Below are 55018 nucleotides of genomic sequence, written 5' to 3'. Positions count from 1 at the left end.
TTAGAAGGCGCGGCGTAGCGCGCCGCCTGTTTCACCCGCTGTGGCGCGTTGTCCATGGCAAAACTGAAGCCAGACTGTCTGAGCATCTCCAGATCGTTACCGCCATCACCAAAGGCCAGCACCTGGTCGTGCGCGATCCCCCAGCGTTGTGCCAGCAGATCCAGACCGTGCGCTTTATGATTCCCCGGCACGATCAAATCCACCGAGCAGTGACCGCTTGAGGTCGCTGCCACTCGCCCCTGATGCAGACGTTCAATATCCGCCATCAGTGGCTCGATATAGTCATCAGAGAGATTCAGCGCGAACTTAAACAGCCGGTCATGCTGCACCTCATCCAGATGATGAATCGGCTTCAGCCGGTGACAGTAATGGCGCATCTTCTTCAGCCAGTTCTCTTCCATGCCGTCGAAGTACCAGGCGCTCTCCCGGCCACACAGCAGGTAACGCAGACCCGGATAGTCGCCGTTTTGCAGGGTATCGATCACCGCGTCAACATCGCGGCGTTCAAAGGCACCGCAAAACAGTTCCTCATCACGATCGATAATCCATGCGCCGTTTTCGGCTACAAAGGCGATATCGCTGGCGATCTCCGGGAAGAAGGATTTGAGCTGGTAATACTGATTGCCGCTGGCCACCACAAATTTGATGTCACGGGCGGTGAGTTGCTGATAGCAGTCGAGAAAGCGGGATCGATTGTACTGCTTGTTATCGTCCAGAAAGGTGCCATCCATATCTACCGCAACCATCTTAACCGTCGTCATCATGACTCCTTACACAGGGAATTTTCAGCGTGGAGTGTCAGGATAGCCGCTGGCGCAGCAAAACGGAAAGAAAGAGGGATGGCCGCAGCCATCCCATGGGGATCAGTTCAGGGCGCTGTTCAGCACCAGCGCAGTAATTACCCCGGTTGCAGCAGCAATCAACACATAGTTGCCGTCGATGTTTGCCCAGTGATAACCGCGCGGTGGTTCACGCAGACCGCGTTCATGCCAGTCGGCTACGCGATAATGGTCGCCGCGGTACGCCTGCGGGACAGGATGCCCGCGACGGAAGTCGTGTCCCTGCCAGGCGAAATGGTCGCGATCATTACGTGCCTCTCTGCCCCGACCGTTGTTGTCCTGATCCGGGCGATGATTGACGCTGTCATGACGGTTGTTGCCACGCTCCTGATTCTGGTCAGAACCGCGATTGTCAGCACGATGGTCACCGTTCTGATGCGGCACAGGCTTGCGGTGCGCGTCATCACGATCGTCTGCCCGTGAGGCCTGAGAAAAGAGTGTGCTGCATGTCAAAAGTGAAGCGATAAGCGTTAATGTTGTTTTTTTCATGATACTGCCTCCGAAAATAACGGCTGTTCAGGCACCGTTGATCGGCATCATGGCAATAATTGTGGCGGGAGACATCTGTAAAAGTCTTAAAATCCGGTAACTTACACACTATTACGCTTGCTTAGCGCTTTCTTAACACAGGACATGCGATGACAACGTTGCTGACGCAATCCAGAGGTTAACCGGGCAACCTGCGCTGTCTGAAAATCACGCTCTGGTTGACGGGATGATGGCCAGTGAAAAGTCAGGATGCTGAAACGCACCCTGACATTTTTGCGGTTATGGCGTGCTGAGGATCACTGGCGCATCCGGTAACCCGGTAAAGTGCGTCACGATGTGGTGGTAATCAGCCGTCGGGTCCAGATCGCGGAACACTCCCGGATAGAGATCTTTTGCCAGAATTTCCATGCCGATAATGTTGTAAGGGTGATTATAAAAATGGTGATAAACGCCATACACCCGTTTCTGTTTCACCGGTTCGATCTGCTCCAGACCGGTGCGGCTCTGCAGGCGGTTAAAGGTGGCGGTCACGTCGGTCTGACTGGCACCGTAACCAAACGGCAGCACGTTACTGTTCGGGCGTTTAGAGCCGGTCATGATATAGACGTCCGGCTTCATGGCGATAATCTTCTCCAGCGACACAAATCCTGAGCTGCCGGGCAGCAGTGCAGAACCGATATTCTTGCCACCGACCGCTTCCACCAGCGCGCCCCAGCCGTTATGACCGTGTGTAAAGCAGCAGTTGTCGCTGTTACCGGCAATCGGTTCAATAAACACGGTTGGCTTGTGCGGCACCTGCGCAATCTTCTGCTGAAGCATCTGCCAGCGCTGCTGGTAAAAATCGGCGTAAGCTTTCGCCTCGGCTTCGCGATTCAGAACGGTGCCCAGCACTTTCACGCTCTTCAGGGTGTTCTCTTTCGGATGAAGTTCAACATCAAGGAACAGCACCGGGATATGGAGATTTTTCAGGGTAGCAAGCACGCCTGACTGCGTCAGGGCCGGTTTGGCGCGCAGCTGCGCAATCATCAGATCGGGCTGCTTCGCCAGCACGCTCTCCAGATTGACCTGCCCCTGATCGTTAAAACCCATGTCAACAATCGATGCCGCCTGCGGCCAGCGCTGCTTCAGCAGGTCCCAGGTCTGGGTATCCTGCTTTTTCGGCAGGTTGTTCCAGGCAACGACACGCTGAAACGGGTTCTGGCGATCCAGTAATGCCAGCGCCATCACGTCACGCCCATCCTGTAAAATCACATGCTGCGGCTCTTTTTGCAGCGTAATTTTCTGACCATCCATATCGGTCACCGTGACCGGATAGGTGGTAGCCGCACAGGCGGTTGACAGTAAAAGTGTGGTGGCAGCAACTATCCCGATTTTCATTTTTCTCCTGTCCTTTTAGGGAATAATAATTATTCGCGTTAACTCTACCATGCTGATAAGTACCAAATGTAACTATTGCTAACCAGATGCGTCTGAGAGGCGGCATTAACAACGCGGCAGCGGGCTTAAATCAGGGAGCGATATCGCTGAATACGTGGAGGTGCATAGAGAGAATGGCGAAGGGCGGGCAGAATGGCAGGCGCATCCCAGGGGGATTGAGATGCGCCTGTTGCGCTAAGTGTTACTTCACCAGCGAATAGAAGATTGCGGAGATGGCAATAAGTCCGATCAGCACGACAAACAGATTGCTGATGTGACCGCTGTACTTCCGCATCGCGGGTACCTTCTGGATAGCGTACATCGGCATCAGGAACAGAATCATCGCAATGACCGGCCCGCCAAGCGTCTCAATCATGCCGAGAATATTGGGGTCCAGCGTTGCCACCAGCCAGGTCGTCAGCAGCATAAAGAGTCCGGTCAGGCGATTCAGTCTGGCGGGCGCGATGGTTTTGCCGCGACTGCGCAGCGCCTTATTAACCATGCCGTTAAATCCTTCGCGCGCACCAAGATAGTGACCGAGAAACGATTTCGTGATCGCCACAATGGCAATCAGCGGTCCCAGCCAGGCGATCATCGGCACCTTAAAATGGTTCGCCAGATAGGAAAGAATGGTGATGTTCTGCGCCTTGGCGGCGTGTAAATCTTCAGGCGACAGGCTCAGCACGCAGCTGAAGACAAAGAACATCACCGTCACCACCATCATCAGGTGCGAGCAGGCCAGAATGCGCGAACACTTTTTCTCTGCGGCATCGCCATACTCTTCCCGCTTTGCCAGCGCGAATGAAGAGATGATCGGCGAGTGATTAAACGAGAAGACCATCACCGGAATCGCCAGCCACAGCGTCATCCACAGGCTGCTGCCCGCGGGCTGAACGTTCAGGGTCGAAAGCACAGCGCCGTGCCAGTGCGGGATCAGATAGCAGGCCATCAGCATCAGCACCGCCACAAAGGGATAAACCAGCACGCTCATCGCTTTGACAATCATCTTCTCGCCGAAACGCACAATGGTCATCAGTCCGACAATCAGCAGCAGCGACAGCAGCACACGCGGTGGCGGCACCAGGCCGAGCTGATTCACCATCAGGCTCTCAACCGTGTTGGTGATCGCTACGCTGTACATCAGCAGAATCGGGTAGATAGCGAAGAAATAGAGCAGCGTAATCAGCTTGCCCGCACCAACACCAAAATGCTCCTCGACCACCTCGGTGATATCCCCGGCCGGATTTTTACCGGAGAGAACGAATCGGGTCAGGGCGCGGTGCGCAAAAAAGGTCAGCGGAAACGCCAGTATCGCCATGATGATCAGCGGGATCAGCCCGCCGACGCCAGCATTGATAGGCAGGAACAGTACACCCGCCCCAATTGCCGTGCCGTATAAACCCAGCATCCACATGGTGTCGGTTTTACGCCATCCCGTATCGACGTCACTCTCAAGCGCGCCCAGCGTGCCAGTTTGCGTGGTTTTCATCAGATCTTCCGTTTTAAAAGCCGCCAGTAACCTGAGCCGTCAGGCAGGCAAATGTCCGCCCCACTCTGCGCCTCAGCTGCAACCGGATCAGTCAACGTGATGCTGACCCGCCCGTGCATAGGTAATCGATTGCGTGCGCCACTTTTTACACTACCTGACGATATAAGTTCAAGCCGTGCAGATAAACACGCATGGATTGCTGAAAAAACCGTCAGGTTGTGCAAAGTGACTGCGCGGCGATCATGCCATCTTTGTGGCGGTTTTACCGCCCCTAAAAAGGTGATCCCTGTAACGGTTCAGCGCAACGGACTACGCTTAAACAGATTCTGTCGCGATCACGCCGACAGGTGCACAGGAGAAGAGAATGAAAATTGCCTGCCTCGGATGGGGATCGTTAATCTGGAAAGCTGGCGCACTGCCGGTGGCCAGTCAGTGGCATCATGATGGTCCTGAGCTACCGATTGAGTTTGTGCGCATCGCTGACGGCGGCGAGCTGTCGACCGCGATCTGCCTTAACGCCAGCCCGGTGCCGGTGTACTGGGCCTGGCTGAATACCGCCTCACTTGAGAGCGCCTGCCGCGCATTGCGCCTCCGTGAAGCCATTCCGGACAGCCGCATCGATGGCATCGGGATGATGACGGTGACAGCGACCTCAGCGGGACCACTGGCAGAGTGGGCTAAGACCAAAGGCATAGAAGGTCTGATCTGGACCGGTCTGCCTGCCCGCATGGCGGGTGTCGAAGGCCAGATCCCGACGCTGGACGACGCGCGGCACTATCTGCAGCAACTCACCGGTGAAACGCGTGAGCATGCTTGGCACTACATCGAACAGGTTCCGGCACAAATCGACACGGTTTATCGTCGTGCGTTTGCCGACCTCGCTCTCTGGCAACCCGACACCCGAGCCGTGACGGTCGCCACAACGCAGGTGCAGCCGCCCTGTCAGCCCGGCTGAAACTGACCAGCCGGCTGCACCGCTCTGCTTACTCCTTAAAGGATTACTACACTTCAGGCAGGTTTCGATTTCAGGTTTCCTGAGTCTTTCCCGTGCGTGGCCACGCCTTCTGGTCTGGCCGCCGTCCCCTAATCATCAGGAGATGAACAGATGAAAGCATTAACTTATCACGGCCCCCATAAAGTCAGCGTCGATAACGTTCCCGATCCCGGTCTGGAAGCCGCAGATGACATTATTCTGCGTGTGACCGCCACCGCTATTTGCGGTTCAGACCTGCACCTTTACCGCGGCAAAATCCCCGGTACCGGGCACGGAGATATCTTTGGTCATGAGTTTATGGGCGAAGTGGTTGAAGCAGGCAGCGCAGTGACCGCCGTGGCCAAAGGCGATCGGGTGGTGATCCCGTTTGTTATCGCCTGTGGCGACTGTTTTTTCTGCCTGATGAGCCAGTATGCTGCCTGTGAAAATACCAACAGCGGACGGGGTGCCATCCTGAACCGGAAAAACATCACGCCGCCCGCAGCCCTGTTTGGTTTCAGCAAACTCTATGGCGGTGTGCCTGGTGGACAGGCGGAATATGTCCGGGTGCCAAAAGCCAATACCGGCCCGTTTAAAGTGCCGTCGGTACTGTCGGATGAGAAAGTGCTGTTCCTGTCAGACATTCTGCCCACCGCGTGGCAGGCGGTGAAAAACGCCGAGGTGAAACCTGGCTCCAGCCTGGCGATTTTCGGTGCCGGACCGGTTGGCCTGCTCAGTGCCGCCTGCGCCCGACAGCAGGGTGCCGAACAGATCTACATGATCGACCACAACAACTACCGCTTAAACTTTGCCCGCGAGCGCTACGGTGTTATCCCGATTAACTTTGATGAGATCGATGACCCGGCCGGCTGGATTATCGAACACAGCACCGGCAATCGCGGTGTGGATGCGGTGATTGATGCAGTAGGATTCGAGGCAAAAGGCAGCATGACCGAAACCGTGCTCACCAATCTAAAACTGGAAGGCAGCAGCGGTAAAGCGTTGCGTCAGTGTATTGCCGCAGTGCGACGTGGCGGTATCGTCAGCGTGCCGGGCGTTTACGCCGGATTCATTCACGGCTTCCTGTTTGGTGACGCCTTTGACAAAGGGCTGACCTTTAAGATGGGACAGACCCACGTACACGCTTATCTGCCCGACCTGCTGAAGCTGATCGAACAGGGCCATCTGACGCCGGAAGAGATTGTGACCCATCATCTGCCGCTGGAAGATGCTGCGCGTGGCTACGATATTTTCGCCAAACGCGAAGAGGAGTGCCGCAAGGTGATTCTGGTGCCTGGCATGGCAGCGACACAGGCCACAATATAATTTCACAACGGGTCTGAAACGCTTAACCCCTGGCTCCCCGGCTGTTTTCCGCCGGGGATCTCATCTCAGAACGGCTTGCGTTGCAGGCTGCTTCGCCACTCCCGCCTCTCCAGCAGATGTTCATCCGGCGAATCCGCCGTATCAACCTGACTGCCCTGCTCCAGCCATCGCGCACTGCGTGAATGGGGATGACTTTCGCTGATCACCTGTTGTGAAAACGCGCCAAACGATAACAGCAAAAACAGTAATGCACTGGCCAGCCTCACTTTCATACGCACACCTCTTTGGTAACGGTGCCGCTATGCTGCCCGAAGGGTTTTCATTTTCTGTCAGTAACAGGCAAAGTTATGTGGTAAGCGGGAACAAGCTGCGACGGGTTTAACCGCGGTTCAGGATAGTCCGTCAGCCCGGCATCATAAGTTTCCCGGCTAACCGTCCGTTTTCTTTCAGGAGAATGCTATTGAACCTCAATCAGTTTGATCAGCCGGTCGGTGAGGCTCTGCCCGACTGGCAACCGGTCACCAGACCACCCTGTATGCCACTCACGGGTCAGCACTGCCTTCTCCTGCCGCTAAGCATCGATCATGCAGAACCGCTATTGCAGGCATTTATGCTGGCACCGGATGATCGCGACTGGACCTGGCTGAGCGCAGAGCGGCCCGCCTCTCTGCCGCAGATGCAGCACTGGATTGCGGATAAAGTGGCGGATGCGGCCCTGGTGTCCTTCACGGTCTGCTCGCCAAATCAGCAGCCCTGCGGCGTGGTCTGCTTCGCCAGCATTGAGCCGGGACACGGCACTGTTGAAATCGGTCACGTCACCTGGTCGCCGCTGATGCAGCGCAGTGTCATCGGCAGCGAGGCGATTTATCTGCTGCTGCAACAGGCTTTCTCGCTCGGCTATCGGCGAGTGGCGTGGCGCTGTGATTCAACCAATATCGCATCACGACGCGCAGCAGAACGGCTGGGGTTCCGCTTTGAGGGCCGTTTTCGTCAGGTTATGACGCGTAAACAGCGTAATCGCGATACCGACTGGCTATCAATTATTGACCGTGAATGGCCGGATGTTCAGCGCGCCCTGAGTGCCTGGCTAAGTGCGGATAATTTCGCTGCCGGGGGACAGCAAAAGCGCCCGCTCAGCGCCTGCTTCGCCGACGTTAACCCGGCTGATGCAAACGCGACAAGTCCTGAACGCGGAGCGGATGCTGGCGATTAATGCAGCCGACGCACGGTCAGTGCCGCGGACCAGCGCTGTCGCTGACAGCGCGGGCAGACAGCCTGCTGCTCAGCCTCAATGATCTGCGTCTGGCCGCAATGGGTGCAGGCATAGAGCGCGCTGACCGGTACAGTGCTGTAATCCTGCCGGTGCTCAGGGGGCAGTACGCTTAACCCGGCGCGCATCTCATCGTCATCGTAGAAATAGAGGCTGAGCTGACCATCGACCTCCACCAGCGCCAGCCGGATCTGCCCCAGATGCTCCACACCACTCTGCCGTAACTCCATATAAAACTCATCTTCAGAAATATTCAGACGATCCAGACTCTCCAGCACATACAATCCCTCTTTAATCAGGGTAATCACGTCGCCCTGAATAAGCCGTGAAAAGCGCGGGCTGTGCGCCGTCAGCCAGGTCGTGAAGCGGTAGAGCGCCAGCAGGACTACAAACACCATAATGACCGGCAGCACCGGCACATCATCGTAAAATGTCACATCACCGGACGCGGAACCCAGCGTCAGGATCACCACCAGCTCGAACAACGACAGCTGGCGCACGCCGCGTCGTCCTGAGACTTTCAGAAAGGTGAACACCACCAGATAAGCGATCATGACCCGTACCACCACCTCAAACAAAAAGGTGGCCGGTTGATCGTTAAGTAAGAAACGGTGCCAGTCGAATGAGAACATAGTCTGTAAAACATCCTGTTTTAGGGGGCGCGCATCGTCGCATCACCCGTTGATGACCCGCAGATTCAGGCCAGTGATAAGTAAATCTTGTCGCCAGCCCGCCAAAAGGCAAGCGAAGCTGTAACGCGAATGTGGGCGAGTCTGACCTCTCTGCATGTTGAGGAAAAGGTTAACAAAGCTGAAAATGGCGCTGACACTATTCACGCTACGCTTATCGGGCCGTTCGCAAAACCGCATGCTAAAACTTCCTGTTTCTGGCTGGATAATTTTTACCGCTGCGCTTTTTTCTTTTACTTCAATAAATTGCGAACCAAACCTTACTGCCTATACTTTCCAGTAAGGCTTCCGCAAATCCTTTCAACATCCAGAGAAGCCAGCCTTTTTCTGCCGATAGCGTCACTGGCCTATACCTGCTATCTCACTCGTCCACACCGCGACAGGCCCTGATGCCTGCAACTCAGTGTCTGTGGCTTATGGCATGGATCGTCCGTCCGTTCAGAGTGGTCAGATCGATCAGTCTGCAATGCATACCCTGACGCCCTGACCCGTTTCACGACGGCTCGTCAGCGGGAAGCGTGTTGCTTTTTTCGGGAGATGCCATGACGCCCTTTTCCAGTTTCTGGCAGGCCGGCTACGAAGGTGCCGATCATGTCAATCCTGCCGGCCTTGCGCTGTCGATGAACGATCTTAACCAGCATCAGGCGCGTGCAGCAGAGGATTATGCCGCGCTGGCCCCCTTTTCCATTCGCACAGTGCGCGAAAGCGTCGGCTGGCGGTTATGTGAGTACGATGGCCGCTATGACTTCTCGACGGTCGCGGCCCGGATGCAGGCCGCAGAGCAGCAGGGCATTCAGCTGAGCTGGACAATCTGCCACTACGGCTGGCCCGCTGGCGTCAGCCTGTTTGACCACGACTTTGTCAGCCGTTTCGCCGCCTTCTGTGGCGCACTGGCCCGCTTCCTGGCCCCCTGGTATCAGCAGGCGCCGGTCTACTCTCCGATGAATGAGATCTCCTTTGTCAGCTGGGGTATCTCGGTAGGGCTGTTCACCTGTGAGGCGATCCCTGAGGCGGATCGGGCGGATGCCGCCAAGCAGCAGCTGGTGCGCGCTACGCTGGCAGCCTGTGATGCCATCTGGCTGGCCGATCCGCGAGCGCGTCTGCTGCACTGTGATCCACTGATCCATATCGTGCCCGATCCCGCCGATCCGGCCAGCGACGTGCTGGCACGTGAGATGTGTGACACCCAGTATCAGGCGTGGGACATGCTCAGCGGCAGGCGCAACCCGGAACTGGGCGGCGCCCCACGCTATCTCGATCTGATTGGCGTGAATTACTACCACGACAATCAGTGGGAGCAGGGATCAAACCGGCGGCTTTACTGGCATCTGGGCGACAGCCGACGCCTGCCGCTGCATCGGATGCTGCAGCAGGTCTGGCAGCGTTATCAGCGGCCACTGCTGCTGGCGGAAACCAGCCACGTCGGCAGCGGACGCGGAAGCTGGATCCTTGAGATCGCCGCGCAGGTTGCGCAGGCGCTACTGGCAGGCGTTGAGCTGCACGGCATCTGCCTCTATCCGATCCTCGATCGTCCCTTATGGGAGGAGACGACTTTCTGGACCCGCAGCGGTTTGTGGGATCTCGATCTGCTGGGGGCCGATCCCTATGCCCGCCAGCTACAGCAGCCTTATGCCGACGCATTACGTCAGGCGCAGCGCTTTTTGCAGCACATCCACTCCTCAAAACACCCCTGTCAGGAGCACCCTATGAAACCACCTGTTCTCATTGTTTTCAGCCATTTACGCTGGGGATTTGTTTTTCAGCGTCCGCAGCAGCTACTGACAAGACTGGCACAGCACTATCGCGTGCTGTTTGTCGAAGAGCCGGTCTGGCAGGCGGGGCCACAGGGCCTGCATCAGAGCTCGCCTGCCGCTAACATCACGGTGATCCAGCCGCATACCGACAGCGACGCGCCTGGTTTCCACGACAGCCAGATCGCCCCGCTGCTGCTGCTGCTGACGCCGCTGCTGGAGGAAGATGAACAGCCGCTGATCTGGTTCTATACGCCGATGGCGCTGCCGTTGCTGACACCTTTTGATCCCTCACTGGTGATTTACGACTGCATGGATGAGCTTTCCGCTTTTCAGAATGCCCCGCGCCAGCTGCAGCAGCGCGAATCCGCGCTGATGACCCGCGCCGATCTGGTCTTTACCGGCGGCACCAGCCTCTATGAAGCGAAGCGTGACAAACATGCTCAGGTTTACTGCTTTCCCAGCAGCGTCGATGCTATTCATTTTGAGCAGGCGCGCGATCGCAGCAATCGACATCCGATGCAGGATGCAATTCCGGCACAGCGTCTTGGCTATTACGGCGTGCTGGATGAGCGCATAGACCTGCCGCTGATTGCGGCGCTGGCGGACAGCCACCCCGAATGGCAGATCATTATGGTCGGGCCGGTGGTAAAAATTGATCCCGCCAGCCTGCCGCAGCGCGACAATATTCACTGGCTCGGACAGCAGCCCTATCAGGCGCTGCCGCAGTTTCTGGCGGGCTGGGATGTCTGTCTGATGCCGTTTGCCATCAATGCCTCGACGCGCTACATCTCACCGACCAAGGTGCTGGAGTATATGGCGGCGCAGCTGCCGATTGTCAGTACCGCGATTATTGACGTAGCGCGGCATTACGCAGAGGAAGTGGCGGTGGCAGAGAGCCCCGCTGAATTTATTGCCGCCTGTGAACAGGCAATGGCGATTGGTGCCGCAGAACGGCTGGCGCTGGCGGGACGGATGCAGGCAAAGGTCGATGCCACCTCATGGGATCGCACCGCTGAACAGATTCATGGACTGATCCAGCAGGCGCTGACGCAGCGTCAGCCCGCACTAAGGTCGGCCAGCCAGGGCAGCGCGCAGGCGAATATCACGCCGTTAACCCCATTGATGCTGGAGAGTGAAGCTGTGCCCTGCCTGATTATCGGAGCCGGGCCAACCGGGCTGAGCGCCGGTTATCACTATGGCGAAGGCGCAGTGTTACTGGAGAAAAATGCCACGCCTGGCGGCTGGTGCCGCTCGATTGACGATCAGGGTTTTACCTTCGACTATGCCGGTCACATTATGTTCTCGCAGGACCCGTACGTCTTGCAGCTGTATGAGATGTTGCTGGGCGACAACCTGCACTGGCAGGCGCGTGAAGCCTGGGTCTACAGCGACGGCGTTTATACCCGCTATCCCTTCCAGTCCGCGCTACACGGCTTGCCGGTCGAGGTGGTAAAAGAGTGCGTGCTGGGCGCTATCGAGGCGCGTTATGGCGAAACGGCCGCCGCCGCTGTGCCACTGGATCGGGCGCGGGCACGGCGGGACTGCTGCGCAGATGGCGCGATCCCCGATGAGGGCAGCAGCACAGGCGTGGTGGAAGGCGAAGAGGATTTCCAGCACTTCATTATGCGCACCTGGGGCAAAGGCATCGCGCGTCACTTTGCCCTGCCCTACAACCAGAAACTGTGGAAGGTGCCGCTGACCGACATGGAAACTTCATGGCTGGGCGGACGCGTACCGCTGCCCGATCTGGCGCAGATCATTGATGGCGCGCTGCAACCGCTGGCGAAACCGGTTGGCCCCAACGCCCGTTTCGGCTATCCGCTGCGCGGTGGCTTCCAGGCGCTGATGTCCGGCTTTTTGCCGCACCTGAAATGTACGCTGGAAACGGACGCCACCCTGACCCGCCTCTACCCGCAGGCGCACGTCGCGCTGCTGGCGGATGGCCGCCACTACCGTTATGAACAATTGATCAGCACCATGCCGCTGCCGGAGCTGATTAAACTGATGGGCGATGAAGTGCCGGATAGTGTGCAACGGGCGGCGCAGCAGTTGCAGTTTGTCTCGGTGCGCTGCGTTAATCTGGGGATTGGCCGCGCTGACCTGACCGAAAAGCACTGGATTTACTATCCTGGTGATACGCTGTTTCACCGCATCTTTGTGCAGGGCAATGCGAGTCCGCACTGCAACCCGCCGGGCGGTTTCGGCTTAACCTGCGAAATTACCTATAACGCGGCCAATCCGCTGCCGCTGGCGGGGGATGCGCTGATTGAGCGCTGCCGTCAGGATTGCATCAGAGTTGGCATGATCACCGCGGACGATCCGCTGCTCTGTGCCTCAGAGGTCGATATGCCCTACGCCTACGTGGTCTATGACCATACGCGCAGCGCTAACGTGGCGCTGATCCGCCAGTGGCTGCTGACCCAGGACATTCATCTGTCAGGCCGCTACAGCGAGTGGGAATATTACAACTCGGATCACGCCTTCCTTGCCGGTAAACGCGCCGCCGAAAATGTCCGGCTGCAGCATGTCAGCGAACGGACGCTCGGCTGACCCGGCGCAGTCGCTACGAAAGCCGCTGGCTGCACTTCGCGGCTTTCAGCGACTGTAACTGCGTCAGTCGCCGCTCCGCCTTCTGGCTGGCATTGTATTTCGCAATGCCATTGCCCAGCCCGAAATCCCCGACAAAGCCCAGCACGGTCAGTGCATCGAACTGGCCGGTCTGCTCAATATCACTCTGCACGCTGTGCGCTTTCACCAGCTCCTGATCCAGCGCGCTGCAATTCAGCATCGCCGTCTCTTCCGGGGTGACCGCGGATGCCTGCGGATACTGCTTGGTGGCGCAGCCGGTTAATACCAGCGTCAGCAGCACGATTAAGACGCTCTGTTTACTCATTTTTCATTGCCTGTTTTTTATCCAGTTAATACTGTTATCGGCAGCATCCCCCGGGATCATGAGTCTCTGACCTACCAATAATGGTCGAAACCGCTACGCTAATGTAGGATTCAGCGCGCTGCTGTCAGTTGCAGCGTGTTACCTATAGGAAGTCACGCAGCGAACGCACATTGCCCGTTCATCACTTCTGCCAGACCTTTCAAAGAGTTAGCCAGCATGATGCTGTCATCAGCAGCGTTTAAAAAGCAAAGCCTGACCGATAATCAGTGATCGAGGCCGCCGCATAAGCAAAGCCAGACACAGAAAATTCGCGCGTCGGGTTTATCAGAGTTGTTCGAGATGAGGTTTTTCCATGCGTTTTAAAGGATTGAACATCGGGTTTTTCATTTTGATTCTGGCTATCGCCACCCTCGGTTTTTTCGAGGTGCTTTCGCCCTATTTCTCGCCGATTTTATGGGCGGCGATTCTGGCGGTGATTTTCCATCCGCTGAAAACGTATCTGCGGGTCCGAATGGGCGAACGCAATGGCCTGGCCGCGTTGATTACCCTGCTCTGTATCTGCCTGATTGTGTTCACGCCGCTGGCCATTATCGCCTCATCGCTGGTGGTCGAAACCAATGCGGTCTATCACAAACTGCAGACCAATTCGGCGCAGTTCCCGGCGGTCTTCGCCGATCTGTTGCAGCATCTGCCGCGCTGGGCAAAACATTATCTGGCTGAAAATAACCTGGATAACGCCGAACAGATTCAGCAGAAGCTCTCCTCGTTTGCCCTTAAGGGCGGTCAGTATGTGGCAGGCAGCGCCTTTATCATCGGTAAAGGGACGTTCAGCTTCACCGTCGGCTTTGGCGTGATGCTTTATCTGCTGTTCTTCCTGCTGAAAGATGGCTCCTATCTGGTGCATCTGATCCTGGAAGCGCTGCCGCTCTCAACCTACGTGAAGCATCACCTGATGGTGAAGTTTGCGGCCGTGGCGCGCGCGACGGTGAAAGGCACGGTGGTGGTCGGTATTGTTCAGGGTATTCTCGGTGGGCTGGCATTCTGGTTTACCGGTATAGACGGCAGCCTGCTGTGGGGCGCGCTGATGGCCTTCCTCTCCCTTATTCCGGCAGTCGGTTCCGCCATTATCTGGGTGCCTGCGGCGATCTTCTTCTTCGCCACCGGTGCACTGTGGAAAGGGCTGTTCCTGGTGGGCTTCTTTGTAGTGATTGTCGGACTGGTGGATAACATCCTGCGTCCGCTGCTGGTCGGCAAAGACACCAAAATGCCTGACTATCTGATTCTGATCGCCACGCTGGGCGGCATGGAGATTTACGGCATCAACGGTTTTGTAATCGGTCCGGTGATTGCCGCCCTGTTTATCGCCTGCTGGAACCTGCTCTCAGGACGCGATAACCGCGAAAACATCGAAGCCATCGACGAAGAGTTTATCGAAGAAGGTAAGAAGCAGTCCGATACCGCGGCAGAGGCTGCGGCTGAAGCGGCGGCGGCCTCCGCCGATGCGGCTGCAGAGACGGAAAGGAAAGTCTCTGCGTTAGCCGCCTCAGAGAAAGAAACAGCGGAAAAGAAAGCGTAATCCGCGTCAGGCAAACCCAGGTTAGTATCGCAGTGAGAGCGAGGCCTGCTCAGGAAACACGGTCAGATCGGAAAGGCGCAAAACCCGCCATCCATGGCATGCTCGGCCCGCGCGATTACGCACCTCATCCCTGAGGTGCGCCCGTAAACGGGCTAACGCTTTGCGTTGTTCAAAAACGCTCCCGGCGTTTTTGTCCCAGGCGCGGGACGCTTTCCTCTTCTGACCGTGTTCCCTGCGCGTTGAGCTTATGCGTTGCTGCCAGGGGCATTACGCGTCGGCTTTATCACCCATAAAAAACCCACCTTTCGGTGGGTTCTTTTTTTAACCTGAGAACAGCCGCGAATTAGTTAGTCGCTTTGTTTTTCAGATCTTCAGCACCCTGCTTGGTTTTATCCCAGCCTTTCTCAGTGCCTTCTTTGGTTTTGTGCCAGCCTTTCTGCGTACCTTCGGTGATTTTACTGCCGGTGGTATCGCTTTTGCCTTCAGCGGCATGCTCAGACTTCAGCTTCAGCTCTTTGCCTTCGTTCTGGGTCTGATGCAGTTTTTCCTTCGCGGTATCGGCGCCTTTATGCGCTTCCGCAACGGTGTTATCTGTAGTGGTAGCAGCAAATACCGGCGAGGCCAGCAAAATAGCAGACAGTGCAATAATTGATTTCTTCATAATTCCCTCTGTATGAATCGTTGCCGTGTAGGTTTTAATCCTGGCATAGTGTTCCCAGGAAAGATTTAAGAATAAACCAGGAATGAAAAAGGGCCAGTTTTCACCAGAAAAAGCCGCCGGTTGTAGCTTTTTCGTCCATTACCAAAGTGCGAGTTGCGGATCGTTGTCCGGTTTCGGCTGGCTTCGGCTGACGCGAGCAGGCGGTGCAGGCTGCTGCATCTGATGGGTGATCCACTGCAGCAACACCGTCACTATATAGGTCTGCTGCTCCGCGCTCAGCGGCTGGTGCTGTCCGATGTTGTGCCACTTACTCAGACAGCCACGACAGCAGGTTGCGGTGGCGTGCTGAGCGATAAACACCGGGTGGCCGCGCATCGGCGTCTGCTTGCCATCATTTTCAGGCTGCGCAGGCGCCAGCCGCTGTGCCACAAACTCAGCGGCGTGCAGGCGCAATACCGGCTCGCCTTTGCTGCTCGCATAATCATATTCCGCGCGTCCCAGACGAAAGCGCTGACGGAACGGCGAGCGTGACAGCCGGGTAAACAGGTCGTCAGAAACCTTCATGCTGATTGCCAGTCACTCATATTTACGTCCCGCCAGATAGCGTACGCCCTGCGACCCGAACGCCTCACGATGGAGTTCATTGGGCTGCAGATGAAATGTCTCACCGGGATGATAGGTGGTATCGCCTTGTTCGGTACTGATGGTGATGTCACCACTCAGAATCAGTGCCAGTGCTTCAAAGGGATGTACGTGATTATCAAGCTGGGCGGCGGCTGCACGCTCAATCAACAGAGGCTCGTCAAAACCCTGTTCGGCTAACAATTTTCTGAATTCGTGTTCTGTCATCGCAACTCCTCAGTGTGGATCTGACCCTTAGCAGTGTAGACGATCTTTATCGCCGCTTATGGCACTCAACAGGTTACGTAAAGTAGCGCAAGCAGGGTTGTTCACCGGTCAGGCCAGTGCTGTACTTGCCGTCTCGTTACAGCCATTTTGACATCGGGATAACGCAAAAGTATGTCTCAACAGGAGAAAACTGCCCTGCTGCTGATTAATCAGCGCTCGCGCAAAGGACGCGCCGAGGCCAGCCGCGCACAGTCGCTGCTGGCTCAGGCCGGGTTCACCCTGCTGCAACCGGCCGGAGATGATACCCGCAGCTACAGCGAATTAATCGCGGCGTATGCCCATCGCGTTGATGCGGTGATCGTCGGCGGTGGCGACGGCACGCTTAATGCGGCCGCGCCAGGACTGATGCAGACCGGCCTGCCGCTGGGCATTTTACCGCTGGGCACCGCCAACGATTTTGCCCGCACGCTGGGCATTCCTGCCAGCCTGGAGTCCGCGATAAAGATTATCGCTGACGGGCAGCTGCGCGCAGTGGACCTGGGTGAAGTGAATCAGCACCTGTTTCTGAACGTCTCCAGCATCGGCTTTTCGGTGGAACTGGCGCGCAACCTCACGGCGGAATCGAAAAAACGCTGGGGAGTGGGCGGTTATGCCCTGGCGGCTTTGCGGGTGCTGCGGCAGAGCCGTCCCTTCAGCGCTACGCTGGTGCATCAGGGCCATCGGACGCCGATCAAAACGGTTCAGGTGTCGGTGGGCAATGGACGCTTTTATGGGGGCGGCATGACAGTGGAACAGCGTGCCGCTCCGGACGATGGGTTACTGGATGTCTACAGTCTGGAGCTGCAGCATAGCTGGCAGCTCATTGCGCTGCTGCCCTTTCTGCGGCGCGGCACTCACGGTCGCTGGCGTAACGTGCGGGCATTCAGCGCCATGGAGCTGACGGTTGAGACGCGCCGTCCCCATTACATCAATGCAGATGGTGAGATTATCGGTCAGACACCCGCACATTTTCGCCTGATAGCCAGTGCACTGCGGGTTTATGCACCGGGCGACAGCGCAGCAAAATAGCCCGACGGTGGGCGTGGTAACCGATCGCGGTGAGAAACTAGTGCTGGGTGCTCTTTTTTTCAGCGTAGTCGATGTGTTCGGAAAGATTGGCGACCAGCTTTTTCGCCATTTCGAGGGTCAGACCCAGAAACAGGGTCTCCTGCGGGCCCTTTTCACGCGGGGCATTGGGATCGATATAACCGAATTTCACTACCAGTGCCTGATGGGTATTCAGGGGACCAATATGCCAGCCGGTAACCGGGTAGAAGGTAAATCGCGTAAATTCATTCATTTAATCCTGACTGTAAAAGCATAACGCTGATTGATAGTCAGGCCAGCTCTGATGATAAAGCATGAGTGGAATACTCAGTCTGAACGAAATCGACAGGATTACAAGGGAAGCGGCATAACAAGCGCAGCGTGACGCAATGAGGATCTGTAATGCATTCAGGGCCTGCTGCAGCAAGGGGATGAGGATATCTCAGGCGTGTGTAACCTGCGCGACTCCGGCACGGGCGCTCTCCTGTCAGGCCAGGGCGAACGCCCCTCAGGACTCTTTATCGGCTCGGGGAATAATCGAGATATGCCCGTTAACCTCCAGCACCGCATATTTAATCTGATCAAATCGCTCCAGACCCTGCCCGGAGCGCGCCGCTTCCAGCACATCATCAGGACTGATGCCGGTCATCTTCATGCGGTCAGTCAGCAGATTACCATTCTCGACCAGGATCACCGGGCCGCCATCGATCACCTGTTCCACCACCGGAAAGCGACTTTTCAGTTTGCCCAGCACAATATCAATCGCTACCAGCGTGATAATAGTCAGCGCAGCGCCGGTAACAGAAAAATCGTCGCCCAGCAGCGCCTGCTGAGTTGCTTCACTGATGATCAATAGCAGAATCAGATCGAAAGAGGTCATCTGCAACAGAGTGCGTCTGCCGGCAATTTTGAACACGACCATCAGCACCAGGTAGATCGCTGCGGCACGTAATACCGTTTCCATAAAGCGCCTCTGTCAGGGATAAATCCATTGGGTAAAACGGGCCGGAGCATGGCCGTCACCATGAATAGTGACGTGAATGCGGCCCGCATTGCGCGGCTGCAGGCCAAGCCAGATCGCGTGATCCGGTCCGGTGTTGCGGGCCGAAAAGGTCAGCCGCAGATCGCTGCCAATCGTCACCGCCTCCAGCGGTTGAGGCTGCAGCGTCTGGATTTGCAGGTTATCCAGGGCGCCACCGCCAATCGTAACGGTAAAGCGATCGGTTACCGGTGCGTTGTAGCGAATGCGCATATCCATATTGCTCTCAACCCGGCCAAACCGTTCATACTCCACCTGGATGGTCCCGTCCGGCGAGCGGGCGCTGCCGTTACTCAGCACGCCTTTGGAAAAGAGTCCGCATGCACCCAGAATCACCAGCGCAATCAGAACGTATTCACCGATACGCTGAATCAGCCATTCACGACGTATCCAGCGGAGGTTTTCCTGAATCGGTACCGCCTGGCCACTGCTATCCTCTTTTTTCACCGTGACCTCACTCACTGTTGGCTCAGGAACAAAAACTGCACGCTGCGTTAAGCATAGCCAGACAGTATCAGTTCACTATCTGGCGGGTCGTGACCTTTTCAGCGGGACAATCTGGCACCGCATCCTGCCGTTTACAGCCAGCCGGAGCGACGCAGTTTGGCCCACAGCCCGCCGCAGGCCAGCAGGGTCAGCCCCACCGCCAGCGGATAGCCATACAGCGACTTCAGCTCCGGCATATGCTCGAAGTTCATGCCATACATACTGAAGACCACGGTCGGGATCACCAGGATCGCACCCCAGCCTGCCAGCTTTTTCACCACTTCATTCTGCTGCACCGTCACCAGCGCCAGATTGACCTGCATGGCACTGGTCAGCATCTCACGCATATCTTCCGCGTCGGTGACGACATGCCGGGCGTGATCCTGCACGTCACGGATGTAGGCGCGCAGCGGACGCGGGATCAGATCTTCATGCAGGTGGATCAGCTGATTGCAGATCTCCTCCACGGGTAGCGCCGCATTGCGCAGTTTCAGCAGATGACGCCGCACGGTGTAGACCGACTGCACCGACTTGCGATCAAATTCACTGGTGAAGAGATCGTTCTCCATCTGTCCGACCCGTTCATTCAGCGAGGTGGACAGTTCGGCATAGCGATCAACAATAAAATCGAGCAGGCAGTAGAGCGGATAAGCGGGACCAAACTTCAGCAGCGCCGGGTTTTCAGCCGCCCGCTGCCGCACCGGGGTGTAGCTTTCAGAGGCGCCGTGACGGATGCTGATCAGGAAGTTTTTTCCGACAAAAAGATGCGTTTCGCCCAGTTCGCAGCTGTCATCCTTAGCGCACACCGTTTTCACCACGATAAACAGCGATTCGCCATAATGTTCAATTTTAGGTCGCTGATGGGCATTGAGTGCATCCTCAACCGCCAGCTCATGAAGGCCGAACTCCTCTTTAATCTTCGCCATAAACTCAGCGTCTGGCTGCCACAACCCGAGCCAGATAAACGCCTCAGGCTCTTTGATCACTTCACTGATATCATCGACTTCAACCTCTTCGCCCGCGCATCCCGGACGATACACCCTGCTGCTTACGATCATCTTCTGCTTTCCCGTTGTGACAATACATGCAGCTTAGCCAATCCCGCGCCTGTAACCGGATAAAAACCGTAAGGATTTGCTGCGACGCTGTTCGATCAGCGGCTTACCACTTCAGCCCTAATCCGGTGGAGAAAATGCCTTCGTTCAGGGTATCGGGTATGCCGCTGACCAGATTACGGTGATAGCCAACGTGCAGCGTTGACCACGAAGTCAGGCTGTAGCGCAGGCCGACTTCGGCATCCAGCATAAATACGCCGTCATCATCCAGCGAATGGCCAACATCGCCATTGCTGTAAAGCGTGACCGACTTGCCCAGCAGATAGCGCTGATAGTTCCAGCGCAGCGAGCCGCCAAAGTGCCGCTCTTCCCGGTCATCGCTGTAGCCATACTCAAAGGCACCACCCAGCACCGAGAGTGAGAACGCGCTGAGTTCGGTGTCCCATAACTGATAACCAGGCCCGGTGCCGATCAGCGCCTGACGTGACAGATTCTCCACCCAGTCGCGCTTGTAGGTGGCGCGGGTCTGCCAGAAGAACTGCTCCCTGACCAGATAGTCGAAGGCGTAGCGCAGGCTGTAGTTATCGGTATTGATGTTCTCGTTTTCCTGCTCGCGATTGTAGGTCGCACCGATATCGTGACGCCATTTTCCCTGGTTCAGTTTGGTGTTGAGCGCGAAGCTGTAGTCGTCAGTTTTGGTCGAGGCTTTTTTCACCTTTACGCCCGCATCGATGTTGCCGGTCCAGGCGAGCTGATCGCTGCGGACTTTGGCTTTCATAAACTCATCAATGCGTCGCAGCGAAACCTGCTGCTCCTGCTCGTTGCGTTCCACCCAGACATAGCCGGGATCGGATGAGGAGAGCCGCACCTGATAATGTTCGCCAGTCTTTTTGTTTTCGACATTCACCGGATTCTCGCTGGCAAGCGTACTGACCGCACTCCAGTCCAGCGTGACGGTACCGGCGTAGTGTGTCTCTATCCCCAGCTTGCCGTCGCTGAGATAACGAATCGTGCCGGTCAGCCGATCGCCATTATTCAGCCAGACGGTATCGGCAGTGGCCTGCTGTGCCCATCCGGCGCAGCAACTGATGACCAGCAGCGGGATAAACGAGGTGGCGCAACGCATAGCTTTCCCTGTAAAGGCGTCGTCTTGCACGGGCGACGCGTCACCGCAAATTCTGACCTGACAATTAAGCCGATTCTGCGACGATATGCAATGCGCCGCCTGGCTCAGGAGAGATCGTGCAGTGCTTTGCCGAGCGGTGGAGTAATAGCGAAGTCCGTAAAACTCATCGCCAGCCCTTCACGTTCCGGTGAACAGCCCATCACTCCGACAAACCGCCGCCCCTGACCGGGCCACGGGCAGAGCCGTAACAACGGCCAGCTCACGCCGTCGGTAGAGTACTGAATTCTTAAGGCCGCATTTTCCAGCGTGGCGCGCAGCCAGAACTGGCTCGCATCGCCGGGAAACACACCGGTAGACCAGTCGGAAAACTCGCGCGTCACCACGCTGCCAATTGCGGGCTGGTCATCGTTAAACTCAATGCCCGCCTTAACCCAGTGCGTTTCGTTATCCTGAATAAACAGCCCGGCCTGATCGTAGAGCTGACTGAAATCCGCCCTCACCTGCACCTGAACGGTAAAGTCGTTTTCCACCCAGAAGCCAAAAGCGTGGCCGCTGTGCCGTTCGAACCCGTACCAGGTACGCTGCCAGAAATCGCTGTTCAGCGCGGTTTCGAACCTCAGCGTTTCGCCATCCAGACTGTGTACCGGCGGCTGATTAATCCAGACGCCACCTTCAGTGGTAATGGAACTGACTGCTGTCATAGGCACTCCTTTGGGTAAGTTAAACCACCCGCGTGCTGGTCGATCTGCGGCGTGGCGACTGACCTGATTATCATAGCGTTGATTGGTGAACGGGCGGCAGACGATTGCGGCAAATCTGAGGATGTCGATGTGGCAGGCAGTGAGGTCAGCAGACCCGTGGCTGCAGAGACTCCGGCTCTGTTTGCGGTTTCGCTTATATGCCCTTTATTCTCCTGCCGGAAATAAATAACTGCGACCAGGTCCAGTTCACTGAACTATTTCATTTTGTTAATCCCCTGGCGAAAACAGCATTTAACAACCAGGCTTGTTTTGTCTGAGGGCAACTGAACTCATTAAATATAAGGATTAAGCCACCATGGTAGATAAATCAGAAATTTTAGATCACGCGCAGGTTGTTGATGTGAATGGCGAACATGTCGGGATTGTCGACCACTTCGAAGGCGACGACAAAATTAAGCTGGCGAAAAGCGATCCTGAAGCGGGTGGCAAACACCACATTATTCCATTCAGCTGGGTGAAAGAAGTTGATGATAATAAAGTCATCCTTTCTAAAGCCAAAGCGGATGTTGAAAGTGAGTGGCAGTCTGCATAAAACATTAGCCGTGGCGCCCGCCACGGCTTATTTCATTTATTCTGTTAAATAACTCCTGCGTCCTTCCCTGCCCATTGTTCATCTATTACTGCTTAATATTTCACACCGCCTGAAACGTCTTCAGCAATATCTGTCAGATTTTTACTTTCCATGACACGGTGCTCCCTGTTTTTATGTCCGGTGGCGGGTTGTCGTAAGTGGAGGGTTTGGAGCGGTCATCATGGCATTGCGGCGGGAGGGGAAAAACCACCAGAATGGCGCAGCACTTTGCCGGATCTCTGTCGGTATCCGGCGGTCATAAGAAACGGCGGGTGAAGTAAAACCTGAGATCCTCACCCGCTGCGGGTTATTCCTGTTTTGCTGCGCGATCCCGCAGCACTTCCCCCACCACCGGAACCGCTGAAAAGGCATTTGGCCAGCCAGCATAGAACGCGGCCTGAGTGATAATCTCGCCCGCTTCTTCAGCCGTCAATCCGTTGTCCATCGCCCGGTTGAGATGGTAGCTAATTTGCGCACTTTGTCCCGAAGCAATCAGTGCGCTGACCGTCACCAGACTTCTGTCACGAGGTTGTAGCGCTGGCCGCTGCCACAGATTGAGAAACAGCGGATCGGCGGTGAATCTGACCAGCCCGGGCGAGATCGGCCCCACATTTTTCTCTACCGTTGCAGAACGCTGCTGTTCGGCTGCCTGATTTAGTGGCAGCAGTGCCGGAGAGGCTTCGGCCAGTTGATCGGCACCAATGCCTCGCGCCTGAAACACATTTTTGGTCACCGCAATTGCTGACATCGCATTGGGCCAGCCGGAATAGAACGCCAGGTGAGTAATAGTTTCCGATATTTCAGCGGGCGTCACGCCACTATCGAGCGCCACACCGGCGTAATGTTGTAACTCAGCAGGCTGGTTGCGGGCGATGAGAATGGCAAGCGTAACGATACTGCGGTCACGGATCGAAAGTGCGTCGCGTTTCCAGAGATCATCGGTTATCGCTTCACGTCCGAAACGAGCCAGTGCGGGAGAGACGGACTCAATGTCGGCAACCGAAAGGCTGGATGGATTGACGTTCAACATAGTTTCACCTCTTTTGGGTTCAGCAGCGGCCAGGTCGGCCAGCATCATGGAGATCGCGGCGGCGGCAATCACTTTTTTCATCCTCTGATCAGCTCCCTGGTAAAGGTCAGTTAACAAAAGAGTTAAGAGCGCCACGGTTTTTCAGCAGAGCTGGCAACACGGGGATCGCCTCTTTGCGGTCGGTCATCTCAGCTGTCAGCCGGATATAGTCGCGAAAATGGGGCGTTTCGCGGTGTTGCTGATAGGCGGCGTCACTGGCGTAGATTTCATAGAAGAACCAGCGATATCTGTTTTTTGCATCGGTCGCGGCATACATCGCCAGTACGCCCGGTTCCACCTTCAGTGATTCCGCCATTTCAGGCAGCACAATATCGCGGAATGCCTGCTGATCGGCCGGTTTCACGTCAACAATCACCAGGTTATTGATGGTTTCTTTATTCTGTACGAAGGGTTTATCACCCAAAAACTGCGGCTCCAGCACGGCGCTCTTTTTCTGGCCGATAAGATCAGGTACGCGTGTAATAAAAGACCGGTACGGCTCAGAACTGAGATGTTGCTGGTATGCCTCTTCACTCGCATAAATTTCAATCATATAAGCCTGATGAGCATTTTCTTTATGTTTCAGTGAATACATCGCCAGCGTACCTGGTTGCTCTGCCAGCGAACGGGTAATATTATCTCTGGCAACTTCATCGTACTGTCCGTTTTTCCCGACCTTAATTTCCATTTCATGCAGATTAATGACACGGTTTGTGGGTTCTGTTAAAGCGGCTGCCGATGCCGGGCCGGCCATCAGCAGAGTCAGAGTCAGAGCGGTAATATTGTTCACGGTCTGCCTTAATTATCGGATGAGGTGATTTGCGATTAATTCGGTGTATTAACCGGCGCGATTTCTGTTTCATCTGGCTATTAAGCCGTCGTGAGTTCCGCATTGAGCTGAGCAATGAGTCGCGACGCGTGTTGCTTTGCTGCAGCAATTTGCTGCGTGATAATAGTTTCATTACGACTGGCATAGCTTATCCCGCAGGTATAAACCGGTTTCTGCATCTCCAGATTGCAGAGTCGGGCGGTGGTTTCAAACTGAATCAGATAATCCTCCAGCTGATGACCAAAGACACCATCTGCCGCGTATAACGCCTGCGGTGCGCCAGTGGTGAAAGAGAGGATCAGTTTTTTACCGCCGAGTCTGGCCGTTGATCCGTGCGCAAACCCATGAACAAATACGTCATCCAGCCATAGCTTCATGAGCCCTGGCAGCGAATACCAGGAGAAGGGAAATTGCCAGACGATAATATCTGCCTTCAGCAGTGCATCCTGTTCGGCGCTGACATTGATGTTGTTGTCCGGATAAAGAGCATCCAGACGACGGATTTCAGCATCAGGCAGTGCAGAAGCGACTTCATTGAGAATGGTAGCATTACCGACCGAATGGCTCAGGTCGGGATGACCGGAAATAATTAATATATTTTTCATTTTCAGTTTTTAATCATTTATTTTTTAACAGATAACCAGGCGTTGTCGATGCCATCAAGCGCTGGGTACTTTTTGCCGTCCGGCACCGTTTAATCAAATGCAATCGCTACGGCATCCGCCTTTCCTGCCGCCAGCGCTTCACTCGGCGTTTTTACTGCGCCGCCTCCCTGACACCTGTCGGATGACTGGTGACAACACACGGTAGCGGTTTGCGACTGATCATTGGGTGGCGCCCTCTTGCTGAGGCTTATACTCTGCAGCGAACAGGCTTTCCCAGTTGGTGAATGCACCTAACGGGATGCAGTCAAAACTCAGCAGACCGGCTTTTGCCAGCGGAAAGTCAGCCAGCAGGCTTTGGGCCTGTTCCACCGAGTCGCATTCAAGGAAGATCGCAACGCCGGGTCGATCCTGTCGGTAGTAAATATCGCGTAGCGCACCGGATTTATACAGACTCCAGGCATGGAAAGCTTCGGCAGCCAGATGAGGGTGATACTTTTCCAGCGTGGCATCGGGGGCGGGTTTATCCAGACACAAAATTCGCATATCAATCTCCTGAGATTCACGGCCAGGGGGAACTGATAAGGAGTATATGCTCGCGATTTAGTGAAGATTAGGCCACTATTGACTCAAAGATATTTAGCCTGCGGCTAATAATAAGCAGCCCGATTGTGTCAGGATTATCCCGTGAACAACGCCATCTATAATCAGATACGCATCTTCCAGAGCATTGCCCGCGAAGGAAATATTTCATCGGCTGCTCGCAAACTGGAGATTACTCCCCCCTCTGTCAGTAAGGCGCTGAAGCTGCTTGAAGCGCACATCGGTCATCCGCTATTTGTGCGAACCACGCGCCGGATTGAGCTGACCGATGCCGGACAGCAGCTGCTGGAACAAACCTCAGCAGCGGTAGCCTCGCTGGAAAAATCGCTGGAAAGCATCCGTGACCAGAATCAGGAACCGTCGGGACTGGTCAGAATCACCCTTTCGCGCTTTGCTTATCTGCTGGTGCTGAAACCTGCGATGGCCGCTTTCTGCCAGCAATATCCCGGTATTCAGCTGGAAATTTCGGTATACGATGGTACCGTGAACATCATTGATGAACGTTTTGATCTGGGGATCCGGTTTGGCGACATTCTGGAAGGTGGCGTGGTGGCGCGACCGCTGATGAAGCCGTTTCGCGAAGGTTTGTATGCCTCTTCTGCCTATCTGGCAGCGTTCGGCATTCCAGCGTCTCCGTCTGACCTGCATCAGCACCGGCTTATCGGTTACCGGTTTATCACCAATAATCGTATTCTGCCGCTGATTCTGGATCATCATGGCGAACAGCTGACCGTTGAGATGCCGGGTCAGTTGATGAGTAATGATATTGAGGTGATGGCTGATGGCATTCGCAACGGGCTGGGTATCGGGCGACTGTTTGAACCGGTTCATAATTTACAGCCGGATAAAGAGGCATTTATTCCGGTGATGGAGCGTTACTGGAAAACTTATCCGCCGGTTTATCTCTATTATCCTAAAAGCGCGGGTAAAACGAAAAGAGTAAAAACGTTAATCGACTTTCTGCTTAAGCACACTGCGGGTTAAGCACCTGTTACTGATAGCGGGCTTACTGAATACGGCTAATGGCAGATATTTATGACGAGATATCACCTGTGACTTTTCTTATATTCCGAACAATGAATGCTTTCAGTTAATTGCATTTTTTTGAGATCGTTATCGTAAAACTCGCTGTTTATCAGATGATTAAAGTCACTGATTTACATCGATTTTCAGCTGGACTTTTCCTGCAATAGTTGATTATATGTACAGGTATTTAGCGCGATACAGAGGTGTTGGAGCACTCCTGTATCGCTAATCACAATCACTATTGAAAAGGAATAGAGATCATGACTGAGTCAGAGTGTAATGCAGTTGGTTTAAATTCAGAAGCCCCTTCCGTTTCCCAGCGCAAATTAACGGTGAGTTACGCCAGCCGGTATCCCAGTTACGCGCGTATTCCGTCGATTATCATGAAAGGCCAGTGGCTGGCTGCCGCCGGATTTACCACCGGCACCGAAGTAGAAGTAAAAGTCACGGCGGGCCGTATTGTGCTGACGGTCAAACCACCAGAGCCGGTCGATGAGCAGCTGGTTAACGCGTTAGCGCAGCTGAATAAGCTGCCCGCCAGGAAACAGAAGCAGGTTCTGGCTTTGTCGGGTGTGGTTGCGGGTTAGTGGCGTTGAGGTAAAAGGATGCCGCTTCTGGTTGGGGAGCGGCAGATCAGTATTGCTGGCAATAATTATCCGCGTTTCTATATTTAAAGGATCTTTTGCCCCGCTAGCGTAGCGCTCCCCCGTTTTAATCGCCTTTTATAATGAGATTACAGATAATCTATAGATTGGAATGATTTCTGAAGAATTATTAAATGTTTATTATCAGATTGTTATCGAAAAATACAGATTATCGATGTACACACTATGTTCCTGTAAGGATCGTACTACTATAAATAAGTGCCAGAAACAGGAATCAGATAACTAACTTTGGATAAAAATTAGCGCTTACATTCTCTGGTAAATTTATATGATTTCCATGCTAGGTTGAGAGGTGTAACAAAATAGATCACAAGAAATGCAAACGTCAGAACAACAATATATGGAATAGCATTTGAAGCATCTGCATTGAAAATGCCACCCAGCCCAATAAGCATCAAAATAATAAGAGCAATGACTCCGCCCCAGAAGCGTTTACTTAGATCAATCACGAGGCTTTGAAGTGTATCTTTTTTTGACTCGTCTTTTTTTATAATACTTTTGAGTTTACCGATCTCTTTATCGGAGAAGCCGTTATTATAGAGTTCTTGCTCAAATTCGCTCATCTGATTCATCCTGAATGCCGTTGCGATACAAGCAAAATATAGCACAGTGTACCTGAGCCATGCTAACCCTCCTCTTTACATGGGCGGCACCGGTACCGCCCGATGAAATTGTCTAGGCTACTGTCATTGCTGTGGTGTAACCCGTTAATCCCGCGTTGGCTGCCCTCCTTAAGTGCTCTATCAATGCGCCTGTTACAACTGACAAATAAGCGGCCAGCAATACAGCTGCTGAAAGACGGTTGATGTGGCCAACGCAGCTCTGGCTGTACCCTGATGAGATGCGATCCCAAAGGTAAGGGATAGAGGTAATGCACCTAATGAACACGATGTAGGTATAAATCCACACTAACTGGCGGGATTAAGCCCGGGTTATGATCTGATTTCAATGGCTACCCAGGGTCACAACAGCCGGTTAATTAAACAGACAAACCAGCGCGAGATGAAGCAGCGTGGATATAACGATTAACCCTCGTCAATCTCTTCAGATAAGGTTAAAAATGAAAACAATTACAATCGTAGCGACCACTTTTTTACTCACAGCCTGTGTACCCCATAATGACAGACAACACGCTGTGGGCATGGCTAACCCAGCCTCTGTGTATTGTGAAAAGATGGGCGGCAAGCTGGACATAGTTAAGGGCCCGGATGGTGAATCAGGTTACTGTACTCTGCCAGGCGGGGAGCGCATCGAGGAGTGGGCGCTGTACAGAAGGGATAACCAATAGACTCGTTGGTCGGAAGGGATATCAGGGCAGCTATCAAGGAGCCGTAAGAATGGGACGTGGCTTTATGAAAGGAGGATTACCAGCATACGGCCGCATTGATGTTCCTGATTTCACAAAGTGTGTAGTGCGATGAAAATACTGATATTTATTATAATCTTCTCCGCAACCTGGTTTCTCAAACCTGAAAGCATCATCAGATCCCTGGTAGAAGGCCACATTAGCGGTGATGGTGAAGGCGCTATGGATAGTTTCGAATTCACAGTGATTGCACTTAAGGCGGTGCTTTCTGCTCTGCTGGCCTTTATCGGTGTCTGGCTATATCGCAAAGCTAACCAACGATAACGAAGCGACATTCAAGAAGCTGTTCATCGACGGTATCCACAAGTACCTCAAGGGGCTGAACCCGCGGTGGCCTATGGTGCCGGTTAGAGGGGAGCAGATCAGAACGGGATTGCACACCAGATGAGTGTGACTTTCAATAGATGCTAATAGACATCCGAATAAATTAACCTGGCTGAACGCCTTGATATTCAAGGTTCATCACTGCATGATTATGTGGGCGTAAATGACTCTGAACATAGTAAATATTAATAAAATTCTTAATTTACCTCACAAATAGAAAATGTATAATACTTAATCATTTGACTGAAAGGGATTGATTTTGAATGAAAGGAATCGACAAAAAACTTATCATCTTCACTACAAAAAAAAGATTCAATGACAGAAATGCTGATGACATGCAAAGTGGCGACATGGATGCTCATATACTGAAAAAACATTATCATCTCGGGCAAGTATCAACTTTCATCGACTGGACTACTTTTGGTCCCTCCTATCAGCATCCTGCTACTAATTCTATACAGCCAGTTAGTAGAGAAAAAGCCATTGCGTTGTTATATGATGAGCTACGCTCTCAGTCCTATGCCTTTTCTTTCCGAGGACCATACCAGGGCTTGATCATAAATCTTTTCAATCACATGCAACGTAGTAATGGAAATGATTTTCAGCATCCGTTTATGGATAATGCCTACAGAAATCTCATTTTGAGTGACAACTCTATCGATAGCACATTATCCATAATTAAAAACACTATCGAGCAATTTGATTTTAATAAGTCACAATTGACGAAAGAACATTTTTCAAATGTATTATCTAAAAGTCGTTTACCAAAATACACAAGATGGAAAGATTTTGTCAATGGCATGGGCATTACCGTCCATGACATAAACAGCACAGAAATTTCTATAGAAAGCCTGACCTTCCAGGGCAATAAATATACTGCGACTATCAAATACAGAGCACAAGACCATTTTGGCTTAGATAAAGAAGATATCTTAAAAGCTAAATTCAACTCAATTAGTTTCTTTAGAATATGGTTCGTTCTACAGAGGGCTAAGCATTTAGCTCAAAAGCCATTTTTCACAAATTTCGGAGCAACTATAACATTGACAGGAGAAACCAATGTTTAAATACAAAAGGATTGGAGCAGTTCTGATTTTGTTAATATCAGTATATTGCATATGGATTGCTGTAAGACCAGCAAAAATAGTCAGAGTTGATAATGGTGCAGTTTTTGTAGAAAATTTACCGATGACTACAGAAGGAAAACTAAAATGGTGGTTAGAAAACAAAGATTCGCTTCAGAATAAATATCATATTATCAATACCCCAGATAACTTCACTGTTATCATCATGAACTTCGATGGTTATGAAAAGTTACCAACAGGAACCAGAGATGGTTCAATTGATGACTATACCTGCTTTGATGATACTAATGGCGAGCATAAGAAATGTGTATATAACAGCATAGCATTAGTTATAAGAGGGAGCCTTGATAGAAAAGCATTTATAAATATAGGCGACAAAACATATATACAGAGTTCTGATGGTAGAGTAACATTAAAATAAAAAAGATATTTTTTACTAAATCGCTTCAAAATTTAAATGGTCTGACCAGGCAAGTCAGGCTATTTCAAAATTCTTTTGACTAACTTCTTTTTAATAACCACATCATCCTCTTTAACAAGAACAGAATTTATTTTGCTTTTCTCTTCTTCAACCATTTTTGTTTGAATTATGTTTGTAATCTTATTAGTATCAACATCAGATGCTAAGGTTGAAAAAAACCACCAGTCAACACTATTGTATTCAACAAGTTCGGTTAATTCAAAACATTCAACTATGCTCACGATTTTTAAGCAATCCTGAGAAGCGTAATACTCTCTAAACATAATATAAAAAATATCTTCAGCAGGATACATTCTATAGCTTTCAGTAATTTTATTTTGTTCTAATAAATTTATTAAATCATCATGCACTTTGTTAAGGAACTCTTTTGCCTTAGCAAATGATATTTGTTCATCTTTCATTTTATCTTTACTCATAAAACCCTCCATTCTTATTTATAATTCCTTTAACGCAGATTTATTTTTATCAATATAATTCACATAAAACCTAATGGAGATTTTTGGAAGAACTAATTGTCAGAGTGAATTATGTCTTCACTAATCGCCGTGTAAGCAAGTCCCAGCACATGGGAAAAGACACTCTTAACAGGGCCATAGCGAAGCTTTGCGGTATTGAGCCTGGCAGGAAGAAGCAACCGCCCATGTTGAAGAAGCAACCGCCCAATGTTATGGGTGATATTGAATATTTTACTGTTCATGATCTGCTAAGAACGAGCCGGAGCTTACTATGCCACTACACCCGCTTCTCTTTACCCGCTATACGGTATTTGAGTCTCCAGCTTTTGGCTCCGTTTGGAAATATTTCAAGATACATACCACTACTATCGGCAAGTTTGTATGACTTTTCTTTTGGCTTAGCAGAGTCAATTTGTCGGGCTGTCAGCTTCATTTGGGGGCATCCAGTTGATTGAACCTGGCAATGCCCCCTATCCTGCCCTCAATCGAAACAAGAACGCAATAGGTGACCCTGGACCAAACTGGACCACAGAGAATTGTTATATTCTGATTTTAAAGGAAAAAGTAGACCAGAAAGGATGTTAACAGAAGAAAATATGGTACGCCCTACAGGATTCGAACCTGTGACCTACGGCTTAGAAGGCCGGTGCTCTATCCAACTGAGCTAAGGGCGCATGGAGATGGCACGGATTATACGTCGGGAAGCGGGTACGTCAACGTTTTTGCCGTTTCTCCGCAGCGAAGTGCTGCGGTAATGACCAATTGGCGTCAGTGACGCCTGCGCCATTCGCTGAGCGACACGAGTTTACTGTTGTCGGTAAATTCTCCTTCCAGCTCAATCCCTTGTGATGTGAAACGCGCATTGTATTGCTCACGAAGTGCATGCAGCGCCTGGATGTCCGGCTCCAGCTGGCGCAGAAAGCCCAGCGCGAGCAGCAGCTGCTGGCGGCTAATAAGCGGTGGAAAACCGGCTCGACTGAGAATCGCATGCCAGCGCTGGCTGTTCTCCTCGCTGCCGTCAACAATGAACACCTGCCAGATCAGCAGTACCGCTGCGCCATTATGCAGGTGCGTTTCATTATCCTTGCTGAGATAGTCGGTAAACTCTTTCGCCGCCTCTTTCCCCATCATAGAGATCATTGATTCCACCTGTACCGGTGGCAGCTGCAGCCGTTTGCTGAGCCGCTGAGCGGCGTGGCGTGAGCCAGCAGTGAGCAGCTGAAATCCAGCGACAAACACCACCGCCAGAGTAGCAAGCATTATCCAAATCATTACATCGTCCCCGGATTGTCCTGCAGATATCATACGCATGCAGGCTGGCACTCGTCGCGACGAAAAAGCCGGAAAGCACATACGCGGCTGAAACTGTAACTGACAGCGCGCCGCGCTTCTGACAAAATACCCCCCTTCCCCGATTCAACACAACACAGTGGATTTCCTCTCTGATGGCAGCAAAAATTATTGACGGTAAAACGATTGCGCAGCAGGTGCGCGTTGAGGTTGCGGAAAAAGTGAAGCAGCGTCTGGCCGCCGGAAAACGCGCGCCGGGTCTGGCAGTGGTTCTGGTGGGTGAAAACCCGGCATCGCAGATCTACGTGGCCAGCAAACGCCGCGCCTGTGAAGAGGTCGGTTTCCACTCCCGCTCTTACGATCTGCCTGCCACGACCCGCGAAGCTGAGCTGCTGGAGCTGATTGATGCGCTCAATCAGGACGACGAAATCGATGGCATTCTGGTGCAGCTGCCACTGCCAGCCGGCATTGATAATGTCAAAGTGCTGGAACGCATCACGCCTGATAAAGATGTCGATGGATTCCACCCTTATAACGTTGGTCGCCTCTGTCAGCGCGCGCCAACCCTGCGTCCCTGCACGCCACGCGGTATCGTGACGCTGCTGGAGCGCTACAACATTGACACCTACGGCCTGAATGCCGTGGTGGTTGGCGCATCCAACATTGTTGGTCGTCCGATGAGTATGGAACTGCTGTTGGCGGGCTGCACCACGACCGTCACTCATCGCTTTACCAAAGATCTGCGCCATCACGTTGAGCATGCCGATCTGCTGGTCGTTGCAGTGGGTAAGCCAGGGTTTATTCCGGGTGACTGGATCAAACCGGGCGCCATCGTCATCGACGTGGGCATTAACCGGCTGGAGAGCGGCAAAGTGGTGGGCGATGTTGATTTTGACAGTGCATCCGAGCGCGCCTCCTACATTACCCCGGTGCCGGGCGGTGTGGGCCCAATGACAGTAGCAACACTGATTCAAAACACGCTGCAGGCGTGCGAAGAGTTTCATGATAAAGAGGTGGTTTAAATGACAAGTTTTTCACTGGGTAAATTCCCGCACGTCGATCTGTGTGACCTGCTGAAACTGGAAGGCTGGGTTCAGAGCGGCGCACAGGCGAAAGTCGTGATTGCCGAGGGTGAAGTGAAGGTCAACGGTGCGGTAGAAACCCGCAAGCGCTGCAAAATCGTAGCCGGTCAGACCGTGGAATTCGCGGGTTTCCGCATTACTGTGGTCGAGTAATTTCCGGGCGTCCCTGCGGGGACGCTGTTACACCCGCTCATCCCCCTTTACGCATGTCTCCCCTTCCCGCTGTTCCAGTGCAATATGATTCACCGCCGTATGCTGCGCTATCAACGTCGCGAGCCGGGGTGAATGGCTGGTGATCCAGAGCTGACTGAACTCGCTGGCTTCGGCGATTAAGCGCGCCAGCGCAGGCAACAGATCTTCATGCAGGCTGTTTTCCGGCTCATTCAGTGCCATAAAGGCAGGCGGACGCGGGCTGAGCAGTGCGACAACCAGACAGAGAAACCGCAGCGTGCCATCAGAAAACTCGGCGCTCTCCAGCGGACGCAGAATGCCCTGGCGCGACATCAGCATCTGGAAACGGCCATTCTGCACATCGACATCAAACTGGCTGTCGGGAAACGCCTGTTCCATCACCTCAGACAGGAGTTCGGAATGACCACGCTCAACAATGGTCGCCCAGGCCGCCGCCAGATTGCTGCCATCATGGCTCAGCACCGGCGCACGCACGCCAATCTGCGGTGCCCGTATCGGTGAGCCAGGCCAGACGGCGAACTCATGGTAGAAGCGCCACTGCTGCAGACGTTCGCGCAGCTGCGAAAGCTCCGGATAGCGATGCGGTTCGCCAAGCTGACCAAACAGCGACTCTTCGGGATGCAGCACCGCCGGATAGGCGACGCGCTCGCCCTCAACGTTGTGCAGAAAGGCGGTCTGATTTTCGCGCTGCATAATACAGGCGGAAGGACGGCGCTGCTGACCGCTCAGCCAGAGTAGCTCCTGCTTCACCAGCGGATCGAGATTAAACAGGCTGGTCACCAGCGGCTCGGGAAAGCCAATCTCCAGCTGGTAATCCATGTCATCCATCACCACGGCCAGCTCCAGCCGCTTTGGATCGTGTCGGCGATCGCCCCGGCGTAAGCCGCCCGCCCACATCGCTTTCTGAATGCCGCCTTCTTCAGCCAGCGCCAGTGCCAGGCGACCGCTGGCCGCCTCATGCAGCAGCCGCACCGCTTTGTAGAGGTTGGATTTACCGCAGCCGTTGGGACCGCTCACCACATTCAGCTGCTGCAGCGACAGCGTCAGGTTACGTATCGAGCGGAAGCCGCGGATCTGAATCTGTTCAATCGCCATAATAAAAAAGGGCGATTGCTCGCCCTCTCCGGTTTATTTTCGACGCCAGCTGGAGCCCTGTGGCCCATCCTCGACGATGACACCCAGCGCATTAAGCTTGTCGCGCGCGATGTCCGCTTCCGCCCAGGCTTTGGCGGCGCGCGCATCGGCACGGGCTTTCACCCAGTGCTCAATCTCGGCAACCTCTTCGTCATTGACCTGCGCGCCGCTTTGCAGAAACAGCTCAGGATCCTGCTGCAGAATGCCCAGCACGTTGGCCATCTCGCGCAGCTTCGACGCCAGCCCGTGCGCTGAAGCGCCATCTTCACTTTTCAGGCGGTTCACTTCACGCGCCATGTCGAACAGCACCGAATAGGCTTCCGGAGTGTTGAAATCATCATCCATCGCGCTGCGGAACCGCGCTTCGAACGCTTCGCCGCCGTGGGCAGGCACGCTGCTGTCGGTGTGACGCAGTGCCGTATAGAGACGCTCCAGCGCCGCACGCGCCTGATTCAGGTTATCTTCGCCGTAGTTAAGCTGGCTGCGATAGTGACCGGACATCAGGAAGTAACGCACCGTCTCCGCATCATAATGTTGCAGCACGTCACGCACGGTGAAGAAGTTACCGAGCGATTTGGACATCTTCTCGCGGTCAACCATCACCATGCCGGAGTGCATCCAGTAGTTGACGTAAGGACCGTCATGGGCGCAGCTCGACTGAGCGATTTCGTTTTCATGGTGCGGGAACATCAGATCGGAGCCGCCGCCGTGGATATCGAAATGGGTGCCCAGCTGTTTGCAGTTCATTGCCGAGCACTCGATGTGCCAGCCAGGACGACCGTTGCCCCACGGCGATGACCAGGCTGGCTCATCCGCTTTGGACATTTTCCACAGCACGAAGTCCATCGGGTTGCGCTTCACGTCGGCGACTTCAACGCGCGCGCCCGCCTGCAACTGCTCCAGATCCTGACGCGACAGTGCGCCGTAATCGGTGTCGCTGAGGACATCAAACATCACGTCGCCGTTCTCCGCCACATAAGCGTGACCGCGAGCGATCAGCGTTTCCACCAGCTCGATAATCTCAGCGATGTGACGGGTAGCGCGCGGCTCCTCATCGGGCGGCAGAATCCCCAGCGCGGCGAAGTCGTTGTGCATCTCGCCAATCATGCGGTTAGTCAGGGTTTCGATGCTCTCGCCGTTTTCGTTGGCGCGCCTGATGATTTTGTCATCAATGTCGGTGATGTTACGTACATAATTAAGCTGATAACCGAGGTAACGCAGGTAGCGCGCCACCACGTCAAACGCCACGAACGTCCGCCCATGACCAATGTGACAGAGGTCATACACCGTGATGCCGCAAACATACATCCCGATTTTACCGGCATGAATGGGTTTGAATTCCTCTTTCTGTCGACTCAGGGTGTTATAAATCTTAAGCATTGAACGGTTCCGTTTTCGCGTGTGGTTGGCACTTTTAAGTATCCAGACATTGTGCCGTATTTTTATCGCTCGCGCGACGCAAAGCAAGCCAACTGCGCCGCGCTGCTGACGCGTCATTGGAAATTATGATATAAGAACGGTCGACAAAAAGGGGGACGCCCATCGACAGAGCGACCTCAGCAACTGATGACAACCTTTACAGGACGACAAAAATGGTAACTTTCCAGACGAACCATGGCGATATCGTAATCAAAACTTTCGATGATAAAGCGCCGGCAACCGTACAGAACTTCCTGGATTACTGCCGTGAAGGTTTTTACGACAACACCATTTTCCACCGCGTAATCAACGGCTTTATGATTCAGGGCGGCGGCTTCGAGCCGGGCATGAAGCAGAAAGAAACCAAAGCCGAAATTCAGAACGAAGCCAGCAATGGCCTGAAAAACACCAAAGGTACGCTGGCAATGGCACGTACCTCTGCGCCGCACTCTGCGACCGCACAGTTTTTCATCAACGTAGCTGACAACGACTTCCTGAACTTCCGTGACGAAAGCGTTCAGGGCTGGGGCTACTGCGTGTTCGCTGAAGTGGTTGAAGGTATGGATGTGGTCGAGAAGATCAAAGCGGTCTCTACCGGCCGCAGCGGCATGCACCAGGATGTGCCAAAAGACGACGTCGTTATCCAGAAAGTGACCGTCAGCGAGTAATGTCGCGCACGCTGTTTATCGCAGATCTCCATCTGTGTCAGGAAGAACCGGCGATTACCGCCGGTTTTCTGCATTTTTTACAGCGCGAAGCGCCCCACTGCGACGCGCTCTATATTCTCGGCGATCTGTTTGAAGCCTGGATTGGCGACGACGATCCCAATCCGCTGCATCAGCAGGTTGCCCGCGCCCTGCGCGCCCTGCCGGTTCCGGTTTACTTTATCCATGGCAATCGCGACTTCCTGATTGGCCGACGCTTTGCGCAGGCCTGCGGCATGACGCTGCTGCCGGAAGAGCAGGTGCTGACGCTCTACGGCCGTCGGTTGCTGATCATGCATGGCGATACGCTCTGTACCGACGATGCGGGTTACCTGCGTTTTCGGGCCAAAGTGCATAATCCCTGGATCCAGCGGCTGTTTCTCGCGTTGCCGTTGTGGATCCGTAAACGCATTGCCGCCCGGATGCGCGCCGACAGTAAACAGGCCAACCAGCATAAATCCCAGACCATCATGGATGTGAATCAGGAAGCGGTCGTCGCCACTATGCTGCGCCAGCAGGTGCCGCTGTTAATCCACGGTCACACTCATCGCCCGGCGATTCATACGCTGAGCCTGCAGGGTGAAACGGCGCAACGCGCAGTGCTGGGTGCCTGGCACAGCCGGGGTTCCATGATCCAGCTCGACGCCAGTGGCATTCAGCTTATCCATTTCGACTTTTAATCTGCGGTTAAATCCACGACCTTAAGCCCGACGCAACCGTTTTCCTTGCGTGCTTCTCATGCTATTCTCGGTGCCCTTCAAAACCTGTCCGCCCGGCCAGGTCTGTTTGTTCATTCACAGGAGTTGACCCCATGTCATCCAACGCCCCGGCCCGCATCGCCATTGTTATGGGTTCCAGAAGTGACTGGGCCACCATGCAGTTCGCCGCTGAAATCCTCTCCAGCCTGGACGTCCCTTTTGATGTTGAAGTGGTCTCTGCGCACCGCACCCCGGATAAACTGTTCAGCTTCGCCGAAACGGCAGCCGACAAGGGTCTTCAGGTGATTATTGCTGGCGCAGGTGGCGCGGCACATCTGCCGGGTATGCTGGCGGCAAAAACGCTGGTGCCAGTGCTGGGTGTGCCGGTGCAGAGCGCAGCACTGAGCGGCGTCGATAGCCTCTATTCGATTGTGCAGATGCCGCGCGGTATTCCGGTCGGTACGCTGGCGATTGGCAAGGCGGGCGCAGCCAATGCCGCGCTGCTGGCGGCGCAGATTCTGGCGCTGCATGACAGTGCGCTGGCGTTACGCCTGACCACCTGGCGTCAGAGCCAGACCGATGAGGTGCTGAACCATCCCGATCCGCGGGTGGATGCATGAAGCCGGTTTGCGTACTGGGCAACGGCCAGTTAGGTCGTATGCTGCGTCAGGCGGGTGAACCCCTGGGCATCGCGGTTTATCCGGTGGGCTTAGACGCCGATCCTACCGCGCTCCCTATCGCCGACAGCGTGATCACCGCCGAAATCGAACGCTGGCCGGAGACGGCGCTGACGCGTGAGCTGGCCAGCCATCCGGCCTTTGTTAACCGCGATATCTTTCCGCGTCTGGCGGATCGTCTGACGCAGAAACAGCTGCTGGATCAGCTGGGACTGGCCACCGCGCCGTGGCAGTTGCTGGCAGATAAAAGCGAATGGCCAGCGGTGTTCGACTCGCTGGGCGAGTTAGCGATTGTGAAAAGCCGCACCGGCGGTTACGACGGCCGGGGTCAGTGGCGTCTGCGTGCTGATGAGACTCACACCCTGCCGGAGGCGTGCTACGGCGAATGCATCGTTGAGCAGGGCATCAACTTTTCCGGTGAAGTCTCACTGGTGGGGGCGCGCGGTCACGATGGCCAGGTGGTGTTCTATCCGCTGACGCATAACCTGCATCAGGATGGCATTCTGCGCACCAGCGTTGCGCTGCCGCAGGCGGATCAGGCACAGCAGCAGCAGGCCGAAGCGATGCTGAGTGCGATCATGCAGGAACTGAATTACGTCGGCGTAATGGCGATGGAGTGTTTCATTACGCCAGCTGGATTGCTGATCAATGAGCTGGCGCCGCGCGTCCATAACAGTGGGCACTGGACGCAGAACGGTGCGTCGATCAGCCAGTTTGAGCTGCATCTGCGCGCCATTCTTGGCCTGGCATTACCGCAGCCGGTGGTGTTTGCGCCGTCGGCGATGGTCAATCTGATTGGCACCGACGTGAATCTGAGCTGGCTGCAGCAGCCGCTGGTGCATCTGCACTGGTATGACAAAGAGGTGCGTCCGGGTCGTAAAGTGGGCCATCTGAATCTGACCGACAGCGATACAGAACGGCTCAGGGCTGCCCTTAATGCGCTGGTGCCGCAGCTACCGGAAGCGTACGCCAGCGGCATCGCCTGGGCGGTTGAAAAACTGTAATCCTCCGCACCTGAGTCTGGAAATGGCTTTACCAGGCAGCTCAGAAGCTTAATGCGATGGGAGCATACGCCTGGAGCAAAGCATCGCGCCGCCCGGCTAAAAACGCCGGGAGCGTTTTTGAACAACGCAATGCGTTGGCCCGGCTACGGGCGCACCTCAGGGATGAGCAGCGTAATCGCCCGCGCTGAGCCTGCCATGGATGGCGTTTTTGCGGAGGGCGTATGCTCCCTGAGCCAGCACCTTACCGTCGAGCGCTACGGGTGCTAACTCACGCCGCATCAAACTTCCTGAACAACGCTTTCCCTTTGAGTAATCGGATCCCCAGCCAGCCACCGCACAGCGATAACAGCAGCGCGCCACACAACGGCAGCGCCAGCCACAGGGTCCAGTCAGGCTGCCACGGGAAGTCGAAAATCTTAGTCTGTAATCCCCACAGCGCCGCTTCTGCCCCCATCGCCGCCGCCACGCCGGAGACCACGCCGAGCAGGGCAAACTCACACCACAGCGTCGTACGCAGCAGGCGTTTACCGGCACCCAGCGTGCGATAGACCACCAGCTCCTGACGCCGCTGGCGCATACCGACCTGAATCTGCGCCAATAGTAGTAACACACCACAGGCGGTCACCAGCACCACCATGATCTCCAGCGCCTGGCTGACCTGCGCCAGCACCTGACCGATCTGCCGCATAATGCTGCCGATATCCAGCAGACTCAGCGCCGGAAAAGCACGGTTAAGCTGCGCCAGCAGAACAGGATTCGCCTCCATGCGGAAGCTGGTGAGCCAGGTCTGCGGCTGGCTGTCGAGCGCGCCCGGCGGGAAGATAAAGAAGAAGTTCGGCTTCAGGCTTTCCCAGTCCACTTTACGCAAACTGGTAATGCGCGCGCTGAAGGTCTGCGTATCGCCATCGAACGTCAGGGTATCGCCGAGCTTCAGCCCCAGCCGATCCGCCAGTTCCACTTCCATCGACACTTCACCCGCTTTGGGTGGCCAGTTGCCTGCCACCAGTGGATTATGATCCGGGCGATCGGCCAGTTCCGTCAGGTTGAGTTCACGGTTCAGGGCGTTATCCAGCTTCGGATCGGCCGGTTTGCCGTTGAGTTCACTGAGCCGCACCCGCGCAATCGGGTAAAAGGTCCCGGGCGTGATCTGATGCGACTGCAGGAAATCACGCACCTGCGGCACCTGATCTGCCGTCATGTTCAGCAGGAAGAAGTTCGGGCTATCCGCCGGTAACTGCTGCTGCCAGCGATCCAGCAGATCGCCACGCATTACCAGCAGCAGCGCCAGCAGCATGAACGACAGCGAAAAGGCCGCAAGCTGGCTCAGCGTCATGCCGGGCTGGCGCAGCAGCCGGTTGATCGCCAGTCGTAACGCCAGATTGCGCACTACCAGCCGACGCAGCAGCAGCAGGGTTCCCCAGCCGAGTAGTGCCAGCAATCCGGCCAGCACCACCACACCCGCCAGCAGCGCCCAGAGCATTTTACTGCCGCCAACCAGCAGCGCTAACAGCGTCACCACCACCGCGATCATCACCGGAATATAGATCTTCAGCGGCCAGAGATTCGCCACCGCATCACGTCGCAACACCCGCAGCGGCTGCGTCGCCAGCAGCAGACGATAGGGACGCAGCCCCACCAGCAGCGAAATCACAAACAACGATCCCACCGCCCAGATCCATGGCCAGACGCTGGCCGCCGGTAAGCTGGCAGGCAGCACGGGTTTCAGCATCGCCATCAGGATCGCTTCAACGCCCTGCCCCACCAGACCACCGGCAATCGCCGCCAGCAGCAGCACCGCCAGCCACTGACCGATGATCAGCCGCTGCAACGCGCCGTGCGTCGCACCCAGGGTTTTCAGCACTGCCACCAGATCGTAGCGGCTGCGGCAATAGTGGCTCATGGCGACCGCCACGGCCGCAATCGCCAGCATCAGCGTCAGCAAGGCCGAGAGCAGCAGGAACTGCTGTGCCCGCTGCATCGAACGGCCCAGTGCATCTTCCGAGTTCTCCACGCTGATCCAGCGCTGGTCCGCCTTCAGTTGCGGTTCAATCCAGCGGTCATAGCTGGCCAGCTGATCGGGATTACCGGTAAACTTATAGCGCCAGGTGATGCGGCTGCCTGGCTGAATCGCACCGGTTTTGGCGGCATCCGCCAGATTGATCAGCAGACGCGGCGCCATCTCAAACGGGTTAAAGCCGCCATCCGGCTCCTGGATCACCTCGCCGCTGATGCGCAGCTGGGTGTCACCCACTTCCAGCGTGTCGCCCACTTTCAGGTTCAGCAGCGCCATCAGGCGCGGTGCCGCCAGCGCGGTACCCGCCTGCGGCCTCAGCCCCGGTGGCTGCGTCTGCAGCGTGCCAAACATCGGGTAGCGATCGTCCACCGCTTTTACTGAGGCAAGCTGCGGGGACTGATCGGCAAAGGTCATGGTCATAAAGGTCAGCTGACGGCTCACCGTCAGACCGCTTTCAGCCGCTTTTGCCAGCCAGGCTTCTGGCGCTGCATCACTGCTGCGCAGCGTACGGTCGCCGGCCATAAAATCACGGCTCTGCTGATTCAGCCCTTTTTCCATGCGATCGCTGATCGACCCCAGCGCCAGCACGCAGGCCACCGCCAGCGTCAGCGCAAGCCAGACAATCAGCAGCGAGGGCGAACGCCACTCGCGCCAGAACCAGCGCCAGATCATTGCTCCTCCCACAATTTACCGTCGCGCAGCCGCAGGCGACGATCGCAGCGCGCCGCCAGTTGCTCGTCATGCGTCACCAGAATCAGCGTGGTGGCGAAATCGCGGTTAAGGGAAAACAGCAGATCGGCAATGCGGTCACCGGTTTTACGATCGAGATTGCCGGTCGGCTCATCGGCAAACAGCAGACCAGGACGGCCACTGAAGGCGCGGGCCAGCGCCACCCGCTGCTGCTCGCCGCCTGAAAGCTGGGCGGGCAGATGATGCAGACGTTCACCCAGTCCGAGCAGCGTCAGAAGCTCTCTCGCCTGTTCACGGCTCTGGCGATCGCTGTCGCCGCGCAGCAGCGATGGCAGCTGCACATTCTCCTGGGCATTCAGGGTTGGCACCAGCATAAATGACTGGAATACAAAGCCGACCTGCCGGGCACGCAGGGCCGCACGCTGCTCTTCGTTCATCTGGTGCAGCGGCTGCCCCAGCAGATGGACTTCGCCACTGCTGCCATCGTCCAGCCCGGCCAGAATTCCGAGCAGGGTTGACTTGCCGGAACCGGACTCGCCAATCAGCGCAATGGTCTCAGCTGGTTTGACAACCAACTCAACTCCGGTAAGGATGGTTAACTGATGCTCTCCCTGACCGACGGACTTAGTAAGATGATGAACTTCAACAATGTTTTCCGCTGGCATTATCCCTTCCTGTTATTGATTCTTCTGCTGGTGTCGCGTCTTGCTGCTGCAGATACGCTGATGGTGCTGGGCGACAGCCTGAGTGCGGGCTATCGCATGTCTGCCACTGCGGCCTGGCCCAGCCTGCTTGATAAGCAGTGGCAGCAAAAACCTAAAGTGATCAACGCCAGTATCAGCGGTGATACGGCTGCACAGGGGCTGGCGCGCCTGCCCGCACTATTAAAACAGCATCAGCCGCAATGGGTGTTAATCGAATTGGGCGGTAACGATGGTTTGCGCGGTTTCCCGCCCGACGCTATCGCGCAGAATCTGAGTAAAGTTATCGACGATGTTAAAGCCGCCAATGCGAAGCCGCTGCTGATGCAGATTCGTCTGCCTGCCAACTATGGCCGCCGCTATACCGAAGCGTTCAGCGGCATCTATCCCGGATTAGCGCAGCAGCATAACATTCCTCTGGTGCCCTTTTTCATGGAACAGGTTTATCTGAAACCCGAGTGGATGCAGCAGGATGGCATTCATCCTAATCCTGATGCCCAGCCTTTTATCGCCCAGTTAATGGCAAAAGACCTGGCCCCCTTAGTTAAGCAGCCGTAGCGCGCCGGGATGTGCCAAAAGGGTAAAGAAATGCAAAAGCACTTTGGCGCATATAATAAATCATTTAAATCAATAACTTAATATTGCTTTTTTTGTTATTGGCGGCAAAGTGGTGACAGCGGCTTTACATGTGCCGCGCTGTGAGGATGATCTATATAGGGTTATCAAGTGTGATGACCGCGCTTTTGTGTGGCGCAGCGGGCGTCTGTGGCGTTCTGGTGGCAGGTTAGTACAAAACGATCTCACCATTAAATAAAACATTGAGCCAGAACTACTCAACTCAATTATTAGTAGCTGCAAAATTATGAATAGCTGCAAAATCACAGCAGCAATTCAGGTTCAGCCACCTCTGATTTTCGCCGCTCCGTATGAAATCACATAGCCAACTATTAATGCTCCGATACACCCGGTAAGTTTCAGCCATGTGCTTTCAAACCAGAAAAAAGAACCCATAGCAAAAATCACAGACAAAAAGGTAATGGTTCCTTCAATTGCGTGGGACATTAACGATTTTACAAATTTCATCTTGTATTCCTTTACAATTAATAGGATGTCCTTCGATGAACACAAGGTAAGGCTCTAATTGTCGTTCAACAAGGAAATAAACCATATCTAAATTCTCTTTTGAGACCCTGGCGTGCGTAGCCGGATATTTGTTTTTCATCCTTCTTGACGCTCTTGCTGACTCTTCAATTATCCCCTGTAACATCACCACGTTTAGAGAGGCTGAAGCACTGAATCGGATGAAATGCCTGTATGCCTCGTCAATAGCCAACCGACGCAACATCATACTTGCTGTTGTCTGTGCCAATGTAATTTGCCCGGCTGTTCGTCCTGCAATGCTTCCAGCGCCGTACCCCAATTTATTGTTAACAGCCTCCTTTCCTTCATCATTAAGCTTTTGATAAAACGAGGTGAAAACAAGAGTAATTAGTCTGCGTAAAGGTGACTCAGCATTACCCAGGCTTTTGAGCATATAGAAAAAACGCTCCGTCTCAGCCTGATTTCTTTGTTTAGCACTCTGCCCTGCGAGTCCGCTCCCCTCCCAACTCCTGACCATACCCATGTAAGCTGTATTTGGTATGGAAGATATCCCATCGAGAATTCCCAGTGCAGCCTGTTTAATGTCCATATATCATCCCTGCGGTCCTGAATCTGTACGAATAATAACTAAAGTTCATGAGTGCTTCCAGACGATTTCTTCAGTTTACCCGCCAGCCAGAATTTCCTCCTGTGCCACGCCAGATCTGTCATTTCGCCAGATGATGCAAGCAAAACCAGTAACATCAAAATGGCAGAGACTTTATGCCCGGTCTGGGTCTGATCATTATTAAGATGTTATCGTAATCACTCATTTTTCACGGCAGACTCCTGGTAAATCAGGAGGAAGATAAAAGAGAAACGTGAAATGCTGACTCATTGCAATCAGGTATACATTCAGAAGAAATAACAGCTTAATTTAAAAAAACATGAGATTCGAAGGGGGATGAATTTGTGCAAAAAACCATTCTGATTACAGGTTGTTCCAGCGGTATTGGCCTGGTTGCCGCTCACGATTTACTGGCGCGGGGCTACCGGGTGCTCGCCGCCTGCCGTAAAGCAGAGGATGTCGCCCGCATGGAAACACTGGGCTTTACCGGGCTGCAACTGGATCTCGACGATCCGCAAAGTGTGGATCAGGCCGCCGACACAGTGCTCGCGCTCTGCGATAACCGTCTGACGGCGCTGTTTAACAACGCCGGATTTGGTCTCTATGGCCCGCTGCACACCCTCTCCCGCCAGCAGCTGGAACAGCAGTTTTCCAGCAACTTTTTCGGCGTCCATCAGCTGACACTGCGTCTGTTGCCCGCGTTGCAGGCCAGCGGCGATGGCCGTATTATTAATACCAGCTCGGTGCTGGGGCTGATCTCCACACCAGGCCGGGGTGCCTATGCCGCCAGTAAATATGCGCTGGAAGCCTGGAGCGATGCATTGCGGCTTGAAGTGCGCAGCCGCGGCATCCGGGTCAGCCTGATTGAACCGGGTCCGATTCAGACCCGTTTTACCGACAATGTGACGCAGGGCGAACAGCATAACCCGGTGCGCAATCCTGGCATCGCGGCACGTTTTACCCTGCCACCGGAAGCCATTCTGCCTAAACTTCGTCATGCACTCGAGAGTAAACATCCGCGTTTACGCTATCCGGTGACACTGGTCGCACACATAATGAGCCTGCTGAAACGGTTACTCCCCGGCTGGATGCTGGATCGCATTTTGCGCAGCCATTAATCAGCCATGCGCAATAGCGCTTGAAGCCGGGCCAGTTGGCCCCATATTCTTAGAACACTTTTTGCAAAGAGACTTATCCATGTCACCACAAGCTTCGATCATCGACATCAACGAATCTAACCTGCAGCAGACCCTTGAGCAGTCGATGCAGCTGCCGGTGCTGTTCTACTTCTGGTCTGAGCGCAGCCAGCACTGTCAGGAGCTGACGCCCGTGCTGGAGCGCCTGGCGCAGGAGTACGCGGGTCAGTTTATTCTTGCAAAACTGGATTGCGACAAAGAGCAAAGGGTGGCGTCGCAGTTTGGTCTGCGTTCAATCCCGACCGTCTATCTGTTCCAGGATGGTCAGCCGGTTGATGGCTTCCAGGGACCGCAGCCGGAAGAAGCGATCCGCGCCCTGCTGGAAAAAGTCCTGCCGCGCGAAGAAGAGCTGAAAGCGCAGCAGGCGATGGCGCTGATGCAGGAAGGTAAACCGCTGGAGGCGCTGCCGTTGTTAAAAGATGCGTGGCAGCTGAGCAATCAGTCCAGCGAGATCGGTTTCCTGCTGGCTGACGTACTGATTACCCTGAACCGCAGCGATGAAGCGGAAGCGGTGCTGAAAGTGGTGCCATTGCAGGATCAGGATACCCGCTATCAGAGCCTGATGGCGCAGATCGATCTGCTGAAACAGGCAGCGGATACGCCGGAGATTCAGCAGCTGCAATCACAGCTGGAGGCTGACCCGACTAACGCCGGGCTGGCTGCTAAACTCTCGTTACAGCTGCATCAGGTGGGTCGTAATGAAGAAGCGCTGGAACTGCTGTTCAGCTTCCTGAAATCCGATCTCAATGCCGCTGATGGCCAGGCGCGTAAAATGCTGCAGGAGATTCTGGCGGCGCTGGGTACCGGCGATGCACTTGCCGCGCGTTATCGTCGTCAGCTCTATTCCCTGCTCTACTAAGCGGCAGCACCCCGGGCCGAAGCGACTCGGCCCGTTAATCTGACAACGCGGAGGTTGTATGATAACTGTAATTCCTGCCCTGATTATTCTGGCGCTGGTGGCGGTCTGGGCCACCGTCAAGATCGTGCCACAAGGTTTTCAATGGACGGTTGAGCGCTTTGGCCGTTATACCCGCACCCTGCAGCCAGGATTAAGCCTGGTGGTGCCGTTCATGGATCGTGTCGGTCGTAAGATCAACATGATGGAACAGGTACTGGATATTCCCTCGCAGGAGATCATCTCCAAAGACAATGCCAACGTCACCATCGATGCAGTCTGCTTTATTCAGGTCGTTGATCCCGCGCGTGCCGCGTATGAAGTCAGCAATCTTGAGCAGGCGATTCTTAACCTCACCATGACCAATATGCGTACCGTGCTTGGCAGCATGGAGCTGGACGAAATGCTGTCACAGCGCGACAGCATCAACACCCGCCTGCTGCATATCGTGGATGAAGCGACCAATCCGTGGGGCGTCAAGATCACCCGCATCGAGATCCGCGATGTGCGTCCACCGCAGGAGCTGATTGGCGCGATGAATGCGCAGATGAAAGCGGAGCGAACTAAACGCGCCGATATTCTGACAGCCGAAGGTGTGCGACAGGCGGCGATCCTGCGCGCTGAAGGGGATAAGCAGTCGCAAATCCTCAAAGCAGAAGGTGAACGGACCTCGGCGTTCCTGCAGGCAGAAGCGCGCGAACGTCAGGCGGAAGCGGAAGCTAACGCCACTAAGATGGTCTCGGAAGCGATCGCATCAGGTGATATTCAGGCCATTAACTACTTTGTGGCACAGAAATATACCGATGCGCTGCAAAAAATCGGTGAAGCTAATAACAGCAAAGTGGTGATGATGCCGCTGGAGGCGAGCAGTCTGCTGGGTTCGATTGCGGGCATCGGTGAACTGCTGAAGGAATCACGCACTGAGTCGAAACGCTGATGCTGGTCGATATTATCGCGCATCCGCACTGGTTCTGGCTGACGCTGGGTGGGTTACTGCTGGCGGCTGAGATGCTGGGCACCAGCGGTTACCTGCTCTGGAGCGGGCTGGCGGCGGTCATCGTCGGCCTCATTGAATGGTTTGTGCCGGTGAGCTGGACGGCGCAGGGCTCTCTGTTTGCCGTGCTGACGCTGATCTGCGTCTTTTTATGGTATCGCTGGATGCGCCATCGTGAAGCGCGTCAGAAACCCAATGCCCTGAACCAGCGCGGCAGTCAGATGATCGGGTTGCAGCTGACGCTGGATACCGCGCTGCATAACCGCACCGGCCATGTGCGGATCGGGGACAGCAGCTGGCGGGTCGAGGCGGAGCAGGATCTGCCTGCGGGCACAGCAGTGGTCGTAACCGGCATTGAGGGGATTACGCTGCGTATTCAGCCACGCTGACCGCAGCACCCGGCCAGATTGTTGATAATCGGACATTCGGCGCCGTCATCGCCGGGACAGGCCTCTGCCAGCGCCAGCAGGCGAGCGCGCATGACGTGTAGCTCTTCAATATGCGCCGCAATTTCATCCGCTTTCTGCAGGGTACGGGCTTTTACATCGGCACTATGGCGCGACGGATTGTTAAACAGCGCCACCAGCTCACGACACTCATCCAGCGTGAAGCCAACCTGTCGCGCCTGACGTAACAGGTTGAGCTCCTCAAGATGGTGTCCATTGTAGCTGCGGTAGCCATTTTCACTGCGCAACGGCGGCGTCACCACCCCCTTCTCTTCGTAAAAACGAATCGCCTTGCTGGTCAGTCCGGTCTTTTTTGCCACATCGCTGATGTTCATTTTCGTCCCCTTGACCTTCCCCTTGATGGAAGGTTTATGCTTAAGCATGAATCGAAAATGACCAATCGGTCAAATGGGATTACAGAAGGAGTTGATTATGTCACACACTATTTCTCTGGCACTGGACGGCTTGTCCTGCGGCCACTGTGTCAAACGTGTCAAAGAGGCACTGGAACAACGCGATGATGTTGACCAGGCCGACGTGACTCAACAGGAAGCGCAGGTTTCCGGTCACGCAGATGCGGCCGCGCTAATCGCCACCGTGGAGCAGGCGGGTTATCACGCGACGCTGAAAACCGCGGACGCTTCCCCAAAGTCTGAACCGTTGACAGCATCAGAGCCGCCGCCGGAGGCGCTGACAACGGAGACTGCTTCCCGTCCGGCAGAAACTACCCTCCCCACCCATATGCTGCTGATTGAGGGCATGACCTGCGCCAGTTGCGTGAGCCGGGTGGAAAAAGCGCTGCAGCAGGTCGCAGGCGTCAGCCAGGCGCGCGTCAATCTCGGCGAACGCAGTGCGCTGGTGCTGGGCGACGCTGATCCGCAGCAGCTGGTAGCGGCCGTCGATGCCGCGGGTTACGGCGCACAGGTGGTGGATGACGAGCAGGAGCGACGTGAGAAGCAGCAGCTCAGCGCCCGCAGCGCGATGCGGCGTTTCAGCTGGCAGGCTGCTGTCGCCCTAGCATTTGGCCTGCCGCTGATGATCTGGGGCATGGTGGGCGACAACATGATGCTCACCGACCACAACCACGGCGTCTGGCTGACGCTGGGCATCGTGACTCTGCTGATCATGATCGTCACCGGCAGCCATTTTTATCGCAGTGCCTGGCGCAGTTTACGCAATGGCAGCGCCACCATGGATACGCTGGTGGCACTCGGCACAGGCGCCGCCTGGATTTACTCCTTTAGCGTGGTGCTGTGGCCCGACTTTTTCCCGCCGCAGGCGCGCCATCTCTATTTCGAAGCCAGCGTCATGATCCTGGGCCTGATCAATCTGGGGCATGCCCTGGAGCAGCGGGCGCGCCAGCGATCTTCTAAAGCGCTGGAAAGATTGCTGGATCTGACGCCAGCCCAGGCGCGGCAGGTCGATCAACAGGGCGACAGGCTGATTCCGGTCAGCGAAGTGCAGCCCGGCATGACGCTGCGCCTGGTCACCGGCGATCGGGTGCCGGTTGATGGCGAAATCACCACGGGTGAAGCCTGGTTTGATGAAGCGATGCTGACCGGCGAGGCGGTGCCGCAAAGCAAGACCCCGGGCGCAGCCATCTTTGCCGGCACCCTGGTGCAGGATGGCTCGGTAGAATTTATCGCCCGGGCGACGGGTAATCACACCACCCTGTCGCGCATTATCCGGCTGGTGCGTCAGGCGCAGAGCAGTAAACCGGATGTGGGCCGTCTGGCGGATCGCATCTCCGCCGTTTTTGTCCCGGTGGTGGTGTTGATCGCACTGCTCAGCGGCGCAGTGTGGTATCTGTTCGGACCGCAGCCACAAATTGCCTACATGCTGGTGATCGCGACAACCGTGCTGATTATCGCCTGTCCTTGTGCGCTGGGCCTGGCGACGCCGATGTCGATTATTGCCGGTGTTGGCCGCGCCGCCGAGCTGGGGGTGCTGGTGCGCGACGCCGATGCCTTGCAGCGCGCCAGCCAAATCGACACCCTGGTGTTTGATAAAACCGGCACACTCACTGCCGGCAAGCCGCAGGTCAGTGACGTGCAGGTCTGGGGTGATGCCACCCGTGAATCAGTATTAGCGACCGCGGCTGCGCTGGAGTTCGCCTCGGGTCATCCGCTGGCGAAAGCGATTGTCGCCGAAGCGAAACTGACCCAGCCGCCTCTGTTAGCGCAATTTCGTACAATACGCGGCAAAGGGGTCAGCGGTAGTCTGGATGGCAGAACGCTGCTGCTGGGTAATGCCGCGCTGATGCAGGATAACGGCGTCGATTACCAGGCGGCGGAAGCAGAGATTGCGCGGCTGACGCAACAGGGTGCAACGCCGGTGTTACTGGCTGAGCAGGGCCAGCTAACCGGGCTTATCGCGCTGCGCGATCAGCTTCGGCCGGAAAGCGGCGCAGCCCTGAAGCGACTGCATCAGCAGGGTTTTCGCCTGATTATGCTGACCGGCGACCATGAAAATACCGCGCGCGCCATTGCTGCCGAGGTCGGTATTGATGAAGTGATTGCGGGCGTGATGCCGGAAGGCAAAGCGGCCGCAATTGAACACTTACAGCAGCAGGGCCGTCGCGTCGCGATGGTGGGCGATGGCATCAATGACGCGCCCGCACTGGCGCAGGCCGATGTGGGCATTGCCATGGGTGGCGGCAGCGATGTGGCGGTGGAAACCGCGGGCATTACGTTGATGCGTGCCGACCTGAACAGCGTGGCAGACGCGTTAGCGCTCTCTTCCGCGACGCTGCGCAATATCCGGCAGAACCTGTTTGGGGCATTTATCTATAACAGCATCGGCATTCCGGTGGCAGCGGGTGTGCTCTATCCGCTGACCGGTACCCTGCTCAGCCCGATTGTGGCGGGTGCAGCGATGGCGCTCTCCTCCATTACCGTGGTCAGCAATGCTAACCGCCTGCTGCGTTACCGGCCACCGCGCGAGTAATCGCCGTTTCAGCGCTGTTTTTCGCGCGCTGAAGTCGCTAGCATGGGGTTTTGAATCGCAAAGGACCGGGAATGACAGGCAACATCTGGCGCTCACTGCGCGGCTTTATCAGCCAACTTTTTCCCGCCAGTTACCGCTGGCCTGCGATGGATGTCCGGCTTGGCGATCGTCAGCTGCATCTGGTCGGCAGCATCCACATGGGGACGCGCGACATGCAGCCGTTGCCCGCCCGTCTGCTGCGTCAGTTGCAGCAGGCGGATGCACTGATTGTGGAAGCGGATATTACGCAGGGTGGTTCACCCTTTGATCACCACGGCGATCGTCCCGCGCTCTCCACCCGGCTGGATAGCCACGCGATGCAGACGCTCACCGCACTCTGTCAGGAGATGAGCCTCAATCTGAGCCTGTTTGATAATCTGCCCGCCTGGCAGGTGGCGCTGATGTTACAGGCGCAGCAGGCACAAAGGCTGGGATTGCGACCTGACTACGGCATCGATTATCAGCTGTTGCAGGCCGCGAAAGGTCTGAACAAACCGGTGATTGAACTGGAAGGCGCAGAGGCGCAGATCGCCCTGCTGACTGCGCTGCCGGATGACGGCATGGCGTTATTGCAGGATACGCTGCTGCACTGGCACACCAATGCGCGCCTGCTGCAGATGATGGTGAGCTGGTGGCTCGATACGCCGCCACGCCAGCCGGAAATCACCCTGCCCGCCACCTTCAGCCAGGCGCTGAATGATACGTTGATCGGTCAGCGAAATGCGCAGTGGTGTGACCGGCTTCAGGGATTATCAGCAGGAAACTATGTGGTAGCGGTCGGTGCTCTGCATCTCTACGGCGAAGATAACCTGCCTGAGATGCTGAAGAAGCCCTGAAAAAAAGAGAGCCGATAATATTATCGGCCCGTCAAAGAGGAATTTGTTTATGATTTTGGTTATCGCTCAGCATTCAGATTGCTGGCGCGCGGCTAATTTTCACTCAAAGAACAAAGTTTCGCCACCTTTTTCCACGATTCTGCGTAATAAGATTATTCTTAGTAAGGAACCTGTATGACGCCCGCCGTAAAATTGCTGGAAAAACAAAAAGTCAGCTTCACCCTGCATCCCTATGAGCATGACAGCAGCGAAACCCATTTTGGTGACGAAGCGGTACGTAAACTCAATCTGGATGCGCGCCAGGTCTATAAGACGCTGCTGGTGGCGCTGAATGGCGAGGCGAAACAGCTGGCAGTGGCGATTACGCCGGTATCTACGCAACTGGATCTCAAGAAAGTGGCAAAAGCGCTGGGCGCGAAGAAAGCGGATATGGCCGACCCACAGCTGGCGCAGAGGGTCACGGGCTATCTGGTGGGCGGCATCAGTCCGCTGGGCCAGAAAAAACGGCTGCCTACGGTGATCGACCACTCAGCCAGCGCGTTTGACGCCATGTTTATCTCAGGCGGCAAGCGTGGACTGGATATCGAACTGGCTCCCCGGGATCTTTCACGACTGCTGGACGCTCCGTTTGCGGATATCGCCCGCCACGACTAAACCCGAGGCTGGGCGCAGAGCTGATCGATCATCCAGCGACCCGCCGGACCGGGCGGCGTACGGCGTGACCAGACCACCTCAATGGCGATATGCTGCGGCCAGCCCGGCATCGACAACTCTTTCAGAACGCCATGACCAAACTGTTTCACCAGCCAGCGCGGCAGAATCGTCCAGCCAAATCCCTGCTCCGCCATCTCCAGCAGTAACAGATAGGTCGGTGCCGACCAGATGCGCCCCATTGGCGCGGGTTCAGATGCCTCAACCCAGGTATTTAATCGCAGGTGACGAACCCCTTCCAGCTCGCTCTCGCTCAGGGTCTTAAGCTGGGCCAGCGCATGATCGCGATGTAAAAAGACCGCCATCTGCGCTTCCACCTGCAGTCGCGCCACGGCAATATCCACCGGCAGATTGGGCTGTGCCCGCACCACGCCCAGATGTACCCGTCCGGCCTGCAGCAGATCCAGCACATCACCATCCTCGGCAATCATGACCTCCAGTTCAATCTCCGGATAACGGGCATCAAATTGCCTGAGCAGATGCTCGTGATGATCGGTTTGCCAGAAGTCTGACATGGCAAAACTGAGCCGGGGTTCAACGCCCTGCGACAACCGTATTGCCAGCGCATCCAGCCGCTCGCTGGCCGCCAGGATCTGCTGAACCTGAGGAATAACGCGGCGTCCCTGCTCGGTGAGGACCGGCTGCCGACCTGCCCGTTCAAACAGCGCAAAGCCGAGATCGTCTTCAAGACTGGCTACCGCCGCGCTGATGGTCGACTGACTTTTACCCAGCGCGCGTGCAGCGGCAGAGAAAGAGCCGCTCGCCACAGTCTGCATAAAAGCCTCAAGGGATTCCGGGGAGTAACGCATCTGAACCATCGCTTTTTTCGATAGGTGTTCATTTTATCTTAGCATTCCGACGTGTGAAAATGCGCCGCATTATTGAAGGAGAACTCACAATGCGTACCCGCTCACTTAAAGAACGTATTCTTCATGCTGTCTGCTTTGAAACGCTGGCGATTCTGACCGTTTCGCCGCTGGCGGCATGGGCAATGAATAAACCGCTGTTTCAGATGGGATCGCTGGCGATTATGCTCTCTACGGTCGCGATGCTATGGAACATGATTTACAACAGCGGATTTGATCGCCTCTATGCGCCAGGCCAGAAACGTGGCCCGGGCGTGCGTGTATTACATGCGCTGGGATTTGAAGGCGGATTTATCCTGATTGGTCTGCCCATTGCCGCCTGGATGCTGGATATCTCTCTGGGTCAGGCTTTCCTGGTCGAAGTGGCTTTTTTCCTCTTCTTCCTGCCCTACACCATGTCCTACAACTGGGTGTGGGACAAACTGCGCGAGCGCTGGATCAGACGTCACGCCTGCCGGGCGTAAGAAAAACGGGAGGCGCAAGCGCCTCCCGGTCAGTTCAATGCGCGGCGGCTGTTTCATTCCCCCACGGCCAGATCCACGCCAGGATCATTTTTGGATAGTTACGCTTCCGCGCTTTTTCCGCAGCTTCATCCCGCGCCCGGATCTGCTCATCGGTCAGATGCACAATCTGCCCTTTCGGCTGATAGTCGCTGGCTTTGACCGGCGAGTGCGTCTTGATCCAGTCACGCAACACCTGCGCATCGACTGCCCCGCTGTTGAGATAACCCGCATGATTATCCAGACGCGGATAACCGTCGCCGCCAGCCGCATTGAAGCTGTTGGTTGCCATGCGATAATGCAGCGCATCCTGCAGCGGTTTACCGTTAATGCTGACGTCGCTGACATGTTTACCGTCTGCGGTCAGGCTGATACCGGCAAACTGGGCGTAGCCGCCTGAGTCAGGCTGAATATTAGCGACCACATCCAGATATTTTTTGATCTCCGCCCCGGTCAGGCTGACCGAGACCACCTGATTGCCAAACGGCTGGACCTGCAGCAGGTCACGCCAGCTCAGCTTGCCCGATTTCAGCGAGGTGCGAATACCGCCACCGCTCATCACCGCAAAATCGGCTTTGGTGTGCGCCATCTGGGCGCGCAGAATCAGCTGGCCGAGATTCGTCTGCTCAAAGCGAACCTGCTCTTTTTCACCGCTGAAGTTGCCGTCGGCGCTGCCGATATTCACGGTTAACTTCGCCTCAGCCCGTTTCTGGAATGGCATCAGCAGTTTCATCATGGCGGTGTTTTTCGGGATCTCTTCCTGCCAGGTGAGCCAGGTTTCGCTGCCATCCGCGTTCTTTATCTGATGTTTAAGGTTGACCGGCACCAGCTGATAAGCCTCCAGCGTCACCTGCCCGTTACGGAAGGTGAAGTCACCACGTCCGACATATTTGCCCCATTTATCCGCCTGCATAATCCAGATCCCGTTCTGCTGATCGGGTTTGCAGGGCTGGCCCGGCTGATAATTTTTGACGCTGACGTTCTCTTTTTCCATGCAGACCGCATCATGCGAATGACCACCCACAATCAGATCGATGGTGCCGGCAGGCAGGCTGCGCGCCAGGGTTACGTCATCAATGCCATTGCTGCCATGCTTACCGTCGTCATAGTGACCAAGGTGGGTCAGCGCGACAATCACGTCCGGCTTCTCTGTGGCGCGCAGTTCGGCAACCGCCTTCTCCGCCTCCGCAATCGGATCGCGGAATTCGGTATCTGTCAGACCCGCCGGATTGGCCAGTTTCGCCGTATCCGGGGTGATCAGCCCGACCACCGCAATTTTCAGCCCGAGACGATTGAATACCGCCCAGGGCTTAAACAGGCGCTGACCGGTACTTTTCTGATAAACGTTAGCGGCGAGCAGCGGGAATCGTGCCCACTTCTCCTGCTTGCGCAGGACCGCGATGGGCTTGTCGAACTCATGGTT

60 protein-coding genes, 1 tRNA gene and 3 pseudogenes (2 of these 64 running past the window's edge) are annotated in these 55018 nt (G+C 55.1%); 30 read left to right on the top strand and 34 right to left on the bottom strand.

The window, feature by feature from the left end:
- From GVJ63_RS17565 to GVJ63_RS17550, 4 genes are all read right to left on the bottom strand, one after another.
- Window positions 1-761 carry the 5' portion of a Cof-type HAD-IIB family hydrolase gene (locus tag GVJ63_RS17565; RefSeq protein WP_159227173.1) on the bottom strand. The gene continues 76 nt to the left of window position 1, outside the view, so the window shows 761 of its 837 coding nt (coding positions 1-761); the start codon lies at window positions 759-761; the stop codon falls past the left edge of the window.
- A 102-nt stretch (window positions 762-863) separates the two neighbouring features.
- A complete protein-coding gene (locus tag GVJ63_RS17560) occupies window positions 864-1328 on the bottom strand; it encodes an RcnB family protein (RefSeq protein WP_010671265.1) in 465 nt (154 codons plus the stop codon).
- Between the two features lie 279 nt (window positions 1329-1607).
- Complete coding sequence (locus GVJ63_RS17555) at window positions 1608-2705, bottom strand: ABC transporter substrate-binding protein (protein WP_159227172.1); 1098 nt, start codon at window positions 2703-2705, stop codon at window positions 1608-1610.
- 241 nt (window positions 2706-2946) lie between these two features.
- A complete protein-coding gene (locus tag GVJ63_RS17550) occupies window positions 2947-4233 on the bottom strand; it encodes an HAAAP family serine/threonine permease (RefSeq protein WP_010671264.1) in 1287 nt (428 codons plus the stop codon).
- A 364-nt stretch (window positions 4234-4597) separates the two neighbouring features.
- Here GVJ63_RS17550 and GVJ63_RS17545 point away from each other — a divergent pair, with 364 nt between their 5' ends.
- On the top strand, window positions 4598-5188 hold the full coding sequence (locus tag GVJ63_RS17545) for a hypothetical protein (protein ID WP_033771112.1): 591 nt from the start codon (window positions 4598-4600) through the stop codon (window positions 5186-5188).
- Window positions 5189-5338: 150 nt separating this feature from the next.
- Window positions 5339-6532: a zinc-dependent alcohol dehydrogenase gene (locus GVJ63_RS17540; protein WP_010259005.1), complete on the top strand. Its 1194-nt coding sequence runs from the start codon at window positions 5339-5341 to the stop codon at window positions 6530-6532.
- 65 nt (window positions 6533-6597) lie between these two features.
- On the opposite strand, the gene GVJ63_RS17535 is transcribed toward GVJ63_RS17540, so the two are convergent.
- Window positions 6598-6804: a hypothetical protein gene (locus GVJ63_RS17535; RefSeq protein WP_010259007.1), complete on the bottom strand. Its 207-nt coding sequence runs from the start codon at window positions 6802-6804 to the stop codon at window positions 6598-6600.
- Window positions 6805-6992: 188 nt separating this feature from the next.
- Between GVJ63_RS17535 and GVJ63_RS17530 the strand changes: the two genes are divergently transcribed.
- Window positions 6993-7745, top strand: coding sequence for a GNAT family N-acetyltransferase (locus GVJ63_RS17530; protein WP_010671262.1), 753 nt, complete (start codon window positions 6993-6995; stop codon window positions 7743-7745).
- On the opposite strand, the gene GVJ63_RS17525 is transcribed toward GVJ63_RS17530, so the two are convergent.
- A complete protein-coding gene (locus GVJ63_RS17525) occupies window positions 7742-8434 on the bottom strand; it encodes a DUF421 domain-containing protein (protein ID WP_010259010.1) in 693 nt (230 codons plus the stop codon). The two genes, GVJ63_RS17530 and GVJ63_RS17525, sit on opposite strands and share 4 nt — an antisense overlap.
- 599 nt (window positions 8435-9033) lie before the next feature.
- On the opposite strand from GVJ63_RS17525, the gene GVJ63_RS17520 reads away from it, so the two are divergent.
- Window positions 9034-12795, top strand: a complete 3762-nt coding sequence (locus GVJ63_RS17520; RefSeq protein ID WP_159227171.1) for an NAD(P)-binding protein — start codon at window positions 9034-9036, stop codon at window positions 12793-12795.
- 13 nt (window positions 12796-12808) lie between these two features.
- Here the strand turns inward: GVJ63_RS17520 and GVJ63_RS17515 are convergent, their stop codons facing one another.
- Complete coding sequence (locus GVJ63_RS17515) at window positions 12809-13138, bottom strand: hypothetical protein (protein WP_045140688.1); 330 nt, start codon at window positions 13136-13138, stop codon at window positions 12809-12811.
- 352 nt (window positions 13139-13490) lie between these two features.
- On the opposite strand from GVJ63_RS17515, the gene GVJ63_RS17510 reads away from it, so the two are divergent.
- Window positions 13491-14714, top strand: coding sequence for an AI-2E family transporter (locus GVJ63_RS17510; RefSeq protein WP_033756854.1), 1224 nt, complete (start codon window positions 13491-13493; stop codon window positions 14712-14714).
- A gap of 343 nt (window positions 14715-15057) precedes the next feature.
- Here GVJ63_RS17510 and GVJ63_RS17505 read toward each other — a convergent pair whose 3' ends face one another.
- The 3 genes from GVJ63_RS17505 to GVJ63_RS17495 form a co-directional block, all read right to left on the bottom strand.
- Window positions 15058-15375 carry a hypothetical protein gene (locus tag GVJ63_RS17505; protein ID WP_010259015.1) on the bottom strand — a complete coding sequence of 106 codons (318 nt, stop codon included), beginning with the start codon at window positions 15373-15375 and terminating at the stop codon, window positions 15058-15060.
- 138 nt (window positions 15376-15513) lie between these two features.
- Window positions 15514-15939: a DUF4186 domain-containing protein gene (locus GVJ63_RS17500; protein ID WP_064689938.1), complete on the bottom strand. Its 426-nt coding sequence runs from the start codon at window positions 15937-15939 to the stop codon at window positions 15514-15516.
- Between the two features lie 12 nt (window positions 15940-15951).
- Window positions 15952-16224, bottom strand: a complete 273-nt coding sequence (locus tag GVJ63_RS17495) for a cupin domain-containing protein (protein WP_010259018.1) — start codon at window positions 16222-16224, stop codon at window positions 15952-15954.
- Between the two features lie 171 nt (window positions 16225-16395).
- Here GVJ63_RS17495 and GVJ63_RS17490 point away from each other — a divergent pair, with 171 nt between their 5' ends.
- On the top strand, window positions 16396-17292 hold the full coding sequence (locus GVJ63_RS17490; protein ID WP_159227170.1) for a lipid kinase: 897 nt from the start codon (window positions 16396-16398) through the stop codon (window positions 17290-17292).
- 37 nt (window positions 17293-17329) lie between these two features.
- On the opposite strand, the gene GVJ63_RS17485 is transcribed toward GVJ63_RS17490, so the two are convergent.
- The 6 genes from GVJ63_RS17485 to GVJ63_RS17460 form a co-directional block, all read right to left on the bottom strand.
- Window positions 17330-17563 carry a hypothetical protein gene (locus GVJ63_RS17485; protein WP_010259022.1) on the bottom strand — a complete coding sequence of 78 codons (234 nt, stop codon included), beginning with the start codon at window positions 17561-17563 and terminating at the stop codon, window positions 17330-17332.
- A gap of 255 nt (window positions 17564-17818) precedes the next feature.
- On the bottom strand, window positions 17819-18274 hold the full coding sequence (locus GVJ63_RS17480) for a DUF421 domain-containing protein (RefSeq protein ID WP_010671255.1): 456 nt from the start codon (window positions 18272-18274) through the stop codon (window positions 17819-17821).
- A 12-nt stretch (window positions 18275-18286) separates the two neighbouring features.
- Window positions 18287-18811, bottom strand: a complete 525-nt coding sequence (locus GVJ63_RS17475) for a hypothetical protein (protein WP_060679622.1) — start codon at window positions 18809-18811, stop codon at window positions 18287-18289.
- 116 nt (window positions 18812-18927) lie between these two features.
- The gene (locus GVJ63_RS17470; RefSeq protein WP_010259025.1) at window positions 18928-19893 is read right to left on the bottom strand and encodes a magnesium and cobalt transport protein CorA; all 966 of its coding nucleotides are present in this window, start codon (window positions 19891-19893) and stop codon (window positions 18928-18930) included.
- 103 nt (window positions 19894-19996) lie between these two features.
- Entirely contained in the window at window positions 19997-21016 is a 1020-nt protein-coding gene (locus tag GVJ63_RS17465) for a DUF481 domain-containing protein (protein ID WP_010259026.1), read from the bottom strand.
- Between the two features lie 104 nt (window positions 21017-21120).
- Window positions 21121-21717: a DUF1349 domain-containing protein gene (locus GVJ63_RS17460; RefSeq protein ID WP_033766665.1), complete on the bottom strand. Its 597-nt coding sequence runs from the start codon at window positions 21715-21717 to the stop codon at window positions 21121-21123.
- Between the two features lie 355 nt (window positions 21718-22072).
- Between GVJ63_RS17460 and GVJ63_RS17455 the strand changes: the two genes are divergently transcribed.
- On the top strand, window positions 22073-22309 hold the full coding sequence (locus tag GVJ63_RS17455; RefSeq protein WP_003854080.1) for a DUF2171 domain-containing protein: 237 nt from the start codon (window positions 22073-22075) through the stop codon (window positions 22307-22309).
- A gap of 346 nt (window positions 22310-22655) precedes the next feature.
- Here GVJ63_RS17455 and GVJ63_RS17450 read toward each other — a convergent pair whose 3' ends face one another.
- The 4 genes from GVJ63_RS17450 to GVJ63_RS17435 form a co-directional block, all read right to left on the bottom strand.
- Entirely contained in the window at window positions 22656-23459 is an 804-nt protein-coding gene (locus GVJ63_RS17450) for a carboxymuconolactone decarboxylase family protein (protein WP_159227169.1), read from the bottom strand.
- 25 nt (window positions 23460-23484) lie between these two features.
- Window positions 23485-24207, bottom strand: a complete 723-nt coding sequence (locus tag GVJ63_RS17445) for a putative quinol monooxygenase (RefSeq protein ID WP_159227168.1) — start codon at window positions 24205-24207, stop codon at window positions 23485-23487.
- 80 nt (window positions 24208-24287) lie between these two features.
- On the bottom strand, window positions 24288-24851 hold the full coding sequence (locus GVJ63_RS17440; protein WP_010259033.1) for an NAD(P)H-dependent oxidoreductase: 564 nt from the start codon (window positions 24849-24851) through the stop codon (window positions 24288-24290).
- Window positions 24852-25070: 219 nt separating this feature from the next.
- Window positions 25071-25394 carry a hypothetical protein gene (locus tag GVJ63_RS17435; RefSeq protein WP_022626074.1) on the bottom strand — a complete coding sequence of 108 codons (324 nt, stop codon included), beginning with the start codon at window positions 25392-25394 and terminating at the stop codon, window positions 25071-25073.
- A gap of 141 nt (window positions 25395-25535) precedes the next feature.
- Here GVJ63_RS17435 and GVJ63_RS17430 point away from each other — a divergent pair, with 141 nt between their 5' ends.
- Window positions 25536-26435 carry a LysR family transcriptional regulator gene (locus tag GVJ63_RS17430; protein ID WP_010671249.1) on the top strand — a complete coding sequence of 300 codons (900 nt, stop codon included), beginning with the start codon at window positions 25536-25538 and terminating at the stop codon, window positions 26433-26435.
- A 302-nt stretch (window positions 26436-26737) separates the two neighbouring features.
- Window positions 26738-27064, top strand: coding sequence for a SymE family type I addiction module toxin (locus GVJ63_RS17425; protein WP_022626076.1), 327 nt, complete (start codon window positions 26738-26740; stop codon window positions 27062-27064).
- Between the two features lie 317 nt (window positions 27065-27381).
- Here the strand turns inward: GVJ63_RS17425 and GVJ63_RS17420 are convergent, their stop codons facing one another.
- The gene (locus GVJ63_RS17420; RefSeq protein ID WP_124889764.1) at window positions 27382-27705 is read right to left on the bottom strand and encodes a hypothetical protein; all 324 of its coding nucleotides are present in this window, start codon (window positions 27703-27705) and stop codon (window positions 27382-27384) included.
- Window positions 27706-28202: 497 nt separating this feature from the next.
- Between GVJ63_RS17420 and GVJ63_RS17415 the strand changes: the two genes are divergently transcribed.
- The 5 genes and pseudogenes from GVJ63_RS17415 (at window position 28203) to GVJ63_RS17400 (ending at window position 30338) form a co-directional block, all read left to right on the top strand.
- Window positions 28203-28430: a DUF333 domain-containing protein gene (locus GVJ63_RS17415; protein WP_132499482.1), complete on the top strand. Its 228-nt coding sequence runs from the start codon at window positions 28203-28205 to the stop codon at window positions 28428-28430.
- Window positions 28431-28559: 129 nt separating this feature from the next.
- Window positions 28560-28772 carry a hypothetical protein gene (locus tag GVJ63_RS17410; protein WP_064689934.1) on the top strand — a complete coding sequence of 71 codons (213 nt, stop codon included), beginning with the start codon at window positions 28560-28562 and terminating at the stop codon, window positions 28770-28772.
- Window positions 28747-28896: pseudogene (locus GVJ63_RS22570) on the top strand (LexA family protein); the annotation flags it as partial. The gene GVJ63_RS17410 and the pseudogene GVJ63_RS22570, both read left to right, overlap by 26 nt.
- A gap of 199 nt (window positions 28897-29095) precedes the next feature.
- A complete protein-coding gene (locus GVJ63_RS17405) occupies window positions 29096-29899 on the top strand; it encodes a DUF3289 family protein (RefSeq protein WP_132499483.1) in 804 nt (267 codons plus the stop codon).
- Window positions 29892-30338: a DUF943 family protein gene (locus GVJ63_RS17400; RefSeq protein WP_159227167.1), complete on the top strand. Its 447-nt coding sequence runs from the start codon at window positions 29892-29894 to the stop codon at window positions 30336-30338. The genes GVJ63_RS17405 and GVJ63_RS17400 overlap by 8 nt, the downstream gene beginning before the upstream one ends.
- Window positions 30339-30397: 59 nt before the next feature.
- On the opposite strand, the gene GVJ63_RS17395 is transcribed toward GVJ63_RS17400, so the two are convergent.
- Window positions 30398-30814, bottom strand: coding sequence for a hypothetical protein (locus GVJ63_RS17395; RefSeq protein ID WP_159227166.1), 417 nt, complete (start codon window positions 30812-30814; stop codon window positions 30398-30400).
- Between the two features lie 110 nt (window positions 30815-30924).
- Here GVJ63_RS17395 and GVJ63_RS22385 point away from each other — a divergent pair.
- Window positions 30925-31122, top strand: a pseudogene (locus GVJ63_RS22385) (hypothetical protein); the annotation flags it as partial.
- Window positions 31123-31133: 11 nt separating this feature from the next.
- Here GVJ63_RS22385 and GVJ63_RS17385 read toward each other — a convergent pair.
- The 3 genes and pseudogenes from GVJ63_RS17385 to GVJ63_RS17375 all read right to left on the bottom strand — a co-directional run.
- A pseudogene (locus GVJ63_RS17385) lies at window positions 31134-31286 on the bottom strand (Arm DNA-binding domain-containing protein); the annotation flags it as partial.
- A 164-nt stretch (window positions 31287-31450) separates the two neighbouring features.
- A tRNA-Arg gene (locus tag GVJ63_RS17380) sits at window positions 31451-31527 on the bottom strand.
- 94 nt (window positions 31528-31621) lie between these two features.
- Window positions 31622-32125 (bottom strand): DUF1198 family protein, encoded by a 504-nt coding sequence (locus tag GVJ63_RS17375; RefSeq protein WP_029519430.1) that lies wholly within the window; start codon window positions 32123-32125, stop codon window positions 31622-31624.
- Window positions 32126-32298: 173 nt separating this feature from the next.
- On the opposite strand from GVJ63_RS17375, the gene folD reads away from it, so the two are divergent.
- Both folD and ybcJ read left to right on the top strand, forming a co-directional pair.
- Window positions 32299-33165: a bifunctional methylenetetrahydrofolate dehydrogenase/methenyltetrahydrofolate cyclohydrolase FolD gene (gene folD, locus GVJ63_RS17370; protein WP_010671240.1), complete on the top strand. Its 867-nt coding sequence runs from the start codon at window positions 32299-32301 to the stop codon at window positions 33163-33165.
- A complete protein-coding gene (gene ybcJ / locus GVJ63_RS17365) occupies window positions 33166-33378 on the top strand; it encodes a ribosome-associated protein YbcJ (RefSeq protein WP_003849455.1) in 213 nt (70 codons plus the stop codon).
- Window positions 33379-33405: 27 nt separating this feature from the next.
- Here ybcJ and GVJ63_RS17360 read toward each other — a convergent pair whose 3' ends face one another.
- Both GVJ63_RS17360 and cysS read right to left on the bottom strand, forming a co-directional pair.
- Window positions 33406-34512: an AAA family ATPase gene (locus GVJ63_RS17360; protein ID WP_159227165.1), complete on the bottom strand. Its 1107-nt coding sequence runs from the start codon at window positions 34510-34512 to the stop codon at window positions 33406-33408.
- Between the two features lie 33 nt (window positions 34513-34545).
- A complete protein-coding gene (gene cysS / locus GVJ63_RS17355) occupies window positions 34546-35931 on the bottom strand; it encodes a cysteine--tRNA ligase (RefSeq protein WP_039388349.1) in 1386 nt (461 codons plus the stop codon).
- Window positions 35932-36143: 212 nt separating this feature from the next.
- Between cysS and ppiB the strand changes: the two genes are divergently transcribed.
- From ppiB to purK, 4 genes are all read left to right on the top strand, one after another.
- Window positions 36144-36638, top strand: coding sequence for a peptidylprolyl isomerase B (ppiB, locus tag GVJ63_RS17350; protein ID WP_010259052.1), 495 nt, complete (start codon window positions 36144-36146; stop codon window positions 36636-36638).
- Window positions 36638-37354, top strand: a complete 717-nt coding sequence (lpxH, locus tag GVJ63_RS17345; RefSeq protein WP_060679605.1) for a UDP-2,3-diacylglucosamine diphosphatase — start codon at window positions 36638-36640, stop codon at window positions 37352-37354. The genes ppiB and lpxH overlap by 1 nt, the downstream gene beginning before the upstream one ends.
- A gap of 131 nt (window positions 37355-37485) precedes the next feature.
- On the top strand, window positions 37486-37992 hold the full coding sequence (gene purE, locus GVJ63_RS17340) for a 5-(carboxyamino)imidazole ribonucleotide mutase (protein WP_010259054.1): 507 nt from the start codon (window positions 37486-37488) through the stop codon (window positions 37990-37992).
- Window positions 37989-39053 carry a 5-(carboxyamino)imidazole ribonucleotide synthase gene (gene purK / locus GVJ63_RS17335; protein WP_159227164.1) on the top strand — a complete coding sequence of 355 codons (1065 nt, stop codon included), beginning with the start codon at window positions 37989-37991 and terminating at the stop codon, window positions 39051-39053. Before purE ends, purK begins: the two co-directional genes overlap by 4 nt.
- A 268-nt stretch (window positions 39054-39321) precedes the next feature.
- Here purK and ybbP read toward each other — a convergent pair whose 3' ends face one another.
- Together ybbP and ybbA are read right to left on the bottom strand one after the other, a co-directional pair.
- A complete protein-coding gene (ybbP, locus tag GVJ63_RS17330; RefSeq protein ID WP_132499487.1) occupies window positions 39322-41739 on the bottom strand; it encodes a putative ABC transporter permease subunit YbbP in 2418 nt (805 codons plus the stop codon).
- On the bottom strand, window positions 41736-42422 hold the full coding sequence (ybbA, locus tag GVJ63_RS17325) for a putative ABC transporter ATP-binding protein YbbA (RefSeq protein ID WP_010259059.1): 687 nt from the start codon (window positions 42420-42422) through the stop codon (window positions 41736-41738). Before ybbA ends, ybbP begins: the two co-directional genes overlap by 4 nt.
- Between ybbA and tesA the strand changes: the two genes are divergently transcribed.
- Window positions 42390-43016, top strand: coding sequence for a multifunctional acyl-CoA thioesterase I/protease I/lysophospholipase L1 (tesA, locus tag GVJ63_RS17320; RefSeq protein WP_010671236.1), 627 nt, complete (start codon window positions 42390-42392; stop codon window positions 43014-43016). The two genes, ybbA and tesA, sit on opposite strands and share 33 nt — an antisense overlap.
- 339 nt (window positions 43017-43355) lie before the next feature.
- Here the strand turns inward: tesA and GVJ63_RS17315 are convergent, their stop codons facing one another.
- Window positions 43356-43541, bottom strand: coding sequence for a hypothetical protein (locus tag GVJ63_RS17315; protein WP_135980156.1), 186 nt, complete (start codon window positions 43539-43541; stop codon window positions 43356-43358).
- Window positions 43504-44148 carry a hypothetical protein gene (locus GVJ63_RS17310; RefSeq protein WP_159227163.1) on the bottom strand — a complete coding sequence of 215 codons (645 nt, stop codon included), beginning with the start codon at window positions 44146-44148 and terminating at the stop codon, window positions 43504-43506. The genes GVJ63_RS17315 and GVJ63_RS17310 overlap by 38 nt, the downstream gene beginning before the upstream one ends.
- Before the next feature lie 362 nt (window positions 44149-44510).
- Between GVJ63_RS17310 and GVJ63_RS17305 the strand changes: the two genes are divergently transcribed.
- The 4 genes from GVJ63_RS17305 (at window position 44511) to GVJ63_RS17290 (ending at window position 47640) form a co-directional block, all read left to right on the top strand.
- Window positions 44511-45284 (top strand): SDR family oxidoreductase, encoded by a 774-nt coding sequence (locus GVJ63_RS17305; RefSeq protein WP_159227162.1) that lies wholly within the window; start codon window positions 44511-44513, stop codon window positions 45282-45284.
- Window positions 45285-45363: 79 nt separating this feature from the next.
- Complete coding sequence (locus GVJ63_RS17300; RefSeq protein ID WP_022626096.1) at window positions 45364-46221, top strand: co-chaperone YbbN; 858 nt, start codon at window positions 45364-45366, stop codon at window positions 46219-46221.
- A gap of 58 nt (window positions 46222-46279) precedes the next feature.
- Window positions 46280-47194 (top strand): SPFH domain-containing protein, encoded by a 915-nt coding sequence (locus tag GVJ63_RS17295; protein ID WP_010259065.1) that lies wholly within the window; start codon window positions 46280-46282, stop codon window positions 47192-47194.
- The gene (locus tag GVJ63_RS17290; protein ID WP_010671234.1) at window positions 47194-47640 is read left to right on the top strand and encodes an NfeD family protein; all 447 of its coding nucleotides are present in this window, start codon (window positions 47194-47196) and stop codon (window positions 47638-47640) included. Before GVJ63_RS17295 ends, GVJ63_RS17290 begins: the two co-directional genes overlap by 1 nt.
- Here GVJ63_RS17290 and cueR read toward each other — a convergent pair.
- Window positions 47628-48032, bottom strand: a complete 405-nt coding sequence (gene cueR / locus GVJ63_RS17285) for a Cu(I)-responsive transcriptional regulator (protein WP_010259067.1) — start codon at window positions 48030-48032, stop codon at window positions 47628-47630. The genes GVJ63_RS17290 and cueR overlap by 13 nt on opposite strands.
- A 97-nt stretch (window positions 48033-48129) precedes the next feature.
- Between cueR and copA the strand changes: the two genes are divergently transcribed.
- From copA to ybaK, 3 genes are all read left to right on the top strand, one after another.
- Window positions 48130-50643: a copper-exporting P-type ATPase CopA gene (gene copA, locus GVJ63_RS17280; RefSeq protein WP_159227161.1), complete on the top strand. Its 2514-nt coding sequence runs from the start codon at window positions 48130-48132 to the stop codon at window positions 50641-50643.
- Window positions 50644-50714: 71 nt separating this feature from the next.
- Window positions 50715-51518 carry a TraB/GumN family protein gene (locus GVJ63_RS17275; RefSeq protein ID WP_010259069.1) on the top strand — a complete coding sequence of 268 codons (804 nt, stop codon included), beginning with the start codon at window positions 50715-50717 and terminating at the stop codon, window positions 51516-51518.
- A gap of 174 nt (window positions 51519-51692) precedes the next feature.
- Window positions 51693-52172 (top strand): Cys-tRNA(Pro)/Cys-tRNA(Cys) deacylase YbaK, encoded by a 480-nt coding sequence (gene ybaK, locus GVJ63_RS17270; protein WP_010259070.1) that lies wholly within the window; start codon window positions 51693-51695, stop codon window positions 52170-52172.
- Here the strand turns inward: ybaK and GVJ63_RS17265 are convergent.
- Window positions 52169-53038, bottom strand: coding sequence for a LysR family transcriptional regulator (locus GVJ63_RS17265; protein WP_010259071.1), 870 nt, complete (start codon window positions 53036-53038; stop codon window positions 52169-52171). The two genes, ybaK and GVJ63_RS17265, sit on opposite strands and share 4 nt — an antisense overlap.
- 89 nt (window positions 53039-53127) lie before the next feature.
- On the opposite strand from GVJ63_RS17265, the gene GVJ63_RS17260 reads away from it, so the two are divergent.
- Window positions 53128-53559: a multidrug/biocide efflux PACE transporter gene (locus GVJ63_RS17260; protein ID WP_010259072.1), complete on the top strand. Its 432-nt coding sequence runs from the start codon at window positions 53128-53130 to the stop codon at window positions 53557-53559.
- 34 nt (window positions 53560-53593) lie between these two features.
- On the opposite strand, the gene ushA is transcribed toward GVJ63_RS17260, so the two are convergent.
- Window positions 53594-55018: the 3' portion of a bifunctional UDP-sugar hydrolase/5'-nucleotidase UshA gene (ushA, locus tag GVJ63_RS17255; protein WP_159227160.1), read on the bottom strand. It continues 342 nt past the right edge of the window; 1425 of the gene's 1767 nt are visible here — the last part of the coding sequence; its start codon lies beyond the right edge, outside the window; it ends in the stop codon at window positions 53594-53596.

It is taken from the genome of Pantoea sp. 18059, assembly GCF_902706165.1.
GTDB classification, from domain to species: domain Bacteria; phylum Pseudomonadota; class Gammaproteobacteria; order Enterobacterales; family Enterobacteriaceae; genus Pantoea; species Pantoea agglomerans.
Note: the sequence above shows the minus strand (reverse complement) of the source record. Positions and strands in the feature narration are given on the sequence as shown.

Coding starts and splice junctions, on each gene's coding strand:
- ybbP (WP_132499487.1), bottom strand. CDS start 41,739: ATGATCTGGCGCTGGTTCTGGCGCGAGTGGCGTTCGCCCTCGCTGCTG.
- tesA (WP_010671236.1), top strand. CDS start 42,390: ATGATGAACTTCAACAATGTTTTCCGCTGGCATTATCCCTTCCTGTTA.
- ybcJ (WP_003849455.1), top strand. CDS start 33,166: ATGACAAGTTTTTCACTGGGTAAATTCCCGCACGTCGATCTGTGTGAC.
- GVJ63_RS17395 (WP_159227166.1), bottom strand. CDS start 30,814: ATGAGTAAAGATAAAATGAAAGATGAACAAATATCATTTGCTAAGGCA.
- GVJ63_RS17295 (WP_010259065.1), top strand. CDS start 46,280: ATGATAACTGTAATTCCTGCCCTGATTATTCTGGCGCTGGTGGCGGTC.
- GVJ63_RS17400 (WP_159227167.1), top strand. CDS start 29,892: ATGTTTAAATACAAAAGGATTGGAGCAGTTCTGATTTTGTTAATATCA.
- GVJ63_RS17520 (WP_159227171.1), top strand. CDS start 9,034: ATGACGCCCTTTTCCAGTTTCTGGCAGGCCGGCTACGAAGGTGCCGAT.
- GVJ63_RS17560 (WP_010671265.1), bottom strand. CDS start 1,328: ATGAAAAAAACAACATTAACGCTTATCGCTTCACTTTTGACATGCAGC.
- ppiB (WP_010259052.1), top strand. CDS start 36,144: ATGGTAACTTTCCAGACGAACCATGGCGATATCGTAATCAAAACTTTC.
- GVJ63_RS17275 (WP_010259069.1), top strand. CDS start 50,715: ATGACAGGCAACATCTGGCGCTCACTGCGCGGCTTTATCAGCCAACTT.
- GVJ63_RS17480 (WP_010671255.1), bottom strand. CDS start 18,274: ATGGAAACGGTATTACGTGCCGCAGCGATCTACCTGGTGCTGATGGTC.
- GVJ63_RS17525 (WP_010259010.1), bottom strand. CDS start 8,434: ATGTTCTCATTCGACTGGCACCGTTTCTTACTTAACGATCAACCGGCC.
- copA (WP_159227161.1), top strand. CDS start 48,130: ATGTCACACACTATTTCTCTGGCACTGGACGGCTTGTCCTGCGGCCAC.
- GVJ63_RS17290 (WP_010671234.1), top strand. CDS start 47,194: ATGCTGGTCGATATTATCGCGCATCCGCACTGGTTCTGGCTGACGCTG.
- GVJ63_RS17460 (WP_033766665.1), bottom strand. CDS start 21,717: ATGACAGCAGTCAGTTCCATTACCACTGAAGGTGGCGTCTGGATTAAT.
- GVJ63_RS17360 (WP_159227165.1), bottom strand. CDS start 34,512: ATGGCGATTGAACAGATTCAGATCCGCGGCTTCCGCTCGATACGTAAC.
- GVJ63_RS17410 (WP_064689934.1), top strand. CDS start 28,560: ATGAAAATACTGATATTTATTATAATCTTCTCCGCAACCTGGTTTCTC.
- GVJ63_RS17535 (WP_010259007.1), bottom strand. CDS start 6,804: ATGAAAGTGAGGCTGGCCAGTGCATTACTGTTTTTGCTGTTATCGTTT.
- GVJ63_RS17450 (WP_159227169.1), bottom strand. CDS start 23,459: ATGAAAAAAGTGATTGCCGCCGCCGCGATCTCCATGATGCTGGCCGAC.
- folD (WP_010671240.1), top strand. CDS start 32,299: ATGGCAGCAAAAATTATTGACGGTAAAACGATTGCGCAGCAGGTGCGC.
- purE (WP_010259054.1), top strand. CDS start 37,486: ATGTCATCCAACGCCCCGGCCCGCATCGCCATTGTTATGGGTTCCAGA.
- GVJ63_RS17455 (WP_003854080.1), top strand. CDS start 22,073: ATGGTAGATAAATCAGAAATTTTAGATCACGCGCAGGTTGTTGATGTG.
- GVJ63_RS17315 (WP_135980156.1), bottom strand. CDS start 43,541: ATGAAATTTGTAAAATCGTTAATGTCCCACGCAATTGAAGGAACCATT.
- ybaK (WP_010259070.1), top strand. CDS start 51,693: ATGACGCCCGCCGTAAAATTGCTGGAAAAACAAAAAGTCAGCTTCACC.
- cysS (WP_039388349.1), bottom strand. CDS start 35,931: ATGCTTAAGATTTATAACACCCTGAGTCGACAGAAAGAGGAATTCAAA.
- GVJ63_RS17435 (WP_022626074.1), bottom strand. CDS start 25,394: ATGCGAATTTTGTGTCTGGATAAACCCGCCCCCGATGCCACGCTGGAA.
- GVJ63_RS17485 (WP_010259022.1), bottom strand. CDS start 17,563: ATGAATGAATTTACGCGATTTACCTTCTACCCGGTTACCGGCTGGCAT.
- GVJ63_RS17265 (WP_010259071.1), bottom strand. CDS start 53,038: ATGCGTTACTCCCCGGAATCCCTTGAGGCTTTTATGCAGACTGTGGCG.
- GVJ63_RS17505 (WP_010259015.1), bottom strand. CDS start 15,375: ATGAAGAAATCAATTATTGCACTGTCTGCTATTTTGCTGGCCTCGCCG.
- GVJ63_RS17300 (WP_022626096.1), top strand. CDS start 45,364: ATGTCACCACAAGCTTCGATCATCGACATCAACGAATCTAACCTGCAG.
- cueR (WP_010259067.1), bottom strand. CDS start 48,032: ATGAACATCAGCGATGTGGCAAAAAAGACCGGACTGACCAGCAAGGCG.
- GVJ63_RS17555 (WP_159227172.1), bottom strand. CDS start 2,705: ATGAAAATCGGGATAGTTGCTGCCACCACACTTTTACTGTCAACCGCC.
- GVJ63_RS17470 (WP_010259025.1), bottom strand. CDS start 19,893: ATGATCGTAAGCAGCAGGGTGTATCGTCCGGGATGCGCGGGCGAAGAG.
- purK (WP_159227164.1), top strand. CDS start 37,989: ATGAAGCCGGTTTGCGTACTGGGCAACGGCCAGTTAGGTCGTATGCTG.
- GVJ63_RS17545 (WP_033771112.1), top strand. CDS start 4,598: ATGAAAATTGCCTGCCTCGGATGGGGATCGTTAATCTGGAAAGCTGGC.
- GVJ63_RS17465 (WP_010259026.1), bottom strand. CDS start 21,016: ATGCGTTGCGCCACCTCGTTTATCCCGCTGCTGGTCATCAGTTGCTGC.
- GVJ63_RS17415 (WP_132499482.1), top strand. CDS start 28,203: ATGAAAACAATTACAATCGTAGCGACCACTTTTTTACTCACAGCCTGT.
- ybbA (WP_010259059.1), bottom strand. CDS start 42,422: ATGCCAGCGGAAAACATTGTTGAAGTTCATCATCTTACTAAGTCCGTC.
- GVJ63_RS17490 (WP_159227170.1), top strand. CDS start 16,396: ATGTCTCAACAGGAGAAAACTGCCCTGCTGCTGATTAATCAGCGCTCG.
- GVJ63_RS17440 (WP_010259033.1), bottom strand. CDS start 24,851: ATGAAAAATATATTAATTATTTCCGGTCATCCCGACCTGAGCCATTCG.
- GVJ63_RS17515 (WP_045140688.1), bottom strand. CDS start 13,138: ATGAGTAAACAGAGCGTCTTAATCGTGCTGCTGACGCTGGTATTAACC.
- GVJ63_RS17425 (WP_022626076.1), top strand. CDS start 26,738: ATGACTGAGTCAGAGTGTAATGCAGTTGGTTTAAATTCAGAAGCCCCT.
- GVJ63_RS17540 (WP_010259005.1), top strand. CDS start 5,339: ATGAAAGCATTAACTTATCACGGCCCCCATAAAGTCAGCGTCGATAAC.
- GVJ63_RS17260 (WP_010259072.1), top strand. CDS start 53,128: ATGCGTACCCGCTCACTTAAAGAACGTATTCTTCATGCTGTCTGCTTT.
- GVJ63_RS17420 (WP_124889764.1), bottom strand. CDS start 27,705: ATGAGCGAATTTGAGCAAGAACTCTATAATAACGGCTTCTCCGATAAA.
- GVJ63_RS17510 (WP_033756854.1), top strand. CDS start 13,491: ATGCGTTTTAAAGGATTGAACATCGGGTTTTTCATTTTGATTCTGGCT.
- GVJ63_RS17495 (WP_010259018.1), bottom strand. CDS start 16,224: ATGACAGAACACGAATTCAGAAAATTGTTAGCCGAACAGGGTTTTGAC.
- GVJ63_RS17310 (WP_159227163.1), bottom strand. CDS start 44,148: ATGGACATTAAACAGGCTGCACTGGGAATTCTCGATGGGATATCTTCC.
- GVJ63_RS17550 (WP_010671264.1), bottom strand. CDS start 4,233: ATGAAAACCACGCAAACTGGCACGCTGGGCGCGCTTGAGAGTGACGTC.
- GVJ63_RS17375 (WP_029519430.1), bottom strand. CDS start 32,125: ATGATTTGGATAATGCTTGCTACTCTGGCGGTGGTGTTTGTCGCTGGA.
- GVJ63_RS17500 (WP_064689938.1), bottom strand. CDS start 15,939: ATGAAGGTTTCTGACGACCTGTTTACCCGGCTGTCACGCTCGCCGTTC.
- GVJ63_RS17405 (WP_132499483.1), top strand. CDS start 29,096: ATGAAAGGAATCGACAAAAAACTTATCATCTTCACTACAAAAAAAAGA.
- lpxH (WP_060679605.1), top strand. CDS start 36,638: ATGTCGCGCACGCTGTTTATCGCAGATCTCCATCTGTGTCAGGAAGAA.